This is a genomic window from Peribacillus sedimenti (assembly GCF_046237635.1).
In the GTDB taxonomy this organism is placed as follows: Bacteria; Bacillota; Bacilli; order Bacillales; family DSM-1321; genus Peribacillus; species Peribacillus sedimenti.
Map to the genome: position 1 here is coordinate 3,310,001 of NZ_CP143547.1, position 57,671 is coordinate 3,367,671.

A 57,671-nucleotide genomic window follows, 5' to 3' on the forward strand; every position below is an offset into this window, starting at 1 on the left:
AAGGTTACCTCACCGACTTCGGGTGTTACAAACTCTCGTGGTGTGACGGGCGGTGTGTACAAGGCCCGGGAACGTATTCACCGCGGCATGCTGATCCGCGATTACTAGCGATTCCGGCTTCATGCAGGCGAGTTGCAGCCTGCAATCCGAACTGAGAATGGCTTTATGGGATTGGCTCGGCCTCGCGGCTTCGCTGCCCTTTGTACCATCCATTGTAGCACGTGTGTAGCCCAGGTCATAAGGGGCATGATGATTTGACGTCATCCCCACCTTCCTCCGGTTTGTCACCGGCAGTCACCTTAGAGTGCCCAACTGAATGCTGGCAACTAAGATCAAGGGTTGCGCTCGTTGCGGGACTTAACCCAACATCTCACGACACGAGCTGACGACAACCATGCACCACCTGTCACTCTGTCCCCCGAAGGGGAACGCCCTATCTCTAGGGAAGTCAGAGGATGTCAAGACCTGGTAAGGTTCTTCGCGTTGCTTCGAATTAAACCACATGCTCCACCGCTTGTGCGGGCCCCCGTCAATTCCTTTGAGTTTCAGCCTTGCGGCCGTACTCCCCAGGCGGAGTGCTTAATGCGTTTGCTGCAGCACTAAAGGGCGGAAACCCTCTAACACTTAGCACTCATCGTTTACGGCGTGGACTACCAGGGTATCTAATCCTGTTCGCTCCCCACGCTTTCGCGCCTCAGCGTCAGTTACAGACCAGAGAGTCGCCTTCGCCACTGGTGTTCCTCCACATCTCTACGCATTTCACCGCTACACGTGGAATTCCACTCTCCTCTTCTGCACTCAAGTCCCCCAGTTTCCAATGACCCTCCACGGTTGAGCCGTGGGCTTTCACATCAGACTTAAAGGACCGCCTGCGCGCGCTTTACGCCCAATAATTCCGGACAACGCTTGCCACCTACGTATTACCGCGGCTGCTGGCACGTAGTTAGCCGTGGCTTTCTGGTCAGGTACCGTCAAGGTGCCAGCAGTTACTCTGGCACTTGTTCTTCCCTGACAACAGAGCTTTACGACCCGAAGGCCTTCTTCGCTCACGCGGCGTTGCTCCGTCAGACTTTCGTCCATTGCGGAAGATTCCCTACTGCTGCCTCCCGTAGGAGTCTGGGCCGTGTCTCAGTCCCAGTGTGGCCGATCACCCTCTCAGGTCGGCTACGCATCGTTGCCTTGGTAGGCCATTACCCCACCAACTAGCTAATGCGCCGCGGGCCCATCTGTAAGTGACAGCCGAAACCGTCTTTCCATCTTCCCCCATGCGGGGGAAGAACCTATCCGGTATTAGCTCCGGTTTCCCGAAGTTATCCCAGTCTTACAGGCAGGTTGCCCACGTGTTACTCACCCGTCCGCCGCTGACTTCCGGGAGCAAGCTCCCTTCTGTCCGCTCGACTTGCATGTATTAGGCACGCCGCCAGCGTTCGTCCTGAGCCAGGATCAAACTCTCCGATAGAATTTGTGACGCACATGGATGTGCTAACATCGGCGTTGTCACAGGACGTGACGATCTTAGCCGATGATCCTTAACTCTTGTACTTTTAAAGTGTTTACTCACTATCATTTAGACGTCTTATTTCAATAAGAAAAAAGAATCTGGCGCTTGTTTTGTTCAGTTTTCAAAGAGCAATCTCATATGTTGTTTCTCTCAGAAGCAACTTTATTAATGTAACACAGCGTTTAATAGTTGTCAACTTCTACGAAAAGATATTCTTTATTTAAAAATTTTATCATCGCTAACACGACTTTTCTATAATAAATCAAGCAAGGTAAAAAGTCAACATTTTTTTAATCTTGAATGTTTTAAAAGGCTAGTTCATTTCAGCGACTTAAATAATATAACTCCAATATGAAAGTAAGTCAATAACTTTTCGATTTATTTCTAACGTAAAGATAGTTCACCTTTATTAAATATGCTTAAGATGGCATATCATAATGTAAGAACCATGAATTAATTGTCTTCATACTCCAAGTATACAATTGAAGGTATAACACTCTTTATACTAATGAGTCCTGCCTACGAGTCGTGCCTGGTTTATGCAGACGCTAGCTGACCCTGCGGTGACACATAAACAAGAAATAATATTACTACCATATGTATCTCAACACTTTAACAGATTGCACTAAAGCCTATAATAGAAATGACGTGCGCTTGTTCACACGTTATTTCTATTATCAATTTACCGTATAAAAACTATAACAGACTGAAATATTTAATATTGCTTTACACCCTTAAACCTCTTCCATCATTTTATTTCTCGTACCTCGGTAAAAATCCACCGCTTCAGCACTCGCGTCACTCACCATTTTTTTAAGCTCTATAGCAAAATCAACATATGCATGCCCCTGTGCTGTTAATATGTTTCCATAGCGGACAACAGAGTTATATTGGTAATTTTCTTCCTGGAAAAAGCCAAGAAAATTACGTTGATTCTTAGTTAGGCTAACAGTGTACGGTATACCTTCCAAAAGGCCGGCTCGTGCTAGAACATATGCACCACTGCAGATCGCAGCAGCCGCCTTTGATTGACTAACAAAAACCCTCACCCATTCATACAATTCTGGTTTATTCTCAATCGGCAGTAAGTTACCACCTGGTACGATAAGCAACTCAAAATCTTCCAACACGGCCTCGTTAAGTGTTAAATCCGGGATGATTGTTAACCCTGCCTCTGATACTACTGCACCTTTATCGACTGAAATCGTAACCACAGTATGGGAATCCCTCAACATCGATATAGCAGCAGAGATTTCATACTCAGCAAACCCCTCATAAATAAATAATAGAGCCTTTTCCTTATTCACGTATTCTCCCCTCCCTCTGTATGTCTTCGTTTTTTCTTTACAAAAATCCTCTATAAATGAAGAAAAATATCATTGTAAATAGTCGATTTCACGCAGTATATGTTTTTTGCGGCTAAGGCGTGTTGATAGGTGCCATTTTATTGCCCTATATCGGGAACTCTTCCTTACAAGAAACATTACATTTAAAAGGGCAAGAAACGCTCAGCACGGATTACACCAAAAAAGCCGGGGTATATGTAGGTATATCTTAAAACGTTAAAGGAGTGATTGTCTTGTCTGTTTCAAATCAAGCTGAAGAAAAAACTCTCGGGGAATTTTTACTCGATTGTCTAAAACAAGAGGAGGTAACAGATATTTTCGGGGTTCCGGGCGATTATAATTTTAGCCTGCTTGATACGATCGAACGATACGAAGGAGTGCGCTTCATAAACGGAGTGAACGAGCTGAATGCCGGGTATGCAGCTGACGGATACGCGAGACTTAGGGGGATGGGAGCACTAATCACAACATTTGGTGTCGGGGAAATGAGCGCCTGTAATGCTATCGCCGGGGCTTACAGTGAAAACGTTCCGGTTATCCATATTGTAGGATCTCCCAAATTAGTGGAACAAAATGAAAAAAAACTGCTGCACCACACCCTGATGGACGGCGATTATGATGTATTTCGTAAAACGTATGAAAACATTACTGCCTATACAGCAGTTTTGACACCCGAAAATGCCGAGCTAGAGATACCAAACGCTCTTTATGTGGCGAAACAAAAGAAGAAACCTGTTTATCTAGTAGTTGCGATTGACCTTGTTACAAAACCTATTGTACGTCATAACCGAAATCTTCCTAAACCATCAGAAACAAATGAAAAATCCCTGAATGCAGCTTTCTCACACGCGCAGCAAATACTAAATAAGGCAGAGAGTACAGTCATTTTAGTGGATACAAAAGCAATGCGCTATAGACTTCAGGCACAAATTGAACAACTTGCCGAAAAGATGAATGTGCCCGTCTCATCCTTATTTCAGGGAAAAGGCGGATTCGATGAAAGTCATCCTCTATACATAGGGATGTACAGCGGCGCTTTTGGTAATGATAAAGTACGTAATATTGTAGAAGATGCAGATTGTGTGATTACAGTGGGTCTGGTTTGGTCTGATGTAAACAGTTCAAAATCCACTGCAAATTTAAACACCGCCAATATGATTAACATCCAGCCGCATTCCGTAAAAATTGGCGAAGCTCTTTATCCAGATGTGCTGGCAGAAGACATCTTAAACGAGATCATAGATTGCGGTTACCGGCAAGATAACAGTCAATATGAGATAGAATTTCCATATGAAACAATGATTGGCTCACCAGATGAGCCTTTGACAGCAGCCTCCTATTATCCCCGTTTTCAGAATATGTTGGCCGAAGAAGATATAATAGTTGTTGAAACCGGTAGCTTTTCCTACGGGATGTCGCAGGTCAGGCTTCCAAAGGGAGCAGATTATATCGTGCAGGGAGGCTGGCAAAGCATTGGTTATTCAGTTCCTGCCACTTTCGGCGCTTGCATGGCAGCCGGCGCTCGACGTGCGCTTCTATTTACTGGCGATGGCTCCCTTCAGCTGACCGTACAGGAGATCAGCTCGATGCTGAAGAATGGCTGCACACCTATAATCTTTATTCTCAATAACCAAGGTTTCACAATAGAAAAATATTTGAATGTACAAACCGAAGATCAAAAGTATAACCAAATTTCAAATTGGGATTATACAAAGCTTACAGAAGTATTTGCAGATGACGCTTATACAGCCTCTGTTCAAACTAATAACGAACTGGATTTAGCAATTGAGCAAGCGGAAAAACTTAACGGTACCAAGCTTTGCATCATAGAACTTAGGGTAAAAGATCCTATGGATGCACCTGATTATCTGCAAAAGATGCGCAACTATCTTGAGGAGAATAAGTAGAAGCCGCCTAAGTTATAAGGACTCCTTGATTTTCATATATGCCGCAAAGCGGGATACCGTTCCTGTTCCGTTTGCTGATTTTTTGGGCTGGCACATCATTAATTATTTATAAGTGATAAAACACTGTAAAAAAGTCATCCAAATTACATGAATAACTTTTATTCACAATAGTCAATTTTCGAATACTGCCCTATAACCTTGGCGTCCCATGAAGTATTTCTGAGGTTAAAAAAACACCAACCGGCGGAAGCCCGCCCCCTCCTGTTACCGGACCAGTTAATGGTGTATCAGTAGTGGCGATCCAATCTCCTTGCTCACCGGCTTGTATAGAAGGAGGCTTCATTACAAACCTTCCCCGTAAAATGTAATGACGTACACGGATGGCAGCAGAATCGAAAATGAAGAGTTTTCCGCTGAAAGTCGCATATGGGGTATCGAACATTATTTGGTTGGTGTATTCATTCCATGTTCCATTGATCGGCAATGGCCTCCCCCTAAAATTAGCTGTGCCAGTTAACCGGTTGCCAGTTAAAGAGGTGAAGCTGAGAGTCCCTCTGACAACTGCTCTTCCTGCTATTGATGTATTTAATCCCCACGGCGTCGATAACGGTAACCTCAGGGTGCTGCTTTGAAGATTTTGCAAAGTCAATCTCTCCTTCATCTGATTAAAACCTATTTGAAGTACAAGCTGCATTGTTACGGGTTGAAAAATTTCATTTTTATTCTAAAAGTATATTCCTGCTTCAACCAAACTGAGACATATTTAGGCTCTTTCTATATTCATTTGTTCCATTGAGTGTAAGAGGCAACCACAAAATCCCATCTCCTAAATTGAGTTGGGATTTTACATGGATATTCGAATGTTCCATGATTCTGTATCTCAACTCCTTCCATTCGATGTAAGGGAATTTCTGAAGAAGAAAAACATGGACAGGTTTAATTTGTTCTGGGAAATCCCTCTAAGATGCTGCGTAAAATATATCAAAAATAAAAAGACCGAAATAATTTCGGCCTTCGGATTATAGAGATCACTGCAATTTGCTGTTAGGGTCCATGGGCCGGTCGCCTACCATGTTTCCGTTTATTATCCGTCAACAGATTATATTGTTAGCTTTTCCAGGGAATCGAAAAATCTAATATTTACGGGATTTAATAGATATACGTTAAATCAATATTAGAAAGTTATCGTGTATACATGTTGACTCGGGAACCACGCTTCAACATCCTTTGTTATCACAGATTTGGTTTATTCAATAGCGTATATCAATCGGATCGGACAGTTTGATCGTTCGATTCTAAATGGAATGGTTCAGCGAGCATATTCTAATCCAGCAGTAAAGCAAATAAAGCCGCATCGGATTTATTCCAAGCGGCCTATTTACAGGCTATTCAATTAATCCTTCCTTCGTCAAAAATTCCCTGGCTGTCTGCTTAGCTGTCTTTCCTTCTACATTAACTTCATAGTTCATTTTGCGCATTTCGTCATCACTTATCTTTCCCGCAAGAAGGTTTAGCGCCTCAGCCAATTCGGGATGCTCCTCAACAGTTTCCTGTCTTAACAGTGGAGCCCCCTGGTAAGGAGGGAATAGATGTTTGTCATCTTGCAAAACAGTCAGTTTATACTGTGCCAATTCACTGTCTGTGGAATAGGCGTCCACCAAATTGATTTCTCCTTTTTCAATCGCACCGTATCTCAGTTTAGGTTCCATTGTAATCACACTTGGGAAATCCAGGCGATACAGTTTCTGAATGCCTCGGTAACCGTCTTCCCGATCGGAAAATTCTAGTGTAAAACCTGCCTTTATATTTGCTTGTGCTGCTCGCAGGTCAGAAATCGTTTTCAAATTATACTTTTGGGCTGTTTCGTCAGGTACCGCCAAAGCGTATGTATTATTGTATTGCATTGGCTTTAGCATTTGCATATCAAATTGCTTTATCATCCCTTTTCTTGCTTGTTCATATACCTCGTCACTTTCGGTACTGACTGCCTTTTCTTTCAGAAACTCTGAAATTGCCGTTCCGGTAAATTCCGGATAAACGTCAATACTTCCTGATTTTAATGCATTAAATACAAAGGATGTCTTCCCAAGACCGGGCTTAAGCTCGACATGAAGATCAGTCTCCTCTTCAATCAGTAGCTTATACATATTTATTAAGATTTCCGGCTCAGACCCGAGCTTTCCGGCAATGATAATTTGCTCTTCGTCTTTATTATTTATATGCGGAAGCGCTAAGGTAAGGAGCAACCCTGCTGACACCCCGCCGAGAATAAATAACGACCTTCTAAAGTTCATGCCTTCAAAACGTCTAAGCAGCTGGTCAAAAAGAATTGCTAATAATGCAGCAGGTATTGCACCAAGAAGGATAAGGCTTGAATTGTTCCTGTCAATGCCCAAAAGAATCAGGTCACCTAACCCCCCAGCGCCAATAAGGGCTGCCAATGTAGCTGTACCCACTATAAGCACCATGGCAGTCCGGATACCTGCCATTATGACAGGCATGGCCAAGGGCAGTTCCACCTTTGTCAATCGTTTACTCCTGTTCATTCCCATTGCCCTGGCTGCCTCAATCAAGGCTGGGTCGACCTCTTTGATGCCTGTGTATGTATTCCGCAAGATGGGAAGAAGTGCATACACGACAAGTGCTATTATTGCCGGAGTCCTCCCTATTCCAAACAAAGGAATTAAAATACCCAACAATGCCAATGAAGGGATTGTCTGTAATACAGCAGTTATCGCTATTATGCCTTCTGCGACTCTTTTCTTTTTGGTTATGTATATACCCAGCGGGATAGCAAGCAATATTGCAAGAATTAGAGCGATCAAGGAAATTTGAATATGCTCTATGAGCGTGTTGAATAGCTGTCCTTTTCTTTCATTCAAAATGCTGATGAAGTTATCCATTCAGCCGACCCTCTTTCCCCATCTGTTCTGCTAAATGCTGGATGATCCCCTGTCTATTGATGGTACCGATGATTCTTCCATCCTTTAAAACTCCAAGCTGGTCGTACTCTGTTAACAATGTGAGAATCTCCTGTAAGGAAGCATGGGGCGGAATTGTTTTAGCAACCGTGCTGGATGCCATTTCGTTATATTGTATGTACTTCTGTATTGAAAACGGCGCAGTGGCCAGTGCCATGTCTTCTCCGACAAAATTGCGGACAAAGTCATTAGCAGGATGGTTCAACAGTTCCTGTGGTGTTGCTATCTGTACGACTTCTCCATCCCTCATGACACAAATCCTGTCGGCCAGTTTTAAAGCCTCCCTCATGTCATGTGTAACGAAAACAATCGTTTTTTTGATTGTTCTTTGCAGCTCTAGAAGGTCATCCTGCAGCTTTTCCCTGCTGACAGGATCCAGTGCACTGAACGGCTCGTCCATTAAGATTATTTTGGGATTTGCAGCAAGTGCTCTGGCAACACCTACTCTCTGCTGCTGTCCCCCTGATAATTCATTAGGCTTCCGGTGCCTATACGTTTCCGGATCAAGGCCAATCATTTGTAACAGCTCATCGATTCTTTGACTGATCCTCTTCCCATTCCATTTTTTCAATTCCGGGACAATCGCGATATTCTCCTCAATAGTCATATGCGGAAACAGCGCAATCTCCTGAAGAACATAGCCAATATCCCATCGCAATTGATGGATATCATATTGACTTATATTTTGACCGCCAATTGTGATGGTTCCATCTGTGGCTGGAATCAATCTATTAATCATTTTAAGAGTGGTCGTTTTTCCACAGCCGCTTGGCCCGATCAGTACCATAAGTTCCCCTTCATGTATTTGGAAATTTACCGATTTTACTGCATATGTACTGTCAAGGTAACGCTTTGACACATTGTTAAATCTAATCATCCCACGACTCCTTTCTTCTGAGCGAACAATTAATCCCACCAATGAAAATCACTCTCGGTCGCACACAAAAACTTCCAAATATTAGTATACCAATTTACCGAATTGAACCATATCGATTTGCCTGTAACCTCTTTTCTTAAGACATTTCTTTACAAGTACTGATTTTTCAGTACAAAAAAGGACAGGAATCTTTTTATCTGTCGGATTAACAGATCATAATTGTGAAACTAATGAAAGATCAGTTTTCCTGATATTACAACAAATATATCCCTAAACAGGATTACATCCAAACTCCAAGCATATTTTTCGTACCCTATGCATCACCGCTTTACGACAAAAAGGGTAGAAAAATAATAAAGCCAACTGAAGCAGCCGGCTTGAAATATTCAACTAACATTTTTTTATTTTATTTACATGTTATTTAAAGGATTTGTATTGCTGAGAAATTTACTTAACTTAACAAATAGGTGTACTTCCAAATTCATCTGTACATCAATGTATTTGTGCCCTGCACTTAATTTATCCAGCTAACGCTCATCTGTAAATACCAGAAGGATTTTCCCCTGTTCGATCGATTTCTCCAATGATTCTGCTTCGTGCCGGCTAAGCCCTAATTCTTCTAATTGCATGCTAAGCCCCCGCTTCCCGGGTAGGAATATATGTTTGAGTTATGCCCCCAGCCCCAATTCCTCATGCCAATTATTTTAGCATCGGACTGTTCTGCTACATCTTTGGCCGCTTTTACACTCTTCGAAGGCACATATATTTCTCCAGCTGCAACTCCCTTGTTTTGTAGCATACACACTGCCTGAATAGCATCCTCAACCGAAGAGTATTCATGCACCAGCCTCATTTCATTTCTCTACTTTTCTCGCAGGTTTACATATCATATACACAGAATTCCACAAAAGAAAACATTTCAAATTTTGAGCTAAAAAGGTGTTGGATTTCCAGAAAGAAGCCTTATTCCTAATGGTGATTACTTGTTCAACCTAAAATTTTATGGACCTTGACCTGCTTGTTCAATTCCATTGCACCTTCAATTAATGCTGGTAAATACGTATTCTTGATTTTTTCTTCCGATGATCTCATGTTGTTTGTGGAGATATTCATCGCAGCAATCGGCTTACCCTTCCAATTGAAAATAGGTACAGCAATCGACCGCAGTCCTATCTCAAGTTCGTCGTTTCCATCAGCATAGCCCAGTTGCCTGCATGTGGACAAATGAGCTTCAAATTCCTGAAAATCTATTATTGTTTTGTCGGTCAATGCCTCGATTTTTGCCGAACTCCAAATGTCCCGCCTGTCCTCTTCAGGCAGCCAGGCAACAAGCGCCTTTCCTAATGATGTAGCATAATAAGGCAGCCTTGAACCAACACGAAGGTTCGCTCCAATGATTCGTTCTGCCGCATTAACCCTTGATAGATATACAATATCCGCTTTATCAAGGATAGCAAGATTCGTGGACTCCTTCACTTTCGACGCAATTATTTCAAGAATGGGATGGGCAATGTCAGGCAGGTTCAATGATTCCAAGTAATGTGCCCCGAGATCCAATACTTTAGGGCTCAGTTGAAATTTATTCGCTTCAGATATTCTCACGTACCCGAGATCCACAAGTGTAAGGACAAAGCGCCTTACCGTAGCCTTATTGATGCCTGTTTTCCTTTCCAGGTCACTTAGTGTCAAATAGACGGAACTCGAATCAAACGCATTTAGAACCTGAAACCCTTTTGCTACTGAATTGACAAAATAACCGGATTCTTTCAATGTATTCATTATTTTTTCCCCCTCTTTTAATAGTCTGTATCTTTTTGCTTATTTTCTAAAAAGTCTTTCAATTCGGTTGATAGTTAGTAAAAAAGCTTATATACTCGAAATATATTCACATTTCGTATATTTGTACGGATAGTGTACGATAAAACTTTATTATTTGCAAAACCTATTTACCGATAAATGTAAGGGTTTACACAAGATATGACACTGCAAGAAGGAGGTTTCTTTATGAATAAAGTTGTATCTGCTGCGGAGGCAATCTCTCATATTCATGACGGAGATACCATATGCGTTGGCGGCTTCGGTCTGGTCGGATGCCCTCTGGGATTGATTAAAAAATTGGAAGAACATCCGGTTTCCAGATTGACAGTAATAAGCAATAACCTGGGAGAGCCTGGAGGCAAAGGACTTGGGAAAATTATGCTGCAGAACAAAATCTCAAAAGCGATCGGCTCCTACTTCACCAGCAATATTGATGCTGTCCAGTACGTGAACGAAGGAAAGCTAGAAGTGGAACTAGTACCCCAGGGTACGCTGGCTGAACGGCTGCGTGCAGGAGGCGCAGGTATTGGCGGATTCTATACTAGGACTTCTGCAGGTACGCTGCTCGCCGAAAACAAGGAATCACGTATCATAAACGGCAAGGAGTATGTACTCGAATTTCCCCTTCTTCCAGATGTTGCGCTAGTAAAAGCACAGAAGGCCGATACATTGGGGAATCTTGTATTTTCAAAAACGGCCCGGAACTTCAATCCTGACATGGCAAAAGCAGCCAGGGTCACTATTGTGGAAGCTGACGAAATCGTAGAGCCTGGTGAACTTGATCCCGAGCAAATCATTGTTCCGCATCTGTTTGTGAACTACATTGTGCGGGGAGGAAAATCAAAATGAATATGAAAGAAAAGATCGCAGCCAGAGCTGCAAGGGAAATAAAAGATGGGGCAATCGTCAACCTTGGAATCGGCATCCCCACCCTTGTTGCGGACTACCTATCTGATCAAAAAGAAATATTTTTACATACAGAAAACGGCTTGCTAGGTGTCGGTCCGACCCCTTCCGATGGAGAAGAAGATCCTGAAATGATCAATGCCGGCAAGCTTCCGGTTACTGCTAAAACAGGAGCATCCTACTTTTCTTCGTCAGAGTCCTTCGGCATGATCCGCGGGGGCCATATCGACGTGGTAATACTCGGGGCTTTGCAGGTCGCCCAGAGCGGGGACATCGCTAATTGGGCCGTGCCGGGAAAAAACATTCTTGGTGTGGGCGGAGCCATGGACCTTGTAGCCGGGGCCAAGGAGGTTATCGTTACAACCCAGCATTGCGCTAGGAACGGAGAACCTAAAATTCTAAAGAATTGTGATTATCCCATTACCGCAAAAAATGTGGTAAACACTCTTATTACAGAATATGCAGTATTCCGATTTAAAGATGGGCAGATGGTGCTCGAGGAATTGGCTGATGAAATAACAGAGCCGCAGCTGAAGCAAATAACACCTGCAAACTATACCATCTCCCCTGCTCTTTCCCGTTATGTGACTTAATATCTGAAAGGAGAATGTCTATATGGTACAGGAAATTGTCATAGTCAGCGCCCGGCGCACTCCAATCGGCCGGTTCGGAGGCACATTAAGAAATACAAACTCCGCAGAGTTAGCGGCAGCTGTGTTGAGAGATGCCATGAAAACTATAGTTTTGCATGAGGAAATCAATGAAATTATTTTGGGGGAGGTCCGGCAATCAACCGAATCATCCAATGTGGCGCGTGTGGCAGCCCTTAGAGCAGGCATTTCTGACAAAGCAACAGCCTATACAGTCAACCGATTATGCGCTTCAGGCATGCAGGCTGTGATATCTGGCGTCGGGCATTTAGCCTTCCATCCGAATGACATTGTTATTGCTGGAGGGACTGAAAATATGAGCAGGGCTCCGATATACCTGCGGAACTCACGCTTTGGGGAAGGAAATCCAATATTGGTTGATTCAAATCTCGAGAACGGCCAGCAGCCTGTTGAAATGTATGGCAAGAATTTAGGCATGGGCATTACAGCCGAAAACGTTGCCGAAAAATATGGTATATCACGTGAGGATCAGGATGCTTTCGCTTTGGAAAGCCAAAAAAGGGCAAAGCAGGCATGGGAGAACGGAAAATTCGATTCTCAAATCGTCCCATTGGAAATCAAAATCAAACAGGAAGCAATGTTATTTGCAAAGGACGAGCATATGAGGGAAACTTCCCAGGAAAAACTGGCGAACTTGAAACCTGTTTTTAAGCCAGAAGGAACTGTCACAGCAGGAAACGCCTGCGGCCGCAATGACGGGGCAAGCGCCCTTGTACTGATGTCCAGAAATAGGGCACATTCCTTAGGTCTTAAGCCCTTGGCTAGAATAAAGGATTGGGCAACAGCCGGCGTGGATCCTCATTATATGGGGATTGGTCCAGTCCCGGCCGTATCGAAGCTGCTTGAAAGGACAAATCTCAAAATGGCCGATATCGGTCTAATAGAGCTGAACGAGGCCTTTGCCTCCCAGGCACTTGCTGTTATCCGGGAGCTTGGCATCGACATGGGCAAGGTTAATGTTAATGGCGGGGCAATTGCACTCGGCCATCCACTTGGGGCAACCGGCGCCGTCATATTGACCAAGCTTGTTCATGAAATGAAGGCGCGGAACGAGCAATTTGGCATTGCCACCTTATGTGTCGGAGGCGGACAGGGAATGGCAGTGCTCCTCGAGTCAGTTTGAGGACACTTTAACTAATACAGATTTGGAGGTTTTTCATGTGAAGATAGAAACAAGTCAACCACTACAGATCAGCCCTCCTTCCACCTGGAAGGAAAAATTAAAGTTCCTTGGGCCAGGACTGGTTGTGGCCGCCACTGGGGTGGGACCAGCTGACCTCGTTACTTCCGTTGCGATAGGAACATCATTTGGAATGACCTTTGTCTGGGCAATTATCATCGGGGCAATCCTTAAATATTTCCTTAATGAAGGGGTGGGAAGATGGAATCTTGCGACCGGCAAAACTATGCTCGATGGCTGGCATAAGCTTGGATCATGGGCAACCGGATATTTCGGAGTATATTCCGTCATCTGGGGCTTCATTTATGGTGCAGCGGCTGCTTCCACTGCCGGTATGGCAATGCATGCGATGTTCCCGATTATGCCTCTGTGGGCATGGGCGATCATTCATTCTGTCTTGGGTTTTTTACTCGTCTGGTCCGGCAAATATTTATTGTTTGAACGTATCATGACCGTTTTAATTGGCGTTATGTTCATAACTATCATCGGAACAGCGGCGCTTTTCCTTCCAGGTTTCACAGATTTTGCAGCTGGTTTCGTCCCTACGGTGCCTGATGGCTCCTTTATGCTGATGCTTGGGTTGATTGGAGGTGTTGGCGGAACCATCACCATGTCTTCTTATGGCTATTGGCTTAGCGAAAAGGGCTGGGGCGGACCGAAATGGATTCCCACCATGCGCACTGACTCCAAGGTCGCCTATACACTTACAGCCATTTTCACAATGGCTGGCTTAATCATCGGGGCTCAATTCCTTGCAGGCAGCGGCGTCAGCATCCGTGATGACCAGGGACTTATTACTCTTGCAAATATGCTTGGCGACGAGTTCGGCACACCGATGCGATGGATGTTCCTGCTCGCATTCTGGTCTGCTGCCTACACCTCCCTTCTTGGTGTATGGAATGGCGTGCCTTATCTCTTTGCTGACTTTATTAAAACTATACGCAAAAAGAAGGAAAAAGGAAATTCATTCGTATCTGAAAAGGAACCGGCCTATCGCTTCTTCCTATTTTGGCTCACATTCCCGCCGATGATTTTGTTCTACTTTGGAAAGCCTGTAGAGCTTCTGATTTTATATGGTGCTCTCGGAGCATTATTCATGCCGTTCCTGGCCATTTCTCTTCTCTTGCTCCTTAATTCTAAGGAGGTTCAAGAAGAATACAGAAGCAAACTATCTTCGAATGCCGTGTTGATTGGATGTCTTGTATTATTTGCCTTCCTCGGCATCAATGAACTGGTTAAGATTTTCTCTTAATATTGTATATAGGGATAAAGATTGAAGACAGCAGCCTAAAATAATGCTGTCTTCTTTTTTTAGCGGCTGAACTTTCTGCAAGATTGCTATTATTTAGCGATATTTGAAAACCCTTGAGTCGTTTCGGTTTTAATAATTACATAGCCACAGGTAAAAATAAGCTACATTTAATCTCCTGCACGGTCACCCAGAAATATATTATGATGCTTTCGTTTTCAACCTCAAATGGCACAACTGTTTTCAATTTAGTTTAAATTTACAAAAAATGTACGGAATTATCTTTTCAAATGGATATGGCCTTTATATAATTAATTGGAAAATATTTTCCGCCATAAAAATTAGGGGGTATTTTATGCAGAAGCTGAACAGCTTTAAGTTACAGTTTAGCATCCTTTTAGCATTTACATTGTTCTCTTTCCTGATGTTTTCCGCTTCGATTACTCACGCATCGTCTCCGACAGTAAAAGTGACCAGTAAGCTTTATACCAAGAAAAGTCAAACTATAAACCTGGTATACCCGCAAGTCACAGGGTTGAAAAGCAAATCTGCACAAATAAAAATTAATACCGCCCTTCTCAATCATGTTAAAAAATCCTACAAGAACTACCTATTATTAAAGAAGGATATGGAAGAAGTCAAAAAGGAGGGCTTATGCAAGCAGAACCCGCAATTTTGTGTTTATTATTACGGCACTTCGTTTAAGGTCAAATATAATAATGCAGGAAAGCTCAGCATACTCCTTATCGACGACCAATACTCGGGCGGCGCGCATGGTACAGCTTATGTAACAGGATATAATTTCAATACAAGCACAGGGGATAAGTACAGTTTAACTTCTGTATTAAATACGAAGACAAAAATGAATAAGGTATGGCAATACACATTCAACTACATGAAGAAACGGCCAAATACGTTTTTTGCCGAGGATTTAGATAAGTATTTAAGAATTAACAACAATACAGCATTTTACTTCACCAGCAGCGGAATTAGTCTCCTATTCCAGCAATATGAGGTTGCCCCTTATGCTGCGGGAAATCCAGAGGTTAAGATACCCTCCAATGTCTACCGATAAGAATGAAAAGGTGCACCAATTCAAATCGGTTGCACCTTTTTTATTTGTTCTTACTGTTTACAGATGATGGAAATCATTCTGCCTTGTGAGCGCCCCTTCTTACCCACATTCTATAAACTAAAATAATGACGAATAAGAAAATCAAGTATATTACGGCACCCAATAAAAATCGATTCAATGAGGAGAGAATCTGACTGCCGCTGTATGCTACAAATACGGTTGTCGGTATCTTTCCAATCGCAGTAGCGGAAATGTATATCGAAAAAGGAATGCCGGCAATGCCCGAATATATATTCACCACCGGAGTAGGTATTATAGGAATAACTCGAGCGGCTAAAATCGCGATAAAAGCATTTTTTCGAATCATCTGCTGGAAATAATCCAGACGTTTAAATCGTTTCAAATAAGCTGTAACATAATCACTAAATAAATGGCGGGCGGCAAAAAAATAAATCGCAGAGGCGGTAACAGTGCCAAACCAATTAATTAAGGATCCTAACAATAAACCATACTTTGCCCCCACGATACCTGAATATAATGTGAAGGGGATAACCGGGATCGTTGCAATGAAAACCGACAGTAAAAAGATTAAGGGAAGATTGGATTTGTCACTTTCCTGAATCCAGTTTAATATGTAATCTTTATTCATGAAGCAAAACAAGAAAACCAGCAAGTAAACCAATACAATCGGAAGCTTTCTCATCCATCATCTCTCCAGGTGCCAAGTTGTAAAAATTAATTATTTAAAATCCCCTCTTATATTGTGCTGTTTCCTATGCTTCCACTATATTAAATGAAACATCAGTGGCTTATAAACATAATGCGCACTCGATCCGCCCCCAAAAAACGTACCTTTCACTAGTATGGTCAATTACATAAAATCGGTCTTAATTTTACTTTATCTTAAATTAATTCGAATGATAAGCTGCATTAATTTCGTCCGTTATCAGCCACTTACTCAGATTGCATTCAATAGTTTTTTTATCCATATAATTCGTTGATACAATCCTCCCCTATATGACATAATTGCAGTCTCTTATATTTGGAACCCTATTATAAATCTATCGTTCGCCAAATTAGGCTTGTTTATGTTAAGTGTCCAGCTTGATAGGATAATGCGCTGCCGAAATTGCCCATAAATTAGACAGAAGCCTATATCCTCTGCGAAATCCTGTTATGCATACATGTCACCAATCATTGCATGAAGGTTATGTCCATATGTAATCTAGTCGAATCCCAACTTTTCAATCTTGAACAAGTTGGAGTTCATTTATTTGTCGCGTTATGTTATGTACTGCTTCTTTACAGCATACTAAACCAATTACTTAGCACACAGAGTTCAAATCGCCCAATTGTACACACTATGTTATAAATGCAGAAGGAAGTGATTATGTTTAATGAAAAAAACAATCGCAATTCTGACCTTTGCCATTTGGGTCTCACTTGCCTCTTCCATACACATAAAGGCATTGACACTGGATAAGCTTCCAGCGTCACAAGCTTCACAGCAATGGGGCGTGGTTATAGGAAGGACTTCTTCAAATATCCCTTCCCAAATTAGTTTAGAAGCGGGTGTATTTAATATATATAATATAGACATTAAAAATATCGGAGATAAAAATATTGAAAATGTGGTAGTTGAAGTATATAGAGATGGAAACATCGAAAAAACAAAATACGAATTATTCACAACAGAGGCAGGTCCTCTTCTGGAGGAGGGTTCTAGCCAATATAGGAATATTCCGGTCTCAGAAAAGACGCATACATTGGAAGTAATTATTACTTGGACCAAGAATATTAAAGACAAACACCTGGCGAGGCGATATAAGGAAAGCTTTGTTTTCGTCAATTCTCAACATCGAAAAGATAAGAACCCTATTACGAAGGTAAGCCCACTCACCTACACTTGGAAAATCGCTGCCTCAAATAATATTCCACTATCTTAACAAATCGATATCAATGTGTTGAGTCTGCCAAAGAAGAAAGAAATTAATGATCAGCCTATTGAACCTTATGCATCGACGCTTGTGGTTTCAAGGTCTGGTGTAATGTGTTACAAAAAAAAGAGCCAGTAGGCTCTTTTCTATTATATACGCTTTGCTCCGATAAACTTTGGTTTCCAATATGAGTTTTTTGTGTAAAAATATGATACACCTTTTGATGATGATGAATTAATCACTTTTCCGCTCCCAACATACATAGCTACATGGGTTGGCCTTGAAGCTTTGTTAGGTGCATAAAAGAGCAGATCCCCTGCTTTTAAAGAACTAACCCTTGTCCCTCTTGTATACATGTCTCTAGCTGTCCTGGGCAATGACTTGCCAGCTTTTCCGAAAGAATATTTGATCAATCCTGAACAATCAAATCCACTTGGTGACATGCCGCCCCATCTATATGGTACTCCCAGGTTGCTTTTTGCAACCGAGATTGCTTTTGTATGGTAAGTTGCTGCCTCTGCCTGTGTTGTCTCACCCATTGCCGTAAACCCCATGCTTAGCGTAGCTGTCATGGCTAGGGTCGCGATGAATTTCTTTAACAAGATTGTTTACCCCCTGGCGTGATTTGTTAAACCAAATATACCGTGTTTTTGATAACATTCGCATCACAGTCACTTTACATTTATATTACAAAATATAGCCAAATACTCCATAAAACTGCATAGAAGGATGATTTACAACATATTCCCATATATGAATTCAATCTTCTTTATACAAAACTACTGAAGTAACAAAGAAAAATAGCCTATTATGTAAAGAATACAACAGCATATCCCTATTAGCCTCGGCTACTAATGGCAGCCCACAGCTTGAGAAGCCAAATTAGACTATGAAGAAAATATTGTTTTACAACAAACGTGATTATATCTTAAATTAGGAAGCTTTATAAAACATGCTGTCAGTTTTTTTGCAGTTCCTTCCTCACAAAACGTTACATCAGTATTGAGAAGCAGTGAAGACCTCCGAATAGTGGAAAGTATGTAGTCAAAGCCATTCACAATGTGAATGGCTATTTCCTTAAGCTAACATTTTGTATGATAAATTTGCTATTGGGCAGGGTAGGCATACGTCTCAAACTGTAACTTAGGTCTTGATTCGGCGCCACTTCATAATCCATATGCTTGGTCATAAATTCAAAGCTGGATTTTAAAACAAGGATAGTAACGCTTTCCCCAGGGCAACGGTGTCCTTTATACGGGTCTCCTCCTCCCTGGGGAATAAGATCAAACAGGCTTCCCTCCCAGTTACTGAAGCGATGTGGCCAGAATTTATCCGGTAAATCCCATAACTTGCGGTCATGATTTGTTCCATATACATCCAGCAGTACTAACTGTCCTTCTTTAAAATCATAACTGTTCCATGTAAAATCCTTCTTCACACGCGCTCCTAAAAAAGGGCCGAACGGATAGAAACGCCTCACTTCCTGAACGAACATCTCCTGCTCCTTTTCTCCGCCAACCAGCAGCTGTTTTTTGCACTCAGGATAATCATGTATGGCCAGGGCTCCAAAAGTAACGTAGGTCGCTATCGCAACGATTGGCCTTAACACATTGATCAATTCAACTGCAGCCATTTGTGTGTCAAGCGGTTTCCCTTCTTGATCTCGATGGAAGGCCATTGCGTGAAGCGCAGTATACTTATCAGCCTTCATGCTCCCAGACCGAACCTGTTCTATTACAGTCCTGATCCACATTTCTCCGTTCTGGCGTGCTTTTCTGCCCTGCCAATGCCTGGGTCCCACTGCACCGAACGCATCAACCATTGCTCCAAAATCTTTAGCTCGTTGCTTTACCTCTCTTTCAGGCAGGAGAACTCCAGCCCACTGGCATGCAGCCCGGCAAAGCATTTCCTGCACCTCATCGAATAGCACGATGCTGTCCATTTGTTCCCACCTTGCTGCATAGTCCCTCCAGCGATCCCATAACAGATTTGATAGAACCTGCAATCTATCCGGTGCCATGAGAGACATAAAAAGCAGCTTCCGGTGCTCATGAGCATTTCCATCCATGGTTTGAATGGCATTTACACCGAATAGAGTCTTTTGCACCCTCATTGGTGCTGCTCCCTTTCTTTGGAACCGGTCATTATCATAAAACAGCTTTGCGGCTTCCATTCCTCCCATACACAATGCTGTTTCACCAAGTACACGAGCTTCAAAAATATCCGAGTTCAGCTGTTTTCGGCGATTCTGTATAAAGTTATAGCCTTCCTTCAAGACATTTAAAGTATTGTCTATGCTTTTAACACGCGGTACTTGAACATTATGTTCCATCGGTTGTAAATCTCCTTTATACTTGGTCTCCAACGTATAGGCTCAGTATTTTGCAAACTTTATATGTTTTGCCTCATTAATTCATTATTTTGCACGCAAGATTTTGATTTGATGTATAACCCATACCCTAAGGACGACCGCAAGAAAACACAAAATGCTTTTTTGTTCTTCCCTGTACTTCAATTATCAAATTTTTGTAAAAAAGACCCTATTATTCTTGTCATATTTCTGGTAAAATTGGAACCTGTTGTTACTTGATGAAAGGGAGATTAAAATGAGTTCAATCAAGAATTACACACCTACGAAGGAGGAAATAATCAAGATGATCGACGAGCTTAGGCATGAACTAATTCAAACAGGGATGAAAGAAGGCCTTGCAAGCTCTGCAACTATTAATATAAGTCAAAAATTAGACAAATTTATTTATATGTACCAAAAGATGCACCGTCTTATTTAAAATAAGAAACAGAAATTCATGTTCATATGCCGTTTTATTAGAATTGATCGTGATCGTTATTAAGTGAAGCCGATCGTTTTCTACATGAAATTTATTAAAGTTTGTGGCAAACCTTCCTGTTTGAATGAAACAAAATCACATAAAAATATTTGATAAAATGCCCTTTTTTCAGACTACATGTGATAGACTTAATTCGGATGAGATAAATCTAGGGACCTTGACTATTTTAGCTCTTATGAGAAAGAAGGATAAAAAATGGAGAAAATCAGTGTTTTCCTGGATGATTATCGGCAGCCACCCGATGGATATGTATTAGCTGAGACGATTGATGCGTGTCTAGAATTATTACAGAATTTCAATATAGAACATTTGTCGTTGGACCATGATTTATTCGATAAGACCAGAAACGGGTATCTGCTTGTTCAAATTATGGTTAAAGATAAGCTCTTTGCAAATCGCATAACGATCCACTCTGCTAATTCGGTTGGCGGAAAAGCCATGTATAATTTTTTGAAGCAGGCTCAGAATGACTCCATTATCCCCAAAGCCACAATCGTAACTTTAAGACCATTACCCCTCCATTACTTTCCGTCCAAGGATCTAAAACGTTATCAGGATGTTAAATAAATAATTGAATTGCCACTTGGCCAAATCCTCTTATTCAAAAAATAAGCTTTGCTATTTTAACACGTCACTATTGCCCCGCTCGGTTTCCAATTTACCTTCCAAGTGATCTTCTGCGCAGCATAAACAAATTCACTGTATCGTATGATAATATCTCATGACATTTTGATTTAGCTTCCAAGCTTTGTGTATACTGTCGTATCTATCATGTATCTCTATTCTGAAAATGTTCCCAGGACAACAAAATCCCCTGGTGATTCACTCAAAGGATTGTCATTAATTCATATAGATATTTTAATATTTGCATTTATTCCAGGCAAAACTCTGTCTGATGCATTACGAATCGATATTTTTACAGGTACCTTTTGTTCTGTCTTTGTATATTGCCGCTTCCATTTTGGGACGCAATGCAGAAAATACAGCGTTGGTAGCGTAGCCTATTCTTCTACCGTTCCATCAAAGAAATGTATTCTTGCCTCCATCGACAGTGATATCTACACTATCACCCACTTTGGCATGTTGAAGATCACTTTCGAGAATATTTGCTGTGATGTAAAGGTGTTCTATGTCTGCAATCTGAGCCGATACCTGACCAGCTTGAACATGCTGCTAACTGTAACTTTATTTTTAATAGTGGCACCCTTCGTTTTAAATTACAATTATTAATTCTTTCACTAAATAAAAAAGCTGAGAGTTTTAAGTCCTCCCGCTTGAACACGTCACTCATTCATTTTCCATATTTTTTAAAGTCCCGATTAAGACGCGACAAATTCTCTTCAAGTTGCACTAATTCTTCCTTTGACCACTCCTTCAGAATTTCCGCATAAAAAGCGTTCCGTACCTTTTGGACCCTCTCCAGAATTTCCCGGCCTTCCTTGGTAATCTCTACAGGGCTTATCCTGCCATTGCTTGGATCGGGAAAACGGTTTATATAATTATTCCTTTCTGGATTGGCTACCTGCCTGCTAGCAGTGGAAAGGTTTAACATCAACGCTTCAGCCAGCTCATTGATTGCCACATGCCCGTTCTCATCTATTTCAGTGAGCATTACATATTCTGATCGATCCAGACTGCCGAGCCGCGGGCTATGAGCAGTTGTAAGGCGGACCAGCCAGGCTATTTCATACTCCACCATCTGCAGCGAATCCTTTGTCATTTACATTCCCCTCTAATACATTATCGACACACATTAATTAGTGACGTACCGAACACCGTTTTTTCTATTATAAAATTAAAATTCTCATTATGTAAAATGAACGCCATTATAGACTATCATTGGCTATTTAGAAACAGAATTAAGGTTCAAAACCTGTATATTTTTTTTAGGTTAGTATACTGACAAAAGCGGGATCTGATTCTGCTCCTATTCGCTCAGTGATACGCACTGCCTGCTCCGTTTTATTGTTTTGTATTTTTGCCATATGTTTCCCTATAAGAACAGTCTTCAATTTTCCATAATAACGATTGAAAACCTGTGGATTTCCTTCAAGGCGCGAACATTTCTGCGGGAGGTCAGGCGAGACACCTTGATAAGCGACATCGATGAAGAGGCTCATTGCCAGCCCGGGAAAACGAAGTGCCTGAAATGATTATCCACGATTGCAGGTCAAATAAAACAAAGTTATCTTGGATCTTTTGATGCAGTTCCAGTCATTTCTTCTGCTTAAACAAAAAACTCCCAGGAGGCCCGGGAGTACTAGGAGTAATATCTATTCATTAAACTACAATCAGGAAGGAACGTACCTAGTGAATGAATTTTCATAACGGTAACATTCAGTTCTGCAGGCTTTCGTCGTGCACTTAACGAGCTAATCCTATTTAGCGAAAGCATGTTCACTTTTTCTTGAAGAGTGAAACTTGTTAAATAAATCGTCCAAATGCTGGCTTAAACTCACTGTTTTTGGATCGGTAAAGCCTAATTGCAGCGCTGTCTTAACAAGAAGCTGTCTTACGGATTCTATTTCCAGTTCCATGTCCTGCTCCAATAGATTTTTCATCTGCATTCCCTTGCTTTCCTGGATAGTATAAGAGCTTTCCTTTACCTCAGACACAACCTGTACATAACAAAATCCTTAACTGCTTATTATATCTTTGTTATCGGCAATTTCACTTGTATTTATAGTTTTTTATCCTTCTTAAGGCTTATTGTAAAAAAAACCCAATTAACCCTTATACCAGATTTAATCCAGCGCAACAGCATCCAGATACTGCGAAATCTTAAAAGCCGCCGCTAGCGCGAGGGGGCAATGTCGAAGCCTATGCTGGAAAAATAAAAGAAAAGAAAAAACAGAAGCAGGAAGAGAAATATGCCCATTTTTTCCTCTTTATAAAATAATAAGACCAAAAGTGATACAACAATCGCCACAATCGATAAGAAAGCCCAAAGGACACTCTGAATACAGTATTCCTCCCATTCAGTATCAGCTTAACACTGAACACTGCATTTATTTAACATAAATTAATTTTCTTTAATTCAATGATATTTTGAGCTGAGTGGTTCCCCACCTAATAGAATTTCTTAATCCACACTGCCTTTAACACGTAGTGCAGTAATTTTTCTTGCTAATATTTGTCAAATGCAAAATGAAATCTGGCAGCAGCGACTATAAGCAGTTGGTTCATACTTACCACCAGCCTTCAAGCACCTTGATTAACTGTTTTACCTAGGGAAGGTTTTCTCACTTTATTGTGTTTTCGTAATTCAATAGTTAGTATAGCCATTTTTAAAACTAAATAAAAATACTGTGGTATTTCTTTTTTCATATTGTTTCGACAAACTTTTAAACATTCCTTTATTGAACTCCCAAATCCTGCATAAAAAATGCCTCCTATCCGAAAAAGGATAGAAGGCCAGTCAACCTTTACCTAATTAAACGCTTTCCGTTGTTTCCAATATCTCATCGAGAGACAAAATGCCATGCTTGAGCTGGTCATCCTCATCCAATATACCTATAACTATTTGATTTTCAGTAGTTAAGGTAATGTATTGACAAATCAGATTACCTGGAACCACAAACTCAGTTCCGGATATTACCTCAAGCCTTGCAAAGCCATCTTCTTTGTATTCTAAAGGAAAAGATTCATTCAATCGTTGTACCGTGCTTCCTGCCCACTTATAAAGGACATCCTTTAGTGAGACTTGTTCAATAATTGATAAATGTTGGTTAATTGTTACGTCCTGTATTGATACTATTTTCACACTATTCACTCCCCAATCGTATAGTAGTGTATACTTTAGGGCCTATTACATCAATGGAATAATGCTAACATTCCTTTTACATTTTAGTTACTTACCAGGCTTTACGCAACTCTATTTAAACACTATGCATTTAATACACAGTCCTCATCATCTCCTGACATCACTTTTGTATCGCAATTTTAAAGAATTACTTTTTCGAGGAACTGCCATTCCAAATCCCTTAAAAATATATTTCTGTTGAATACTCCAAGGTTCTGTCAAACTAAACCGGGTGAACACAAACCTCATATCCTTGCGAACCATTCCATTCTTCTTTGAATAGTATTGTACAGGGAATTCGGCATCAAACACCAATAGAGTTTCTTGATCGAAAGGAAAAAAATTCTGATTGGTGTTTACTGAAAAATATTGTACATCCCTCATCATTTCCCCTACTGTCTTTGAATGTTTTTGCGTTGTAAAAATCACATTGAGAACTTTGATATCTTTCATATTTAATCCCAAAGCAAATGTTTGCAGCAGTTCCTGAGGACCAAGCGAATGAATGTAATCATCTAATTTGCCGGCAGCCTTCATGATCATCAGTTTGTGAGCAGGATCTTCATTCTGCAGCTTATGTGTAATACTCCCTGAAAAATGGACACAAAAATGCCCCCGAAACCCGTTTAATAGGGCACCGCCACCGTGAGGCATGCCATTCATTGACGCGGCAATCATCTGATCTTTTACGACCACGATAATGGCTCTTCTATCCCAGCTCCATTTATTATGGTATATGCGTTTCATTATTTTGGTGTCCTTTTTTGACAATGGCTGAACATCTGCATGCTGGCTCCCTGCCCGGCGCTGCACCCAGAAGTTTAGCCCTGATTCAATATCGATAATTTGAAATTTGGCTTTTTTGGGAATAATCCCATTCACCTGTTCCCAAGGAAGCATTTCAACATGATAACTGAGTGGGGTGTCTTCATCGGCCCAATCGTCAGCCAAGGCTGGGTATGTACCAAAAACCAAAAGTACAAGCATGGCACAGCATAGCATGAATGGATTTTTCATTTATAGAACTCCTGTTTTTTCATTATTATTTCAGGTTAGATGCTTTCAAATTCACTTTTTGATAAGTAGGAAAAAATATCAAAAGTCTCTTAAATCGGTTGAAATGAAAAATCCTCATCCCTGGGGTTTTGGCAAAATATTTGCCTGTAAAAATTGTAATAAAAAAGACGCCTCTATACGGCGCCTTTCCGGATATTATATGATTGCCTTGAAACTGGATAAAATAATTCCAATCATGAAGCCGCATACGGCGCCATTTACCCGGATCCACTGCAAATCCTTTCCGACATTGTTCTCTACCATGTCGATCAGTGTTTCATTATCCAGCTTATCCAAGTTTTCTTCTACAAGTTTTCCGATTTTCTTATGATTGTTTTCAATTAGCTCCGCAATTTGCTGTTGTAGCCATGCCTCGGCTTTCTCGATCTTAGCTTTATCATTCTTCGCTGCATTTAGCAATTCCGTCACAAAAGGTAAAAAGTATTGATCTACAAACTTTTCGTCCTCAATGAATGTAATGGCTTCTTTTTGCAGGTTATCCAAGACTTCGACAATCCGTTGATTTGGCTGCCAGCTTGATAAGAATTCCTCCAGCATTCGGCTTATTGCTGCAGTTACCTGTTTGTTATCTCCGATATTTATAAATTGGTTTTTTATATAGGCAAGAATGGCCTGCCTGTTCTGATCCTTTTCATAACGCATGCTGTAGATGTAATTTATCAAGAGGTTTTGCAGTATTTTCCCCAATTTTTCTTCATTGACTAAATTCTGCAATGATTTTAAAGCGAATTGCAGAATACCATCTGCTTCGATTTTATTGATCGCGTTCAACGCAAAACCGCCAATCTGTTCTTTACGATGGGGCATCATCAGCCATTCCTCCGCTTTTAACAACAGAGCATCAAAAGCCTTTTCATAGAAGCCTTTTTCTACAGCCTGCCTGCCAGCAGCTGTAAGCAGTCTCTCGATTGGAACGGATGCAATATATGCCCGAAGTTTTCTTTCGACATAAGGGGCCAATCGTTCAAGCTTAAGATGCCGCACAGCACTGCTGCATGTGATCATTACACCCCTTTTAAAGCTCTCCGACTGTATTTCCTTCTCTACAGCAGGCATAATCTTTTCAAGGATCCGCATGTTTTTTATCTTCTCTTTTATACTTTCTACAGAAAGCCACTCATTCTCTATCGTAGAAACCAGAGCAGTTGTCATTCTTTTTCTGTTCTTTGGCAAAAGGGCCGTGTGGGGTATAGGCAATCCCAATGGTTGCCGGAAAAGGGCTGTGACCGCAAACCAGTCGGCCAGCCCGCCGACAAGCCCTGCTTCAAACCCTCCTTGCAGAATTTCAAGGGCAGGCCCTTTGAAAGGTATTGTACTTAAAAATCCCGCACCCATAATCGCCAGCGAGATACTGGCCAAATGTTTTGATTTGTTTGGTTGTGAGTTATTTTGCATTGTAAGCTTCCATCCTCTGTATAAATAAATCTATTATACTCCCTGCTGGTCTTGTTGCTCCAGTCTTAGGTTTCCTAATGCACATCCAGAAGTTCAGTTTTTACCTTTTTAATAGACATTACATTTCTTTTTATCATCAAACAGGGCATATTTCTCTGCTACCAATAATGTTTCTTGTTTTTTGGGAATTACGGTTATTTTGTTTACCGCCCATCAACATCCAAATGAAAGTACCAAAGGCCATAATACCGATGCTGCCAATTAGAAGAATGACCGTAAAAATAAATGACCCGCAGCACTTAGTACTTCATGAATGGCAAAAGTTATAAACCTGTAACACTGACCTCACTCACCGATATAAATAATGGATCCGCTAAAGTCAAATGGGCCTCGTCTTGCTGAGTTATCGGAAGGATTTCTAATACTGTTGAATCGGCCATAGCTAAAAAATAATAATTACAATTTCTTGAGCAGATGATAATGGATCTTTAAAATAAGATGATGAGGTCCTCATAATCTCCCCACATTAAACATTTTGTGAAGGTAGCTTGCAGTGTATACAAAGCCATATTCGCATATTCCCAATCGGTTTTACATCCAAGATTCGCTTGATTGAACTGTCTAATTGAAGTAAATTCTCCACGAAATATCAAGGAGGATGCAGATCTTGAATACATATATGCCTCCATTTTCATTTCCCTATTCAATATATCAATTAACACAATTGGTTTAAAGTAAATAACGAATCTCCAGTTATTTTTTTGGCAAATCGCATTCATAAGAAAGGAGCCGCAGATTCGCAGCTCCTCCAATGAGTTTTGCATTATTTTTTAAAATGATAAGGGACAGTAGTGATTACTACATTTCTTCTGTAAAGCAAAAATGTTCGGATCAGTAAGCTGGACTGGTTATGCAAGATATTGTGCCACCCTTTTTTCGGGATGAACTGTGGAATAACAACAGTCACCTGGTAGTTCGATTCTTTCGCCTTATGTTCCACTATGTCCACAAACTTGGTCAGCGGGTTAATAATGCTCCTATAATATGAATGCAGTGTGACCAATCGAACATCCGGCTGCCACTTTTTCCACTTTTCTTCAAATTTCTTTTCTTCATCCCGCTCAAATGCAACGTAAACGGCAATGATTTGATCAGGATTGAGTGATTTTGCATAGTTCAAAGAATTCTCCACAACATGGGTGATGCCAGCCACTGGCACAATGATCACATTTCCCTCAATCGGCACTGCCGGCTCACAGGTTGTAAGCCTAAGCTGGTCGCCTACGTCCTCGTAATGCTTCCTTATTTTATGAAAAACAAAGATGATGATCGGCAGGAAAATCAGTACAGGCCAAACCTGTGCAAACTTGGTCAAGAAGAACACGATTGTGACAATAAAACTGATCAGCGCACCTACTGAATTTATGATTAGTTTCAAAAACCAGCCGCTAGGCTTTTCCCGGATCCATTTAACCATCATCCCCGTCTGCGACAGTGTAAAAGGGATGAACACACCAACAGCATAGAGAGGAATGAGATGTTCTGTCTGACCTTTAAACACCAGAATCAGGATAATTGAACTTATCCCAAGGATCATAATCCCATTGGAATATCCCAACCTATCTCCCCTTACAGTAAACATTCGCGGTATGAACTTATCCTTCGCCAGATTTACTGCCAGCAGAGGGAAGGCAGAATATCCGGTGTTTGCCGCAAGTATCAAAATGAGTGCTGTAGTCCCTTGAATAAAGTAATACATGAAATTGCGCCCAAAAACCTCTTCCGCAATTTGGGAAACTACTGTCACCTCTGCATGAGGGGCAATACCATAGGAATAAGCCAAAAACACAATTCCTGAAAATAATAACGCAAGCAGAGTGCCCATTGCAGCAAGGGTTTTGGCAGCATTTTTCGGCGCAGGATCCTTAAAATTTGGAATTGCATTGGAAATGGCTTCTACCCCTGTTAAAGCGGAGCTACCGGAGGCAAATGCCCTTAGCAAAATAAACAAGCTGATTCCTGCTACAGGTTCACCAATGGAAGTCTGCGCAGCTGGTGATACATTTCCGGCGGCAATGTTGTACAACCCAACGCCAATTAATACAAATAATGCAAAAACGAATAAGTAAACCGGATAAGCCAGTATGGAGGCTGACTCCGTGACGCCCCTTAAGTTAAGGACCGTAATAAATATAACGAATAAAACTGCAATCGCTACATTATGTTCGTGAAGAGCAGGAAATGCCGAGGTAATGGCATCGGTCCCAGCAGATACGCTGACCGCAACGGTAAGGATATAATCCACCAGCAGCGACCCGCCCGCTACCAAGCCTGGATTCATACCCAAATTCTGTTTGGACACTACATATGCGCCACCCCCATGAGGATATGCATGTATAATCTGTCTATAAGATAAAATGAGAGCCACTAAGAGGATCAGGACCCCCACAGCAATCGGCAGGGAAAACCAGAAGGCAGCTGCACCAACTGTAGCAAGTACAATCAATATTTGCTCAGGTCCGTAGGCAACAGATGATAAAGCATCTGAAGACAGAATAGCCAATGCCTTTGTCTTGTTCAGTTTTTGCTCTCCTAATTCGGTAGACTTTAATGGCCGTCCAATTAACAATCTTTTAATATAAGAAAACATTGTGGTCACCAACCATACTTGGAATATATTCTTCAAAAGTTTTGCAATTTGCATGATAGCCGCTGGGCAGGGAAGCAAACAAGGTTATATTTTCTTCTTGAGTACGATCTTCCTTCACTTCTGTCTAGTTTTAGACTTTTTTCTCCACATCCATGTAATGAACGCAAAAAAGCCCACAAGTCATAACTAAGCGACCTGTAGACATTAATATCACACGTCTAACAAGCTCCACCTTCCTTCTCAAAAACGCTTACGAGGTTAGCTGACGGATTCGGGCCTGTTTGAGTAGCCCTACCTTTCTCAAGGATTCACCCCTTGGATTAATGTTCAATCCAGATAGATGGTTCCCCCGCACAATAAAGTTTCAGCGATTTAGAAATATGAAACTGTTGATTATAATACTCCTGCCAATATGAAAAGTAAACCACTTTTTTTATAAACGATACAGGTATTCAAAAACTGAACGAAGTAAAAAATGAAACCAACAATACTCGGGAGTGATGGCCATGGATAAAAAGAACAAACCTATACTTTCAGATGAATTCCTTGATCAGGTTGCCGAAGAAATTAACCTTTTATACGGCTGCCCGATACAAGAGAACACAAATAATCAACATGTGGAGAGAGTGGAGTGATCCCATAATCACATGACTGCTTGTGATTTAGAAAAATAAATGACAGCCGGCGGCTCTGTTTCGGATCTTAATCAATTTAGAAAGGAATTATGCTCCAGGTATGCCTTACTATTCTGATGAATTTTTTCCACCAGTCGCTTTTTGTCCTTCATCAACCGTTTGAAAGACTTCTTTTCAGCTCTGTATTTTGTCCCTTCACCCTCTCTAGAACGACACTTATAGGTCTGGCATTGCTATTTCTTTCATCTCCCTTAATGGATATTTCTTTTCTTGAAACGCCCTCCCCTTACCTCGGCGATGTCAGCAATCGCCAGAAAGGCTGAAGGGTCGATGTCTTCCACAATTGTAGTTAGTTTGGATTCCTCGAGCCTGTTGATAATACAGAATATTACCATTTTGTCATCTCCTGTAAATGCCCCTTCTCCCTGGAGATAGGTAACACCCCGTCCCAGACGGTCATTGATGGTATCACCTATATCACGGGCATGGTCACTTATGATCCATACAGATTTCGTTTCTTCCAGACCATCCACCACAATGTCGATTGCCTTGACAGCTACCACGTAGGCCAATATGGAATACATCGCCCGATCCCAACTGAATACAAAACCTGCTGCACTTAAAATAAACAGATTAATAAACATTACAATCTGGCCAACGGAAAACGGTGTCTTCTTGTTTATGACAATTGCAAGTATTTCCGTTCCATCTAATGCCCCTCCGTTGCGAATCACCAGTCCTACACCTACACCCAAAAACATCCCTCCAAATATAGTAGCCAGAAGGATATCATCAGTGAACGCTGGTACAGGATGGAATAATGTTGCGAAAAGCGATAACACGATAATTCCATAAATAGTGGAAATGGCAAACGTCTTTCCGATTTGTTTATAGCCCAGATATACAAATGGCAAGTTTAGTATGAACAGGAATATTCCCAGTTCAATGCCAGTGATAGATGAGAGCATGATGGAGACACCTGTCACCCCTCCATCAATTACATGATTTGGAACTAAGAATATTTCGAGGCCGGTAGCCATTAACAAAGCTCCAATCGTGATAAAAATAGCTCTTTGTAGAATCTTTATCCGAGATAGCTTTCGGTGCTGATTCTTTATTGGAAGTGCTTCTGTCAAACACCCTCACTCCTTTCCTATATAATGCCCTTCTACTATTATAGCTTTTTCGATGCGGTATTCCTATAAATAGCTTTCTTACTTGATTTCTAACTGTTTTCTTGCATAACTTTTTTCCATTCTGTACTTTTTTCAATCATTAATTTGCCCATCAAAGAAAACCATTATTTTGTGAAAAGTTTTCAATCATTATTATTGATAATTTAGCAAACGTGCATATTGATATATGATAAGACCAAACTGTATCTAAATTGCGGTATTCTAAGATACATTAGTTTTAATATCAAAAGAAAAAAGAAATCATATTAAAGAAAAGGCCAGCTTAGAGCTGGTTCTCTGGGGTGGCAAGAATATTCAATCGCTAAAGAAAAAGAAATTAGAAAAATCGGCCGGCAACTTGTCCGAGCATCAGGCACTTAAGTGTATTAGGACTGAAGAGGCTGACTGCGTATTTTTGGGCTATTGGATATCGGAAATACACAGGAAGTGGAACAGTCGTTTTGTCAGGGGCTGAAGATGCTATAGGTTTAATTGTGAGGCAAATTGCAAGACTAAAGGCATAGCTGGTACAGAGGACAATATTCTACACATATTAGATGAACCAGGATTTGATGCAGCGAGCAACTATGAAAAGCAGGATGTCGCAATAGCACTAAAAGATGCATGTCCACCTGGCATTGATGTACATTTCGAGAATGTCGGAGGGAAGGTCGCCAATGCCGTATTTACACTCTTGAATAATTTTGCACGGACACTCTATGCTTCAGTTTATAAATATGAAGAAGCAGACGCCTGGCCGCACTTATAGCCATACCTAATTAAAATTTGCTCCTGATGCAGGGATTCACCATTCTTCATCATGCAGACGAACATTGCGATCGTCTACATGATGTTTTTGTGCTGCTATTAACTTGATTTATAACTGAGAGTTGGAAATTGAAATGAATACATTTAGCTTTTATTATTTAGATAGGAGGGATTAAATCTTGCTGCGGTGCTAGGGGCGGTTAAATGAGCATATTGGATTTGGAAAGAAAGATTTTTATCAATGAATTAATTAAATTATGCTCTGAGTATCTACGATGTGAGGATGAAAAGACCAGGATGTATATCCGGGAACACATCATCCTCCTTAGCAACACTTGTATTAAAATAAAGTCATGTTAAACACAAAGGCAGCAGGTTTAATCCCTTCTGACAAGTTGTAATACTTCCGAGGATTATCCCGGGCTCTCGTCTTTTTATTAGTTAAGAAAGTATAACGTTTGCACTTTGACTGACCCTGTTTCGCCGTACACGTTGCACTAGTACCGACATCGCCAGGCGCCACACGATATGGGGGCCCAAGCTGACATTCCACTTGTGGCTGTAATTAGCCAAGGGTCATTTAAATAGGGCGCTTCCGCTTTTCTAACGGTTACGGCTCTATCTCAGAAACCTTGCCCGGAGACTTTCCAGTGTTAGCTCCCTTAAACAAATCAAGAAAGGCATCTATTGTGTCATTTCTTAAACTCACGCATCGATTTTTAGCATGCAGCCCTCTGATGAAAACCACCAGATTTTTGAACTTAATCCAACAAATGAATCGTTAACTCTTTCACTGGTTTGTTGGAATTTCACTTCTGTAAGGTCCCACTGGAACAGTTTCATATGTAATTCAGTTCGGTATGTTGTTCAGCCATACCAAAATAACATTTAGGAACCGGAGATTTTCCCACAGATTAATGAACAATATTTTCCGGTTAAATAAATTACTAATATACTTTATGTATAAATAAAAACGGGTATTTCACCCGTTTCTATTTGTACATATTAGATTTACTTCCAAACTTCCTGAGCTATTTCAACAACGTGTCTTAGCTTTGCCCATTGCTGTTCTTCTGTCAGCAGGTTCCCTTCTTCTGTCGAAGCGAATCCGCATTGCGGGCTTAAGCAAAGCTGGCTTAGGTCAACATATCGAGTAGCTTCTTCGATACGGCGTTTAATATCATCGCCATTTTCCAGTTCGCCAAATTTCGATGTTACCAATCCTAGAACAATTGACAAATCAGGCCGGTTCACAAATCGAAGAGGTTCAAAACCACCTGACCTGTCGTTGTCATATTCCAGGAAGAATCCATCAATATTGAGATTTCCAAACAGGGTTTCGGCAACTGGTTCATAGCCTCCCGAAGAAATCCATGTAGAACGGAAATTTCCCCTGCATATGTGCATGGTAATTGTCATGTCTTCCGGACGGCCCTCCACAGCATCATTTAATGTTTTTAAGTATCTGCTGCTCAGTTCCTCTGGATTTAAACCGCGGGCACGGATCTTTTCCTTTTCCTCGGGTGAACAAAGATAAGCCCATGATGTATCATCCAGCTGTAAGTATCTGCATCCCGCGTCATAAAAAGCCTGAATAGCTTTCTTATATGTATGGGCAAGATCGTTGAAAAATTCATCATTATCCGGGTATACGTTTTGTTCAATTTCGCCTCTGAAATGAAGCATGCTCGGACTTGGGATGGTCATCTTTGCAGTATGGTCGCCAGCTACGCTTTGAAGGTATTTAAAATCTTCAAGCATAGGATGCTTATCGAAGTCTAGCTTGCCAGTTACCTTAATGGCTCTTGATTTCGTCTGCTTTTGATGGAATTGGATTCCCCCTCCAGCCTGGTACCCTGTTACCCCTGTCAGAGCTTCAAGGAAGTCAAAATGCCACCAAGCACGGCGGAACTCTCCATCAGTTACAGCCTGCAGACCCAGCTCTTTCTGCTTTTGCACGATTCGTGTAATTTCTTCGTCTTCGGTTGCTCTTAATTGCTCAGCTGTAATCTCACCATTTAACTTCTGAAAACGTGCATGTTTTAATTTTTCTGAGCGCAGCAGGCTTCCGACCTGGTCTGCATGAAACGGTCCATTTCCTGCTCTCAAAAAGCCTTTATTTATCAGTTTTGTTTCATTTACCATAAATCTTTACCTCTTTTCTTGATATAAGTAAAAAAGCTCTTCCTTAATAAGGAAGAGCTTGTGGTTACAATCTCCTCCTTATCTTAAAGAACGTTCACAGTTCTTCAGGACTTAGCACCATTCTGTTCGAAAACAGCGGTTGCCGGGCTTCACAGGGCCATTCCCTCCACCACTCTTGATAAGGAAAAACAATTATATATATAGTATTATTAATTTTTTAAAAATTGTCAATAAATATCTCAGGGGACCATACCTTTGTCAGAGTGACTGTGACAATTAAAATAAAATCGCTGCTGACAAGAGAACGATTGCTGCCTTTGTATATTATTAAACTAAATATAAAAAACTCAGTAATAAACAGGGCAGCCCAATCATGGGTTGCCCTTTGATGATGTTAACTAAAAATTTCTAGAATCAAAGTTTGCACCCGAATCAGGACTCCCAGTATCTCCGGCACTTGAATGAATTTCCTGGCTGAATTCCGCATCAGTCATTGCTCTGCGGTCTTCCAGAAGTCCATTGGCAATATTCGGGGAGTCTCCCACTCTGCCTCTCGTTATTCCTCCGTCGATAGACTTGTTGCTGCCATTGTTCTGTGGATTATGCTCCGGCATATTGATTCCTCCCTTTCCTAACCATTATTCTCTGTCGAAATCTTAAAAATATGTTTGGAAAGTAAGACCGGAAACCTAATGAAACGCAGTACGGGCGTTATCTCCTGATTCGCCCTTTTACGGCTTCCCTTGTCAATCGCGCATTCTCTAAGCCCCTGCTGCTGAATGCGTTATCAGTGCTTTGCTGTTTATCTATGGGGCCTCCACTTGTATCAATATCACCGGCCAATCTAGGTGTTGGATCTTGCTGAACTGCATGGTCCGCAGCCTTAATATCATCTATAGAATGAAATGAATCGTTCCAGCTAACCTCCGCACTGCTTCCTGTTTGTTCAAATCTATTGTTTTCTGACATGAAAATCCTCCCTTATTGTGGTTCTTATTCATAGGGCTAAAATCTAAAAGGCATGAAAAAATACGACTCCCATACCAATAATGGTGCATTGCGAAAATAGCTAATATATTTTCTCCGTTCTCTCGTATTATTCGCCATATTTCCTGAAACATGCCTTTGATTTTAGCTTTTATGCGTCAATCTTTTGCCTGGCAGGAGCAATAACCCGGACTTCCTTCAGCCGTAATCATATTTATGGCTAAATAAAACAGGCTGCGGGGGTATATCCCTGCAGCCTTAAATTTCCTATTGCATTATAGTGGTCCTGCCCTCGAATTGGCTGCACTCCTTTGTTCCATAAATAAAACCTTCGGCTGCCTCAATTGCAATTAAGTCTTCATTTTTTGGGTAAGATCCTCTTGTGTATTACTGTACTCCGCAAGTTTAATTTGAAGAAGATTCACTTCATCCTTCATTTTCTGGAGATCGATATATAACTCAGCTTTCGATGCTTCATTGCTGGTCATAACGCTGCTTATAGCCTTTAAGTTGTTTTGTATTTTATAAAGTTGTTTCTCCAGAACAAATTGAGAGCCCACATTTCCCTTTACCTGTTTTTGGAGCAGCTGCACATCATTTTGAAGCATGCCAATCTTCTCTATTTCAGCTTGTGTGGATTCACTTTCCCTGTTCCTGGTATTTAACGCTGCCACACTATTATTGAACTCTTTAAGATTCTGTGTAAATACTACATCCAATTCCTTTAATCGGCCGGCCAAAAGGTCCAGTCGCGCGTTGAAATCCTCAAGGTTCATAACATTTTTCAGTAATTTTTCATCATGCTGCATGTTAATATTGTCTAATTGGCTGCGAAAATCCACTGTGCATCTTATCGTGTTCTTCTAATGCAGTCCTGAAGGCCTCTATATTTCCAATCATTCCAGCAAACTGACTTGAAAGTAAGGAAAACGATGCCTGGGACTCCTGCAGTTTAACCTCCATATGCTGGATACTTTGCTGCAGCTGGCTCAGTGATGCTGCTAGTTCCTGTTGCTTTACATCACCTTGTTCTATTTTTTGTTCCATTCCTATTAAGCTAACTTGGATCTGGCTAACGACGCTGGCAAGCAGCTTCCGTTCCGTTTCATAATTTGACAAAAGAGAATACAGGTCACCGTACTTTGCCTCTCCATTAGTCAGGCGCTTTGTGTGATCAAGCTGCAAACTTTCGAATTGATTTAACCGTTGCTCAAGAGCCTTTTGATGTTGGCCTTGGTCTGTTATTTGGCGATCGGCATGCTTAAGGCTCGATAATTGGCTGTCTAATTCTACTTGCAGTTCTGCCTGCTTTTTCTTATATTGAATTAATTCCTTATCAAGTAAATGTAGCCGCCCATTTTGGCTGATTAATTTATTTTTAAAGCCTTGCTGCATTTGTAATATCTCTGAAGTCTTGTTCCACTTGTATAATTTCTGGTTCCCATTATGGTCATATACAAATATACCGGTAGGATTTGCTCCAGGTAAGTGGTTATCAGCTTTATGATCAATCAAGAAAACTCTCCTCCGCGCAGTTTTATGATCACTATATGTAAGGCCATATCGAAAAGTGAATCGCATGGTGGCTGTAGGGGTGAACTACACGGTAATAAACGGGTACTTAAGGTACAGTGATGAAACCTTATTTTTAAGGGTGCAGCTGAATGTCTAAGGCTTTGCAGGGCGGAATGCAAAGCCTATTATTTTTGTACATATCCATACTTTTTTGTAGTTCTTAGGACAACACCAGCCAATACAAAAAAGATACAGATTAATACGAATTCTCCGGAATGCTTTTGAATGAACTCACTTGTTTTTCTCTGGATCATATGCAAAAAAGGCTCCTGAATTGGTTCATTCCTTGTTTTCACATAAGTGATATGCCGAACTGAATCTCCTGACAAAACCGGCTCCAGGCCATATTTCCCTTCATCAAGAGATATCTCTATCACATCTCCTTCTGCAATATCCATGAATTTGGCACCGACATATTCAGATGATAGCCAAATCGGTATATAGGTATAGTACACAGGAATAGATGTTTTTCCTTCTGTATGATCCGTAAGCTTCAGTGGCTGCAAAACCTGTAAATTCATCTTTCTGATTTGTCGTGGTTCCCCATTTTTCTTTGTTTCTTCTTTAAATTTTCTATCACTTGTAACCTTTCCAATTAATCGTACTGGTGCTTTTGCATTTATTTTTTTTACCTTTGCCGGGTCCATTGCTGTCAGGCCCGTATTGGTTATAAACATCCCATACATCACAAGCAGGAAAACCAGTATACATATTTTTAGAGAACGCCCGAAAATGAAGAAACACTCCCTTCAACAGTTTGATTGTCACAACATCACTGTCCATTTTCTCCTATCATACCTGACCGTTGGCATTTAAATTGCTGGATTTTGTCTTTCAAACCAAGAAAATTGGCCATTAACTCAAATTACAGCTGCATATTCATTTATCATCGTCTTTCTATAATCATGTACTTTATACCTTGAATTTCCAAATATGGTGCACAAAACTTTGCAGAGTTGGTTTTAACAACCTGTTAAACGTCTATAAAGAAATTACTAGCTCTGCAGCAAACACCAGCAAAACTAACCCAGCTGTACAATCAAGGAGGTAATAGAATGGGTGAAACATCATATCAAATGAACCAAGCGAACGAACCTCATGTACTTCGGCCTTCAAAATCCATTAAAGAGATTTATGGAGATAACATTGTTTACAATCCAAAATTGTATGCCACTGATTATGGCCACTTCTCTGGAGATTTATTAACATTGGAATCTTTAACCGGGAGAGAACTGACAGTGGTGGGGGATGTCCCCGTTGTTTGCCATGCAAGTACAACTACAGATCCGGCTATCGCCTTGTTGCAAAAGGCCGGTCTTCATATTCCGCAATATTATACGTATGAAAATGATAAAGAATATGTCGAAGTACTTAATAAGGTGCATAAACAGGACAAAAAAATGATATCCCAATTTCCTCAGCCAACAGACGAGGTATCACATGATCTTTTTTGGATTGACCCAAAACTTCATGCTTATTTATGTGACAAACAAAATATCCCGGAGCTTGTTCCTGCCGAACACGTAGCGCGAAGACGGCTAATGAGCCTCGATGAAATTTTACAAGAAAAGCCGAAGCTTCCATTTGTCCTAAAAACAGGTGACGGGCGTACTACAGCGGGTGGGTATGGCGTTGTATTAGTAGAGAATGAGGATCAACTGAATTCAATAGATGAAACCTTTGGTGATTTGTCACATATTATTCTCGAGGATTATATCGAGTATGATGAAAATATTTCTGTTCATTATGTTGCTGACAAGGACGGAGAGATCAATTTTATCGGAAAATCCGTGCAGATCGTAAATGATGGCAGTTTCCGTGGAAGCTGGATTACCACAGAAATTGAAGACCGTTACGGGGATATAGTTCAGACCGGGTACGAAGTCATGAATAATATAACAAAAATGGGTTATGTAGGTGTTGCTGGATTCGATGTGCTAATAAAAGACGGCCAATATTACTTTATCGATTTAAATATTCGGTTTAATGCTTCTACCTGCGGACTATTACTTTATAAAGATATCAAAAATAGATTTGGTAAGGACACCGTTCGACTTTGCAACTTCGATTGGACCGACGATTTCGATGATTTAATTCCTGTTGCAGAAAAATATTTGGACAAAGAACAATTTGTCCCGCTGAGCTTGCTGGATGCAGATTATTTCCCTGACCAAAAGCGTGTATCAAAAATGATTGGCCTTGTAATAGGCGATTCTGTGGAAGAAGTAGAGAATATCCTGGAAGATATGGCACAGGATGATCTTATAGTGAAGGAATAATCGGCACTTTTATTTCCATCATAGAAAATGATCGTTTTAGCCCAAGTAATGCTTGGGCTATATTACTTTAAACCAAGCGTTCTTCAGTAAATGCTGAATATTCGGCGTCATAACATTTAGCTATGTTATCAATGCAGCTATGTAAGAATATATGGTAAATCCGGCCATAATGGTAAAAGCGAACAAAAGAACAGACATATATTTTTATATTCTGTATTCTTTGGATGAAAAACAAAAGAGCTTTCGTTCGATTCTGCCCCTCTCCCCGATGAATTTGTACCAGCTTTGACCAATATAAAATGGGTTGGTAAGGAGCTTTTCAATAATATATTTTATTTTGCTGTCTGCCTCTTTGTTTTCAAGTTTTTCTTTAGAAGACAAAGCAAGCACAAAATACGATTTTGACAGGTCCAGCTCTAGAAGTTTAAGGTGATACGTGTGCTTATGTCTAAAGTTAAACTCTTTAAGCACTGCTGATATGCTTTTTTCCACGTCTACTTCAAATTTTGCTGCTTCTGACCACTGTTGCAATAAGGCATCATAAAGAGTCATTGTAATAATATGATGTGACACAAAATCCAAAGGATCATATTCTTTATTTAGGGATTTAAGCTGCTCGTCTGGCAATACCACAAACTTATTATAGTCAGCGAAAAAATTTTCGCTCATCACATATACCCTCTTTCGTTAGATGTACGTATAAATAAAAAAGCTTTGGCGATTGAATAAGTGCGTTTTCTATATAAAAGAGTTTACTATACAAAGATATCAGAGAACTCAGGTGCAGAATTATATGCTCTGCGATCCAGGCATTCATGTATTTAGTTCTCGCCGGAACGTAAAAACCCTTCAAATTGTCTATAATTTCTTAAAAACTATTTAAGGAAAGGTTTCGATTTGAAAGTTTGGAATTTTTTGTATGTTTTTTAGGGTATAATAAACATTAAGCTGTATGAAAAGAAACATATCTATTTATCCTCAAATAGGGATTACTTAACGGCAGTACACATCCTTATCTGTCAATGGTTCGGTCATTTTAAAGGCTGGAGATTATTGAATTCTCCAGCCTTTCAACTATTCATTGATATAAACTCCACCCGCAACCAGAAATCGGATTGATAAATATCCGTTCTATATCATCCTCAAGCTAATTGGTCTTGATATTCCTTCGTATTATCCATGACCTTTTTCGCAAAAGAACATTGTGGACGGATAAGTTTTTTCTCTTCCCTAGCAAATTCTACTACCTTTTTCACAAGGTCATTTCCTACACCTTGTCCACGAAGCTGATCTGACACAAAAGTATGGGTAATGATAAGGATATCGTTGTTCTCTCCACTAGTTACAAATTCAATATTGGCCAGCTTTTCACCATTTTCCTCAATGTAGAAGCCATTTTCTTCTCGCTTGATTTGGTTCATTGGATACCCCCCTAAGTTGAATTCACCGCTAACGTGCACCTTATTCTTGCATATTACCTTTTACCTTGTTCCGGACAGCAGTAAACTTTGCTGCTGATAGAAAAAAATCATTTCGTTTGCCCTACAGATGCATTGTTAAAAAATATATTTTTTGTTTTATCCCATAAAATAATTCCTGGTTTTATTTGTAAATCATGGTCCGCTTTGACCTTGAGATAATCCTCCCGGTCCGGAAATTCTTTGACCCATCCTAGGGACCGTTTAGCCGCCCTTTTATCTGTTGCTGCCCCAGATAAAATTATTTCTTTCCAGGAGCGTGTAGAATATCCGACATCATTGGCCAATAACAACCTGCCATTTTCAGCAGGACGGAAAACATGCCATGACGGTGGATGGGAGTATGTACCAAATAAAGAGAGCCATCCCGAACCAATCATAGCCGTTCCTCGACGGGCCATAAGGTCTGTATTATGAAAAGTCTCACCATGGAGACCTTTCCACATTGTTTTTATGTATCCAGCCCTTCTATGAGGAGCCTTCCATTCAGGCCTCCTGAACAGAATTTGTTTCGCATCTTTTACATGCGCAATGCCGCTGACATGGTCTGCATGCATATGTGTAAGTAAAACATAATTCAAATCCTTACTTACAAATCCCCATCTGTCCAAAAAATTTCATAGATGCATTGACCCGCTGCCCAAATGCTGTTTTTGGTTTGTCCTTATATTTTCGTGCCACCCCGTATCCACATGGATTAACCTTTTTGGGTGTTCGATAAGATATGAGGAAATTTTTCTTCTTCCCTCTCAGCCAGCCTGAGTATGGAAGTAGATGGACGGTCTTTTCACGAAATGCCAAATCTCCGTCTATAAGTACCCTGCCAGTATGTAAAACATGAACCTTCACAATCATTCTCCATTAGGCAATTGTTCCAGGACACGGATGAATAAGTATGAAAATGACAATGAATTAGTGGTACAGGAACCTTTGCAAGCAGAAACCACCCCAATTTATGCTGGTGTGGTTAATCTTTATTTATTAAATACTATACATGCAGGTTGATTTAAGCCCAGGAGCAAACAACATGATAATGCCCACAATAATTAAAGCAAAAACTGATTATCTATGCCGCAAAGTGCCAAAAATCATATCGTTACCAGATTGGGCTTGTCTGACGGTTTACCACTTTTGCAAAAACTCCATAAATATGGCCGCATTTATTGCAATACGCTACATTAAAATGCGGATCCTTCGTATCACTCTGTTCCTTGCTGTCCTGTGCTACGATATGCTCGATGCCTACTGCACCACACTCAGGACATTTTGGTTCTACCATGAAAAACCCTCCCTTCTTAGTATTTATACTTCGACACGTTTTTTTAAAAGCCCTCCACAATACCCGGATAAAGATGCTTTTCCAATGTCTTTTTGGAACTTCCTCTCCATCTGTAATAAATTCATATCAATCATTCATACAGGAAATCCCATCCAAACACGCTGCAATGTACCACACTTTAGGCAGGGATTTTCGTCTGCATACCGAAGCAAATACAAAAACAAAATGCCCTTCTTTCTCAGGAGGACATTTTGCAACGCTGTATTTATGTGATTTGTTTTTCGCATAAGAAAATAATTACTTCCGGGATTTGGCCTGTATAATCAGAAAGTGTGGATTATTAATGAGATAGTTAAAAGTACTCTCATCCACCTCATTCATTTTTTCCTGAGGACGTGGTTCAAACAATGTTTCTAACATAAAGAATTCCGTTGTCTGTGAGATAATATCCTGTAAGGATCGTCGATAAAAGCTTACTTCTGTTGTGACCCCTGATTTCTTCCAAGTCTCATTTATGAGTTTTTTCTCAAAATAATCCTTACAATTTAATCTTGAAAAGTCCATAAAAGGATGATGAACAGAAAACAAAATATAGCCTCCAGGTTGTAACACCCTTTCCCATTCCTGAAACGTAAATCCCCATTCACGAAGATAATGGAGAGTCAGAGAACTTACTATATAATCAAAAGAGTTTGCTTCAAATGGAAGGGCGTCCTGCAGATCATAGTGAAGTATTTCTGCCTTTCCGTTTAATCGTTTCCTAGCTTCATCAACCATTTTCTTACTAATATCGATGCCTGTAACTTTTGCTCCCCGCTTCACCAGTTGTTCCGCATACCAACCAGCAGCACAGCCTGCATCAAGAACAGCTTTACCATTCAGGCTATCTGGAATCATTGACATCATTGCGGGTCTTTCATAATAAGAATTATACGGACTTTCTGTATCGACGTTATTTGCATAAGCACTTGCTAAGCGGTCATAGGTATCAGAAACCGATTTGTTCACTCTTTTCCCTCCAATACTTTTTACACCCTACTATTTCCCTGTCTATTTCTTCATTAATCTTTAGGTAAAAAAGGTGTGTACACACAAAAAACCCTGATATCAGCAAAAATAAGATTATTCTGCCTGCTCGCTCGCCTACATTACGCAACCGTAACAATTAGTTTACAAATATTAAAAAGTTCTTTATACCCACTAAAAAACAAGCCGATGCACGAACAATGTTTTATAAAAGATAAAAAACAAAATTGATTTTTCATATATATTTAATGAGAATTTAGGAGGGAAACTATGAGAAACATAGATATTGACCAATTGCTGGAAGCGACTCATGGAGCAGCATGGGAAATTACAGGAACGGAATTCGATATAATAGATATAGACAAACTGCTGGAAAATACTCTTGATTGGTAAATAAGCCAGAGTACCTAGCTGGTTTGTGTTGTATAGAAAAGATAGTAAATAAAGGATGAACTGTTTAATTGTTTCTTCTGTAATATTTTCTTTGGTGATCAAAAAGCGCGGACGGGAGTGTCCAATAAAATATAAAAAAGCCTGTACCAAGGCGGTAAAGGCTTTTTTACCCTTTGAAAGGGTATCATGGAAGAAGACTTGCCCTATTCAGCAGCCTGCCCGCCAATACCTGACAGATAACCACTGAATATCAGATAGACAAAATCACTTCGTCAAAGAAAGCAAATCCTGCAACCATTGTAGCAATACAAATCCTCGAAGTTTTTCGAATCCATATGGATTCCCATATTCCTGGATTTATATTCCCTACATTATGAATGTACCCAAACGGAATGAAACTAAACCTAATTATGAAAAAAATATCCTGCATTATACAATTTCTTACTGTTTAACATATCGTTTTTTATCACAGATTCTAAAATATAAGCTATTAAACCTGGTTTGTTAATAAAATAATTGCTTAGTAAAGGATAGCTATCTACCCAGAAACAAGATGGTAGATATCAGGCTTCTGTAAAATGGCATATCTCTAACTGGTTGCCCTCCAGACCCTGCCATTTTCTATTAACGAACCAGCAATGACCTTGTTTTCGATTAAATGGCAATGTACATCTTCGAAATTTGGCGAAAAAAAGTTACCCTCCGTCTGAATGGTCAGTTTCCGCCTTATCTGACCGTACTAGAGTCAAAGGTGTCTCCCCACTATTTAATGCGGCATAACCGCCCGCTTCCCAATCCATCCTATGTTAACCCCAAAAACATCACAGTACCAATCACTCGATGCCAGGAACTCATGCGCTCTTAATACACAGTATCACTGCTACTAACAATGAATTCAACCCAAAAACCTCCTGATATTCAATTACACATGCAGAATTTATTCTGCATGTCCACGGTGCTTTCCTTATAAATTTATAAATATCTGGTGGTGAGTTCGGGCATAAATATTGGATATCGAGCATATATGGTAGATTTCGAGCGTAAATTCTGAATAACAAGCATAAAACCTTTTTGATGGAGCATAAGTAGGGAATTTGCGGGCATAAGTAGACAACAAGACACTGAAAAATCATGCTGTAATTAAAATTATCACCTGGAGAGAGAATTTTATTTCCAAATTTGCGAATTTAGAAAACTTATAAACTATTTTTTCTGCTCAATGCTACCATTATACACGCGGCAAATAGCTATATTTTGCTTAACATAAAATTGCTAAGAAACCCCTAACGGTTACTCAATATGTGTAGAATCTTTGATACAAGAAGCATCAGTACGCAATTACCTTTTTATAGTAAATAAGCTCGGAATCCCCCTCATCTAAATTGTCATCATAAGAACTCTATGGATAATGGAATGTAGAAAAAATAGGCTTTTGCTGTTCATAAAATTGATTCCAATCACACAATTCCCTTTTCTAACAATCATAAAGACATTGGAGAGACAAAATTAAGCCTGTTCTATTTGGTTTAATCCTCTATATAGGTGGTATCGTACAATATCATAATGAGGAGGGATAGCAAGTGACCGCCATCGAAAAATGCTTAACTGTTTCTCTCAGTTTCTGCATCCTTCTCGCTGCAGGCTGCAGCAAGGAAGAAGCGGAACAAAAGTCAGAAGATGCAACCAAGCAAATAGAACAAGCATCAAAAGAAGCTGCAGGAAATATAAAGGAAACAGCAGGCAAGGTTTCTGATCAAGTAAAAAAGGAAACGCCAGGACTTGCCCAAAACATGAAGGACACCTATAAAGAAGGAGAAAGGAAAATAAAAGATAACATACTTCTAAAAGGTGATAAAGCCCAAATCAAAAAGGATGCTTATCTGGCGCTGACTCCTGAAGCCTATGATGAGTTATACCAGTTAATAGAATTGAATGATTTAAAAGGCGTGGAAAATATCGAAAAGGACAAACAGATTATCAAAGTAAAAAAAGACGTAAAGGTAGAAATTCTGGAACGAGATGTGTTAAGGACCAAAATTAAGACATCTGATAATAAGGAAGGCTATCTGCCTGCCTCTATTCTCGACCCTGTAAATTAATTAACCCAACAATATCCGAAAAAAATATATTTTCTATGAAGCCACTAACATGTTGAAACAAATGCTTATGGCTTTTCTTCTTGCTTGCAGCAGCTTTAGCCGTTGCTCCAGCCGCGTTGCCAGCCTTTCCTTTTTCTATGGACTGAATTGATACTTGTATATGTAACTGAATTTAAGTTATCTTAAAAACATAAATCAATAAATAAAGGTGTGCTTTTTTTGAGGATCAATAAATACATCAGTGAGTCGGGGATTACTTCAAGGCGCGGCGCAGACAAATGGATTGCAGAAGGAAGAGTGACCATAAACGGGGTCGTAGCCGGATTAGGGAGCCAGGCTGAACCTGGTGACGATGTCCGTGTGGACGGCAAACCTGTCACAGTGGAACAGCAAAATGTTTACATTGCACTAAATAAACCAGTAGGAATAACAAGTACAACTGAACGCCATATCAAGGGTAATATTGTAGATTTCATCAATCACCCTCTTCGCATTTTTCATATTGGCAGACTAGATAAGGATTCAGAAGGATTAATCCTGCTGACGAATGACGGAGATATTGTGAATGAAATTCTGCGCGCAGAAAATAAACATGAAAAAGAATACATTGTAACTGTAGACAAGCCTATTACTCCTTCTTTTGTGAAATCAATGTCACAGGGAGTAGCGATACTGGATACTAAGACACTGCCTTGCAAAGTGATCCAGCTATCCAAATATGTATTCAAAATTATTTTGACACAGGGCTTAAACCGGCAAATCCGGAGAATGTGCGCGGCACTCGGTTATGAAGTCCGGCGCCTTCAGCGAATCAGAATTATGAACATTCACCTTGATGGACTGAAAGTGGGCCAATGGAGAGACCTAAGCAAGGATGAACTGCATCAACTTTTTAAGGATCTGCACTACGAGCCCCGCAAACGCTAAAACAATATGGGAACTTTTCAAGGATGGCTTTATGGAAGACCATCCTTGTCATTTTACTGGACCAATATTACATATTTCGTCCCTTGTATTGAAAAGATCCTTCATCACCCATATGAAGATCCATTCTTCCACATTTTTGGTGAGTGATCCTTCATTACCCGTATGATGACTCAACCCTTAATGTTTCAACGGAATTAACACTGCCATCACTAAAAACGTTGATATTGTCCACTCATTAATAACAAGCTATACAAAACTAATGCAGAAAGGTTAATTAAACCGTCATCCCCTATGTAATCTCAGCTTTGGAACCGTAGTCTTTTAAATATACAGGTAATAAAAGATGGTCCATAATTTCTTCAGCCGTCATCCACATCACGGCAGCTACCTCATTAGGACTTTTAGCAACGGTGCTCCCTCAGCAAATTCAAATAACAATACAATATTTACTATGGCCTCACCAAGTTCGGTTGACAAATGATGCTGTTGATATATGTAAACTGCCGACAAACCTTTATTCCCACTTCTTCATACACTTCTCTTTTAATCGTAGCTTCTAATACATCAGGCTTGGCGCCCGACATGTCCACTTTTCCCACCCATAAGTGAGAGCAATCCACCAGCATGTTCCTCTTTATTGCTTCTTTGGATGATAACCCTTACCCCTGTCTGTTTACCGCAGCTTCTACGTTAACAAAAAACAATATTTACCCTCCCTTTTCACTGATAACAAACCAAATATCACCACCACTTTTTGCCTTTTGAGGATCTTTAAACATCCCCAATTGCCACTCGCTTTTTCATAAAAAGCATCCCAAGGTTTTTACAGAGTTTTTGTTTCCTTACTCAAAGCATTCTCTGCGTGTTATATGGACATAATTGTAAGGATTCCAATGGATTGGGCGTGATGATATGAAACGGAAATTAATTATAATATTGAGCTCCTTGTTCATAGTGTTTATGGCAGTTTTAATGATTTATTACATTAATAAAGGCGATGCTTCTAAATGGCAGGTCGCTCTTGGCGGAACTTTTGTCAGTGCCCTCCCGCTTCTTCTACTGTTCAAGAAAAAAATTCCTTTCAACGCATATCTTATTGTTGGATTTTTTGTCTTCATTTTCTGTTCCTCCTATTTAGGTTCTATAGCAAAATTTTATTTGCACTACAAGTGGTGGGACACAACGTTGCACGTTTTCAAAGGACTGTATGTTGGTTTTTTTGCTATAGCACTGTATAAATTGCTTATACCGGAACAAGCAAGAAGTAAAGTTTCCAGGACTATCGTTGTTCTCTTTGTGCTGTCACTCGCTATTTCTTCCAGTGCCCTATGGGAAATTTACGAATATGCCGGCGATTTGTTTTATACAGATACAATGCAAAGGGGCGGAAACAAAGATACGATGTATGATTTATTGGCTGGTTTAGCGGGCGGTCTACTTGTAGCGATTTATGCAAGTCTGAATAAAATAAGGATATAGGATCGAGGTGATAGTATGAATCGAAAATTAGTCACCGCCCTAAGTTTTGTTTATGTCTTATTCATGGCGGTGCTTGCACTTTATTATAATTCTGCCGGCCAGTCCTTTAGATTCCTTGTTGCGATTGGCGGTATAGCTTGCGGGCTAATCCCATTGTTTCTAGCCATTTTTTTCAAGCTTAACTTCAACCTGCCGTTAGTCGTTTCCTATTTGGTGTTCCTATTCGCTTCTCAATACCTGGGATCGTTAAGAGGTTGGTATGGTCTTGGCTGGTGGGATACATTTCTTCATTTTTTAAGCGGTGTACTCCTTGCATTTCTGGCAATCGCGCTATATGAGCGATTCATCCACAGGAACGCAGACAGCGGCATTTCGCCCTGGTTCGTCTTTTTATTCATTTGGTCCCTCGCAGTCCTCGGGGGGGTTCTGTGGGAAATGTACGAATTCAGCTCAGATCAGTTTTTTGGCCTTACCCTGCAAGGGGGCGGCAATTCCGATACTATGATTGATTTAATATCCGACACTGCTGGTGGCCTTGTAATTGCAATATGGGCTGGAATCCGTTCAGTATTTAAAGTAAAAGGGAGCAATGGCTAATACCGATTATTCCCTTTTTCCTCAGTCAAAGGAATAACTGGTTCTCCCACGTCTTGCGGGACCCCTCCGCTTGCCAATCCTTCGTTTTTACGTCTATTGGGCTGTTCTTTAAATAGGTTAGTCCCTATAACGCCTGCAATAATCATGATCGAACCAAAAACATGGTACATGTTAATCTGTTCGTCTAAAAATACTGCCCCTGCGAGGATGGAGATTACAGTTGAAAGATTCGAAAAGATACCCATCTTCGACGCGGATAAGACTGACAAGATATAATTAGACAAAAAGGAAGTTAAGATTGTCGCAAAGATTGCAAGAAAGAGGACGGAGTATAGAAATTCTTCTTTTCTCCATAAAAATAGGTACTGCCGTATACTTCCATTGCTGATATTTGTCGCGAAAGCATAAGTGTTGAAAAATAAAAAACCAAACGATGCCATAATGTAGGTCAAATGAATCGGGTTAAATGTGATGGACAAATACCTTCCTAGAACTGCATAGCCGGAGATTGAGCAGCAGGACAGCAGCAAAAAGAAGATTCCAATAAATCGGGATTCTGACACATCAAAGGTGGCTCCGTTCATAATAAAAATGTAGATTACACCGGAAATGGAAAGGGAAATAAATATTATTTGCAGAATGTTCACTTTCTCTTTAAGAAAGATGGCAGCCATCAAAGCGGTTAAAGCGGGTGAAAAGGCAAGGATTATCCCGCCCTCCGCTGAAGATGTATAATCCAATCCAAAAGCCTGAAAGCTGAAAAAGAAGATTGGATAGAAAACTGCCAGCATAGCCAGAAAGAGCAAAGACTTCTTATCCATCTCCTTTACTGATATTTTTCTCTTTCCAGAAAAGGCCCAATAAATGCTTAACAGAAGCCAAGCAAAGAAAAAGCGGTATCCTAATGCGTCAACTGGAGATGTAGCTTCTAAAGCAATTTTTGTTAACAGAAAGGACAGCCCAACAATTGAAGCATTCACAATGGCTGCTGTATAGACCAGCGCTGCAGTTTTCATAGTTTTTACCTGCTTTCTATTTTTCTATTTTCAACATTTCTTGTCTTAAAGGTAAACCCTATAACAACTCGCCACTACGTGAAATAGAATGATGATTACCTACATCTTTAGTCTGATTATCAAAAAGTCCTTTAGAAAGCTACAATAAAAGGAGTATGGCAAACTACCAATACTCCTTTCCCGGTTTATACATTTACATTCTGTATTGTTCCTGCATTAAGGAAATCCCCAATTAGCTCATAAACTTCTTTAATGTCAACGCTCGAATCCATCAGGCTGAATAGATTGAAGAACCCATGAATCAGGCCGTCATATCGCTTAATATCGACTTCTACACCTGCTTCCTTCAGTTTTTCCCCATATGCTTCCCCCTCATCCCGTAATGGATCATATTCAGCAGTAATAATAAGTGCAGGCGGAAGTCCTCCTAAATCTGGGGCAGTAATAGGCGCCAAGTAATACCTCTTTTCTTCTGTATTGGCATTCAGAACGTACATTTTACTAAAAAACGACATAGAAGAAGCCGTTAAAAAGTAACCGCTTTCGTTTTCGACATACGATTTGTATTTCTTCGGATGATAATGATCGGTGGCGGGATAAAGAAGGACTTGCCTGTGTACTTTGAATTCGCGCTCTTCTTTTGCCATGATGGAAACCACTGCGGCCAGGTTTCCTCCCGCACTGTCACCCGCTACGGAAACCTTATTTTTGTCTCCATTGATGTCATCAGCATGCTCATACGCCCACTTTGTGGCTGCATAACAGTCGTATACTGCTGCCGGAAACGGATTTTCTGGGGCAAGCCTATATTCGACAGAAATCAGTAAATGTTTGGATGCTTTTACAATACTTCTGCATACTGGATCATGGCTTTCTATGCTGCCGGAAACAAATCCTCCGCCATGGAAAAATACAACAACAGGAAAAGGACCATCACCTTCAGGTATGTATATACGGACAGGCAAATCTCCCCCAGGGCCGCAGATTACCTGATCATATACTTCCTTCACTTGTTCAACACTTCCTGCAGGCACAGTATTAAATCTGGACCTTACATCCTCCAAAGTCGGTGCGTATCCTTCAGGAACCTGAGGCAATAAATTTTCCAAAAAGAATTTCATCTTAGGATTCAAAACCATAACTTTCCCCCTCTGAGAAATAGTAATATTTTGTAAGATATTATTTGTGTCCTAGATTCAATTCCACATACCAGCCAATACTTCCTGCAAGGATTCTTAGAGCAAGTAAAGTGGGCAGCCGACTGCCGCAAAGAGTCGACTTCACCCTATTCTAGGGCAGACTGTATTTCCCCCTGAGCATTATGCATCTTTATTGACCCTATTTTTGACTTCTTCCATTTTTGAATAAAAGCTTTTATCCATATCGATATTAAAATAATTCGCAAATTTCACCAGATATGCAATACAATCAGCAATTTCCTTCCCTATATTTTCTCTATGCGCTTCTTTCGCTATCTCAAATGCATGTTGTATATCTTCCGCTTCACTGTTTTTTATTGTAGCATTGAAAACAGACCTGAATTCTTCGGCAATTTCCCCTATCTCAGTCGTAAGCAGCAAATAATTATGCAGTAATGATGTCTTCGTTTCTTCATAGTTTTGATCAGTTATATGCCAATTCATATCTTTCTGGTATTTTCGCAGAAATTCCTGTATTTCTTTCATCATGTTGGCCCCTCTTCGTTTTGCTATGATTCTATCATATTGATATTCATTGGCAGTTTCCCGGTCGATTGAAGTGTCGCTTCAAACTCACAGTGTTATTCCCATTTTGAATAAAGAATACGAACAGCCCCGGCTTAATGAAAAAGCGGTCCCTTCAGACATAAGAAAGAACCGCTTGCCCAATTAAATATGTGAATCCAGGAATTCTAGTACTTTACGATATACCCTGATTTCATTTTCTTTTTTGGAGAATCCATGACCTTCATCCTCAAGGACTAGGTATTCCACTTCTCTGCCTTTTTCTTTCAAAGCCTTTACGATCTGGTCCGATTCTGCCTTAACCACGCGAGGATCAGTTGCCCCCTGGATAACAAGCATAGGCTTAGTCATTGTATCCAGGTAGGTGATAGGTGAATCTTCCTCTAGCTTATCCTTATTCTCAACCGGGTCGCCTACCCACTGTTTCATCATAGGCTTCCAGTGCTCCGGAACTGACTCGATAAAACTAAACAGGTTGCTTGGACCGAAAATATCGACAACAGCCTTAAAATAGTCAGGATGCCTGCCATGCAGGAGCAGCGCCATGTATCCGCCAAAGCTCCCACCCATTAACAGGATCTTGTCCCGGTCCGCATAGCCTTCTTTAATCAAATACTCCAATCCTTCCACGTTATCTAATCGAGGAGCATGTCCCCATTCCGCCTCAATCATTTTTGTAAACTTTAGTCCATAACCTGTAGAACCACGGAAATTAGGAGCAAAGATGCTATAACCCCGATGTACAAGAAACTGGAAGAGAGACCGGAAGCTTTCACGCTCTGCTGCCTGAGGGCCACCATGCGGCCATAATATAACATGCCCATTGCTATTTTCCTCTTTCGCCTTAAAAAATAGTGCTTCAATGCTCAAACCATCGAAGGATGGATAAGTTAGCACTTCAGGCTGGACAAGTTCCTCCTCCTTAACTCCAGGCACACCGAAATTGGTGAGCGTACTCCATTCGCCATTTTCCCTTTTATAAATGTTGAACGGACGAGTGGCCGTACGGCCCAGCAAGTAGACATTTCCAGATTCGGACACCTTGAAATACTCCACTACACTTGTCGGGATTTCAATGGTTTCGATAGACCCTTTCGCAATGGAATATTTAAATAGATGATCACGGACTCCCTTTTGGCTAGAGATATAAAGCGCATTTGTCGACTTGTCATACACAAGAGCTGAAAAATCCTCTCCCTCTATTGCCTGAACTCTTTCAAATGTCCTGGTTTGAAGATCGAATTTTGCCAGATAAGATAAATCTTCTTCAAAATTGGTAATCAGATAAATTTCAGACTCCGAAACAAAAACCGCTCCTGAAACAGTGTGCTGCGGCTCGGCTGAAGGAGTCAGCAAAATTTCTTCCTCTCCATCAAGTACATATGCAAGAGAATATGTATTGGCAAACGTTCTTAGATACAAAAACTTTTTCTCATCCGGACTCTTCCCTGTCAAAAAGGTAGGTCCTTTTTGCCCGTGAACGATTACTTTCTCTTCTTCTGTCTCTAAATCATAGCAATAACCTTTTAAGAACATCGAATCTTCCTTGTTGGATGTATAATATAACCGCTTTCCATCCTCAGAAAGAAGAGGGATCATCTGCTTGGTATTATCAGCAAAACGAACAGGCTTCATTTGCCCTCCCTGTGGAGGCAAAGCATAGATCTGGCCATTTTCATCTCCATCTTTATCCATAACCGCAACAATGAACTTTCCATTTTTGTCATAGACAAGCTCGCTGATGCTCTGATTTTCAAAGGTTAACGGATATGGAAATACATTAGGCAGGTCCATTGCCCAAAGATTATATTTCCCACTAAAGTTTGTACTGAAAACCAGCTGGGACTCATCCGGGCTTACAGCAAAGGTTTGAATTCCGAAGGTCTGAAAGAAATATTCCACATCTGGTTTAGAAAAGGTTAACATGCATGGTCCCCCCAAATTATCTAAAAATTGTCCACCTTAATAATTCGAGATGCGAAAGATTTTTCCTCTATTCTAATATAAAAATTTTTGAGCATTAATTACAGAACCTCTGAGGGATTGATTTATAAAAAAAGAGGAATTGATGGAAAAAATATCGTATTTCTCGGCCAACTTCCTATATAATCTAAAATAGTAATATAATACAAAATTAGGAGGACCTCATCATGAAAAAAATTATTGGACTGCTTTTGCTATCATTCCTAGTAATCTTTGCAGCTGTTCCAATTACTTCATCCGCTGCTACTCTGCCAACCTACTCGATTACAGATAAGAGCAATCCTTTGAGCGGGGCATTCATGAAATTCAGTACGTATAATAAATCCACAAAGCATTATTATGTAATCCGCTCATATTTAGAGAAGTTCGAGAAACAAAAAGGCGGAACACTCATTCTTAAGAAGGGGACATACAGTGTATCTAACACATTATATGTTCCATCGAATGTCACAATAATCCTTGAAGATGGAGTTAAAATTGTCAAAAGCAATGTCACAGGCACTAAGTCCTTCGGCCCTTCCCGTTCCATTTTCCAATTGATTCGTCCTTCCTTGTCAGCCAAGAAAGGTGTATACGGAAAATATGGTGGGGAGAAAAATATCTCTTTCATCGGGAAGGGTACTGCAATTATCGATTTAAGGTTTAATAATGATAACATCGCCATCATAGCCGGGCATAACCAGAACATAAAAGTGGAAAATATCCGGTTTCAGAATATGAAGTCGGGACATTTCATCGAAATGGACGCGACAAGCAATGCGTCGATAAAGAATAATGTATTTGAGAACTCCGTCGCATCCCCGAACAAGAATAAGGAAGCGATTAACCTTGACACACCGGATAGAGAGACGCAGGGCTGGAGCCAGCAGTGGAGCAAGTATGATAAAACACCAAATCGCTATGTGACCATTGAGAAAAACATATTTAAGAATCTTGACCGCTCTGTTGGCACACATAAATATTCAGGCGGCTCCTATCACGACCACATCACATTCAGACAAAATACGATTGAAAATATGCGTAATGATGCTATCCGTGTAATGAACTGGTCTAATGCTGTAATAGAAAATAATGTGTTCCGCAAAATCACTGACGGTACTCGAAACCTAAGAGGAATCCTCGCAAGCGGAGCGCTAAACCCTACATTTCAATATAATCATTTTGAAGCAGTGGCACGGCCCATACAGTTTTTGCCGTGGCAAAATTCAGGCCCAGGGTCCAATTATGCAATTACTTATAATAAACTCACTGAAGCAAATCTAGAAGCACTAAAAAATAATACGGTTACAAACTCCACGGAAGATTTTATTAGAATAAACAGCAAGTTCAACATCTATGATGATACGGTTAAAGTTTATCTTTCTCGCTAAAAAACGCATATAAAAGACGCTGGGAGCTCATCCTCAGCGTCTTTCCTTTTCCCACCGCTTATCCTATTGCTGTTCCACCATTTGCTCCATCGGTCCGCCTTATGTAGAAGACAAAAGACTGATAATCCCCACACGTTTAGCTAACTGCCCATTGACGCCACGCAAACTCTGTCGGGAGGGTTAGCCCCGCCTGCATTAACATATCCCCGAAGAATACTTCCCTCTCTCCATTGACAGATCAAACCTCGCAGATTAAGGGTTTGGTGATTGAACCAGCTGGGAGCAGCCAGTACCTTGTACCAGCCAGCCGTCGCTTCGGATTGATCCTTGCTCAGCATCATTGTAGTTTGTTTTTAACAGCTGTAGTTACCCAAAGATGTCTATCATATATCTTTAAAAGGGACTGAATAATATGACATAAATAGCTCCGTTAATGGCAGGATATCGTTTAGTGTTATTCCGAGGAAGCTAATTTATCTTCAAATTCCTTACATTCTTTGTATCTTAAAGTCAAATTCCATATTTTCATTGGCATGGATTAGATATTCATCATGAACTGGCGCCCCCCAGCTGTCATCACCGCCAACTCCCATTTGCCTTCCCGCAATTGTTATGACCGTATAATGGCGATTCGGAAGCTCAAACGCGTGCTGAGCGTTCTCAAGTTCCAGTGCAGTATATGGTGAAAGGCTGCATTCAATTGGCTTGTTACCTGATGAAATCTTGATACCTTGTCCTTTCTTGTTTGTGACTTCCACCCAGCGGACACCCGTCCGATTTCCAGACTCCTGCGGCATCAGATAAGCCGACATATTGGCCTGGACTGTATGTTCAAAAATACCCAGCCTTGCTCCGTTTGCACGGTCAGAATAATTCTCTTCAGGGCCCATTGCATACCACTTTAAGTTGTCATAATCAGCAGGAATCTTGAAGCTCAATGCAAAAATTGGCATTCGCGGCAGGCCCTCTGCACCTTTATAAGAAGACTTCACTCCAATGCTGCCATCTGCAAACACGGAATAGATGGTCCTAACTTGAATATCGTGATGGATTGAAAATTTGTATGTAAAGGCAACCTGTACGCTATCTCTTCTTTCTATAACATCGAACGCTACATGCCTGCGGGCAACAGTTGCAGCAAGCCAGACTCCCGAAAGATAGCTTAGTCCAAATCCACGGTCATTGTCCGTTGTCGCACGCCAGAACACTGGGTATGGAGGAAAGGAAATCATTTCTCTGCCGGCATAGTTCATGGAGACAAGACTGCCAACCTGCTTGGAAAACATGATAGTGAAGTCCTCCCCATGAATGCCGAGATTCACATCTCCCTTAACTACACGGAGCTCACCAACCATCTTGGCAGGCGTTACCGTTTGCACCTCGAATACATGCTGCCCAAAGGCAATTTCGTATCCAGCTTCTGCCCAAGATGTGCTTTCTTTCAAGATCAGGGACGAATGGATACAATATTCTCCAGCGTCCTCAATCAATTCTTCCTGCAGCTGATGTTCAATGAATACCTTGGTTTTTGGAGCAACAAACACCTCAAAATGCTGCTTAGACAATTCCTTTCCTTCACGGAAAAGAACTACATTCAGTAAACAGTCGTGACCTGTTGAGAAGAGACTCTCATTTGTAATGACAGTACCGCCTTTTTGTGGTGTAAGTCTAAAGTTTTGATAAAGATATTTGACTTCCTGCATCTTAGGAGATTCTATGCGTGTTGCATAGACGAGCCCATTCGTACAGAAACCATAGTCTGTCGGGCGGTCGCCAAAGTCTCCGCCATATGCCAGAAAATCATTCCCATAGAAATCTTTTTTAACAAGCGATTGATCGATAAAGTCCCAAATAAAGCCACCCTGGTACATCGGATATTTCTTTTCCAGCGCCGTATATTTGTACATTCCGCCGACGGAATTTCCCATCGCATGCATATACTCGCAGCTGATATATGGCTTCTGCGGGTTTTCAGCCAAGTACATTTCGATTTCTTCAGGTTTCGCGTACATGCGGCTTTCCATGTCACTTGCATCCTGATAGTCCCTGTTGTGGAATACGCCTTCATAATGCACTAGACGATTTGAATCCTGCGATTTGAAATATTTGGATACATTCAAGATGACTTCTCCGGCATATGATTCGTTACCGCAAGACCAAATGAGGATGGATGGATGGTTTTTATCACGTTCATACATCGAAATGGCCCGATCCATCACGATATCCCGCCATTCCGGCTTGTTTCCGGGGATGTTCCAGGAAGGTTCTACAGTCCCCATCTTTTGCCATGACCCATGGGTTTCAAGATTCATTTCATCAATGACATATATTCCATATTCATCACAAAGTTCATACCAGAAAGTTTGATTAGGATAATGGGATGTACGTACCGCATTTATGTTATTGCGCTTTAACGTCTTGATATCCCAGAGCATATCCTCATTAGTAATAGCCCGGCCTGTACGACAATTGAATTCATGCCTGTTTATACCCTTAAATACTATTCTTTCACCGTTCAGGAGCATGACTTTGTCAATCAATTCAAACCGCCTGAAACCTACCTTCAGCGGGACTACCTCCACAAGATTGCCTCCACTGTCATATACCTGGAACAATACTTTGTACAAATATGGCTTCTCGGCACTCCACAATTCAGGACCGTCCACCTCGATCGATATATTTACGGTTCCACCACTATTGCTTGCATCTGCTGAACCAGTTAAACGGCCGTCAGCATCAAACAACTCCGCCATGACACGTGAATCATTGTTTTCTCCAATTAGTTTTAAATGAACTTTTACCGTTCCTTTCTTCAATGTAGAGTCCACTTCCGGGCGGACATCTGCGTCAAAAACGTGAATCTTCGGGACAGTGTATAGATACACTTCCCTGAATATTCCCGATAACCGCCAGAAATCCTGATCCTCTAACCAACTTCCTGTACTGCGCTGGTATACCTCTACTGCCAGCTTGTTCTCCCCTTCTATTAAATAAGGGGTGAGTTCAAAGTCAGCTGGTGAAAACGAATCCTCACTATACCCTACGAATTCACCATTAAGCCATATAAAGAAGGCAGATTCAACACCTTGAAACGAGATATAAAGTGGCATTCCTTCCATTTTCGTCGGCAAGGTAAAATACTTCACATAGCTGCCGACGGGATTTTTATCCTGTGGAATTTCAGGCGGACGTATGTCATTGTGGCCATCCCATGGATATATGGTATTTACATATTGCGGCTGTCCATGGCCCTGTAGCTGGATATGGCCGGGAACAGTAATATTCCCCCAGCCTCCGCACTGAAACTCTGTCTTAAAAAAGTCGGCAGGGCGTACATCGGGATTTACGGAATAGTGAAATTTCCATTCACCATTCAGGCTATGTCGCATGCTCATCGGTTCCCCCCTTTGTGCTTCTTTAAGCGTTGCATAATAAGAATGGTCCGAATGGGCAGCTAGCCGGTTGACTTGAAAGATTGTAAGATCCGTCAGCCAATTCACTGAAGGTTTTTGGGA

50 protein-coding genes, 1 rRNA gene, 1 pseudogene and 2 riboswitches (2 of these 54 running past the window's edge) are annotated in these 57,671 nt (G+C 40.7%); of the genes and pseudogenes, 17 read left to right on the forward strand and 35 right to left on the reverse strand.

Going from position 1 to position 57,671, the window contains the following annotated elements; translation table 11 throughout:
* Positions 1-1,459 (reverse strand): 16S ribosomal RNA (locus V1500_RS16325); it reaches 91 nt to the left of the window's first position.
* A 776-nt stretch (positions 1,460-2,235) separates the two neighbouring features.
* Entirely contained in the window at positions 2,236-2,808 is a 573-nt protein-coding gene (locus tag V1500_RS16330; RefSeq protein ID WP_409300829.1) for a DJ-1/PfpI family protein, read from the reverse strand.
* 272 nt (positions 2,809-3,080) lie between these two features.
* On the opposite strand from V1500_RS16330, the gene V1500_RS16335 reads away from it, so the two are divergent.
* Positions 3,081-4,754, forward strand: a complete 1,674-nt coding sequence (locus V1500_RS16335) for an alpha-keto acid decarboxylase family protein (RefSeq protein WP_409300831.1) — start codon at positions 3,081-3,083, stop codon at positions 4,752-4,754.
* Between the two features lie 190 nt (positions 4,755-4,944).
* Here V1500_RS16335 and V1500_RS16340 read toward each other — a convergent pair whose 3' ends face one another.
* The 5 genes from V1500_RS16340 to V1500_RS16360 form a co-directional block, all read right to left on the reverse strand.
* Positions 4,945-5,397: a hypothetical protein gene (locus V1500_RS16340; protein ID WP_409300832.1), complete on the reverse strand. Its 453-nt coding sequence runs from the start codon at positions 5,395-5,397 to the stop codon at positions 4,945-4,947.
* 742 nt (positions 5,398-6,139) lie between these two features.
* Positions 6,140-7,657, reverse strand: coding sequence for an osmoprotectant update ABC transporter permease/substrate-binding subunit OpuFB (gene opuFB / locus V1500_RS16345; RefSeq protein WP_409300834.1), 1,518 nt, complete (start codon positions 7,655-7,657; stop codon positions 6,140-6,142).
* Positions 7,650-8,612 carry an ABC transporter ATP-binding protein gene (locus tag V1500_RS16350; protein ID WP_409300836.1) on the reverse strand — a complete coding sequence of 321 codons (963 nt, stop codon included), beginning with the start codon at positions 8,610-8,612 and terminating at the stop codon, positions 7,650-7,652. The genes opuFB and V1500_RS16350 overlap by 8 nt, the downstream gene beginning before the upstream one ends.
* Positions 8,613-9,231: 619 nt before the next feature.
* Positions 9,232-9,465 (reverse strand): hypothetical protein, encoded by a 234-nt coding sequence (locus V1500_RS16355; RefSeq protein ID WP_409300838.1) that lies wholly within the window; start codon positions 9,463-9,465, stop codon positions 9,232-9,234.
* A gap of 134 nt (positions 9,466-9,599) precedes the next feature.
* Positions 9,600-10,391 carry an IclR family transcriptional regulator domain-containing protein gene (locus tag V1500_RS16360; protein ID WP_409300839.1) on the reverse strand — a complete coding sequence of 264 codons (792 nt, stop codon included), beginning with the start codon at positions 10,389-10,391 and terminating at the stop codon, positions 9,600-9,602.
* Between the two features lie 225 nt (positions 10,392-10,616).
* Here V1500_RS16360 and V1500_RS16365 point away from each other — a divergent pair, with 225 nt between their 5' ends.
* The 5 genes from V1500_RS16365 (at position 10,617) to V1500_RS16385 (ending at position 15,511) form a co-directional block, all read left to right on the forward strand.
* Positions 10,617-11,279, forward strand: a complete 663-nt coding sequence (locus V1500_RS16365; RefSeq protein WP_409300841.1) for a CoA transferase subunit A — start codon at positions 10,617-10,619, stop codon at positions 11,277-11,279.
* A complete protein-coding gene (locus V1500_RS16370; protein ID WP_409300842.1) occupies positions 11,276-11,929 on the forward strand; it encodes a 3-oxoacid CoA-transferase subunit B in 654 nt (217 codons plus the stop codon). The genes V1500_RS16365 and V1500_RS16370 overlap by 4 nt, the downstream gene beginning before the upstream one ends.
* Positions 11,930-11,951: 22 nt before the next feature.
* Complete coding sequence (locus tag V1500_RS16375) at positions 11,952-13,130, forward strand: thiolase family protein (RefSeq protein ID WP_409300843.1); 1,179 nt, start codon at positions 11,952-11,954, stop codon at positions 13,128-13,130.
* 37 nt (positions 13,131-13,167) lie between these two features.
* Entirely contained in the window at positions 13,168-14,439 is a 1,272-nt protein-coding gene (locus V1500_RS16380) for an Nramp family divalent metal transporter (RefSeq protein WP_409300845.1), read from the forward strand.
* Between the two features lie 352 nt (positions 14,440-14,791).
* A complete protein-coding gene (locus tag V1500_RS16385; protein WP_409300847.1) occupies positions 14,792-15,511 on the forward strand; it encodes a DUF3298 and DUF4163 domain-containing protein in 720 nt (239 codons plus the stop codon).
* A gap of 73 nt (positions 15,512-15,584) precedes the next feature.
* Here V1500_RS16385 and V1500_RS16390 read toward each other — a convergent pair whose 3' ends face one another.
* The gene (locus tag V1500_RS16390) at positions 15,585-16,214 is read right to left on the reverse strand and encodes a TVP38/TMEM64 family protein (protein ID WP_409300849.1); all 630 of its coding nucleotides are present in this window, start codon (positions 16,212-16,214) and stop codon (positions 15,585-15,587) included.
* A 694-nt stretch (positions 16,215-16,908) separates the two neighbouring features.
* On the opposite strand from V1500_RS16390, the gene V1500_RS16395 reads away from it, so the two are divergent.
* Positions 16,909-17,457: a hypothetical protein gene (locus V1500_RS16395; RefSeq protein WP_409300851.1), complete on the forward strand. Its 549-nt coding sequence runs from the start codon at positions 16,909-16,911 to the stop codon at positions 17,455-17,457.
* 140 nt (positions 17,458-17,597) lie between these two features.
* Here V1500_RS16395 and V1500_RS16400 read toward each other — a convergent pair whose 3' ends face one another.
* Positions 17,598-18,050, reverse strand: a complete 453-nt coding sequence (locus V1500_RS16400) for a C40 family peptidase (protein WP_409300852.1) — start codon at positions 18,048-18,050, stop codon at positions 17,598-17,600.
* A 467-nt stretch (positions 18,051-18,517) separates the two neighbouring features.
* Complete coding sequence (locus V1500_RS16405) at positions 18,518-19,780, reverse strand: cytochrome P450 (RefSeq protein ID WP_409300854.1); 1,263 nt, start codon at positions 19,778-19,780, stop codon at positions 18,518-18,520.
* Positions 19,781-20,054: 274 nt separating this feature from the next.
* On the opposite strand from V1500_RS16405, the gene V1500_RS16410 reads away from it, so the two are divergent.
* Together V1500_RS16410 and V1500_RS16415 are read left to right on the forward strand one after the other, a co-directional pair.
* Positions 20,055-20,237, forward strand: a complete 183-nt coding sequence (locus V1500_RS16410) for an aspartyl-phosphate phosphatase Spo0E family protein (RefSeq protein WP_409300856.1) — start codon at positions 20,055-20,057, stop codon at positions 20,235-20,237.
* A 255-nt stretch (positions 20,238-20,492) separates the two neighbouring features.
* Complete coding sequence (locus V1500_RS16415) at positions 20,493-20,864, forward strand: cyclic-phosphate processing receiver domain-containing protein (RefSeq protein ID WP_409300858.1); 372 nt, start codon at positions 20,493-20,495, stop codon at positions 20,862-20,864.
* 278 nt (positions 20,865-21,142) lie between these two features.
* Here the strand turns inward: V1500_RS16415 and V1500_RS16420 are convergent.
* The 7 genes and pseudogenes from V1500_RS16420 to V1500_RS16450 all read right to left on the reverse strand — a co-directional run.
* Positions 21,143-21,470 (reverse strand): annotated as a pseudogene (locus tag V1500_RS16420) (efflux RND transporter periplasmic adaptor subunit); the annotation flags it as partial.
* A gap of 118 nt (positions 21,471-21,588) precedes the next feature.
* Complete coding sequence (locus V1500_RS16425; RefSeq protein WP_409300859.1) at positions 21,589-22,017, reverse strand: MarR family winged helix-turn-helix transcriptional regulator; 429 nt, start codon at positions 22,015-22,017, stop codon at positions 21,589-21,591.
* Between the two features lie 658 nt (positions 22,018-22,675).
* Positions 22,676-22,864, reverse strand: coding sequence for a Spo0E family sporulation regulatory protein-aspartic acid phosphatase (locus V1500_RS16430; RefSeq protein ID WP_409300860.1), 189 nt, complete (start codon positions 22,862-22,864; stop codon positions 22,676-22,678).
* 866 nt (positions 22,865-23,730) lie between these two features.
* The gene (locus tag V1500_RS16435; protein ID WP_409300862.1) at positions 23,731-24,060 is read right to left on the reverse strand and encodes a hypothetical protein; all 330 of its coding nucleotides are present in this window, start codon (positions 24,058-24,060) and stop codon (positions 23,731-23,733) included.
* 147 nt (positions 24,061-24,207) lie between these two features.
* Positions 24,208-25,116, reverse strand: a complete 909-nt coding sequence (locus V1500_RS16440) for a hypothetical protein (RefSeq protein WP_409300863.1) — start codon at positions 25,114-25,116, stop codon at positions 24,208-24,210.
* Positions 25,117-25,311: 195 nt separating this feature from the next.
* Complete coding sequence (locus tag V1500_RS16445; RefSeq protein ID WP_409300865.1) at positions 25,312-26,571, reverse strand: DUF445 domain-containing protein; 1,260 nt, start codon at positions 26,569-26,571, stop codon at positions 25,312-25,314.
* Between the two features lie 823 nt (positions 26,572-27,394).
* Positions 27,395-29,221: an APC family permease gene (locus tag V1500_RS16450; protein WP_409300867.1), complete on the reverse strand. Its 1,827-nt coding sequence runs from the start codon at positions 29,219-29,221 to the stop codon at positions 27,395-27,397.
* 232 nt (positions 29,222-29,453) lie between these two features.
* A riboswitch (cyclic di-AMP (ydaO/yuaA leader) is annotated at positions 29,454-29,601 on the reverse strand.
* Positions 29,602-29,727: 126 nt separating this feature from the next.
* On the opposite strand from V1500_RS16450, the gene V1500_RS16455 reads away from it, so the two are divergent.
* The gene (locus tag V1500_RS16455; protein WP_409300869.1) at positions 29,728-29,856 is read left to right on the forward strand and encodes a bacitracin ABC transporter ATP-binding protein; all 129 of its coding nucleotides are present in this window, start codon (positions 29,728-29,730) and stop codon (positions 29,854-29,856) included.
* Between the two features lie 251 nt (positions 29,857-30,107).
* Here V1500_RS16455 and V1500_RS16460 read toward each other — a convergent pair whose 3' ends face one another.
* From V1500_RS16460 to V1500_RS16490, 7 genes are all read right to left on the reverse strand, one after another.
* Positions 30,108-30,992, reverse strand: coding sequence for a YitT family protein (locus V1500_RS16460; protein ID WP_409300870.1), 885 nt, complete (start codon positions 30,990-30,992; stop codon positions 30,108-30,110).
* A 1,818-nt stretch (positions 30,993-32,810) separates the two neighbouring features.
* Complete coding sequence (locus V1500_RS16465) at positions 32,811-33,944, reverse strand: 5-methyltetrahydropteroyltriglutamate--homocysteine S-methyltransferase (RefSeq protein ID WP_409300872.1); 1,134 nt, start codon at positions 33,942-33,944, stop codon at positions 32,811-32,813.
* A gap of 75 nt (positions 33,945-34,019) precedes the next feature.
* Positions 34,020-34,129: riboswitch (SAM riboswitch) on the reverse strand.
* 213 nt (positions 34,130-34,342) lie between these two features.
* The gene (locus V1500_RS16470) at positions 34,343-34,558 is read right to left on the reverse strand and encodes a hypothetical protein (RefSeq protein ID WP_409300873.1); all 216 of its coding nucleotides are present in this window, start codon (positions 34,556-34,558) and stop codon (positions 34,343-34,345) included.
* Between the two features lie 97 nt (positions 34,559-34,655).
* Positions 34,656-34,913, reverse strand: coding sequence for a hypothetical protein (locus V1500_RS16475; protein ID WP_409300875.1), 258 nt, complete (start codon positions 34,911-34,913; stop codon positions 34,656-34,658).
* Positions 34,914-35,281: 368 nt separating this feature from the next.
* Complete coding sequence (locus V1500_RS16480) at positions 35,282-35,773, reverse strand: hypothetical protein (RefSeq protein WP_409300876.1); 492 nt, start codon at positions 35,771-35,773, stop codon at positions 35,282-35,284.
* Positions 35,742-36,446 (reverse strand): hypothetical protein, encoded by a 705-nt coding sequence (locus V1500_RS16485; protein ID WP_409300878.1) that lies wholly within the window; start codon positions 36,444-36,446, stop codon positions 35,742-35,744. Before V1500_RS16485 ends, V1500_RS16480 begins: the two co-directional genes overlap by 32 nt.
* A 185-nt stretch (positions 36,447-36,631) precedes the next feature.
* Positions 36,632-37,183 (reverse strand): hypothetical protein, encoded by a 552-nt coding sequence (locus V1500_RS16490; protein WP_409300879.1) that lies wholly within the window; start codon positions 37,181-37,183, stop codon positions 36,632-36,634.
* Between the two features lie 378 nt (positions 37,184-37,561).
* Here V1500_RS16490 and V1500_RS16495 point away from each other — a divergent pair, with 378 nt between their 5' ends.
* Positions 37,562-38,785 carry an ATP-grasp domain-containing protein gene (locus tag V1500_RS16495; protein WP_409300881.1) on the forward strand — a complete coding sequence of 408 codons (1,224 nt, stop codon included), beginning with the start codon at positions 37,562-37,564 and terminating at the stop codon, positions 38,783-38,785.
* Positions 38,786-38,989: 204 nt separating this feature from the next.
* On the opposite strand, the gene V1500_RS16500 is transcribed toward V1500_RS16495, so the two are convergent.
* The 6 genes from V1500_RS16500 to V1500_RS16525 all read right to left on the reverse strand — a co-directional run bounded on the left by V1500_RS16500 (position 38,990) and on the right by V1500_RS16525 (position 42,550).
* Positions 38,990-39,454: a hypothetical protein gene (locus V1500_RS16500; protein ID WP_409300883.1), complete on the reverse strand. Its 465-nt coding sequence runs from the start codon at positions 39,452-39,454 to the stop codon at positions 38,990-38,992.
* A gap of 473 nt (positions 39,455-39,927) precedes the next feature.
* Entirely contained in the window at positions 39,928-40,206 is a 279-nt protein-coding gene (locus V1500_RS16505; protein WP_409300885.1) for a GNAT family N-acetyltransferase, read from the reverse strand.
* A 107-nt stretch (positions 40,207-40,313) separates the two neighbouring features.
* A complete protein-coding gene (locus tag V1500_RS16510; protein WP_409300886.1) occupies positions 40,314-40,844 on the reverse strand; it encodes an MBL fold metallo-hydrolase in 531 nt (176 codons plus the stop codon).
* Between the two features lie 4 nt (positions 40,845-40,848).
* Positions 40,849-41,112, reverse strand: a complete 264-nt coding sequence (locus tag V1500_RS16515; RefSeq protein ID WP_409300888.1) for a hypothetical protein — start codon at positions 41,110-41,112, stop codon at positions 40,849-40,851.
* A 247-nt stretch (positions 41,113-41,359) separates the two neighbouring features.
* On the reverse strand, positions 41,360-41,542 hold the full coding sequence (locus V1500_RS16520) for a transcriptional regulator (RefSeq protein WP_409300890.1): 183 nt from the start codon (positions 41,540-41,542) through the stop codon (positions 41,360-41,362).
* A 297-nt stretch (positions 41,543-41,839) separates the two neighbouring features.
* Positions 41,840-42,550, reverse strand: coding sequence for a class I SAM-dependent methyltransferase (locus V1500_RS16525; protein ID WP_409300892.1), 711 nt, complete (start codon positions 42,548-42,550; stop codon positions 41,840-41,842).
* A gap of 288 nt (positions 42,551-42,838) precedes the next feature.
* On the opposite strand from V1500_RS16525, the gene V1500_RS16530 reads away from it, so the two are divergent.
* The 5 genes from V1500_RS16530 to V1500_RS16550 all read left to right on the forward strand — a co-directional run bounded on the left by V1500_RS16530 (position 42,839) and on the right by V1500_RS16550 (position 48,063).
* Positions 42,839-42,961, forward strand: coding sequence for a hypothetical protein (locus tag V1500_RS16530; RefSeq protein ID WP_409300894.1), 123 nt, complete (start codon positions 42,839-42,841; stop codon positions 42,959-42,961).
* 1,580 nt (positions 42,962-44,541) lie between these two features.
* The gene (locus V1500_RS16535; protein WP_409300896.1) at positions 44,542-45,060 is read left to right on the forward strand and encodes a hypothetical protein; all 519 of its coding nucleotides are present in this window, start codon (positions 44,542-44,544) and stop codon (positions 45,058-45,060) included.
* 219 nt (positions 45,061-45,279) lie between these two features.
* A complete protein-coding gene (gene rluF / locus V1500_RS16540; RefSeq protein ID WP_409300898.1) occupies positions 45,280-45,987 on the forward strand; it encodes a 23S rRNA pseudouridine(2604) synthase RluF in 708 nt (235 codons plus the stop codon).
* Between the two features lie 912 nt (positions 45,988-46,899).
* On the forward strand, positions 46,900-47,466 hold the full coding sequence (locus tag V1500_RS16545) for a membrane-spanning protein (RefSeq protein WP_409300900.1): 567 nt from the start codon (positions 46,900-46,902) through the stop codon (positions 47,464-47,466).
* Positions 47,467-47,481: 15 nt separating this feature from the next.
* Entirely contained in the window at positions 47,482-48,063 is a 582-nt protein-coding gene (locus V1500_RS16550; protein ID WP_409300901.1) for a hypothetical protein, read from the forward strand.
* On the opposite strand, the gene V1500_RS16555 is transcribed toward V1500_RS16550, so the two are convergent.
* From V1500_RS16555 to V1500_RS16570, 4 genes are all read right to left on the reverse strand, one after another.
* Positions 48,060-49,079, reverse strand: a complete 1,020-nt coding sequence (locus V1500_RS16555; protein WP_409300903.1) for a DMT family transporter — start codon at positions 49,077-49,079, stop codon at positions 48,060-48,062. The two genes, V1500_RS16550 and V1500_RS16555, sit on opposite strands and share 4 nt — an antisense overlap.
* 185 nt (positions 49,080-49,264) lie before the next feature.
* A complete protein-coding gene (locus tag V1500_RS16560; protein WP_409300905.1) occupies positions 49,265-50,218 on the reverse strand; it encodes an alpha/beta hydrolase fold domain-containing protein in 954 nt (317 codons plus the stop codon).
* 180 nt (positions 50,219-50,398) lie between these two features.
* Entirely contained in the window at positions 50,399-50,767 is a 369-nt protein-coding gene (locus tag V1500_RS16565) for a hypothetical protein (RefSeq protein WP_409300907.1), read from the reverse strand.
* 180 nt (positions 50,768-50,947) lie between these two features.
* Positions 50,948-52,729: a S9 family peptidase gene (locus V1500_RS16570; RefSeq protein WP_409300908.1), complete on the reverse strand. Its 1,782-nt coding sequence runs from the start codon at positions 52,727-52,729 to the stop codon at positions 50,948-50,950.
* A gap of 224 nt (positions 52,730-52,953) precedes the next feature.
* Here V1500_RS16570 and V1500_RS16575 point away from each other — a divergent pair, with 224 nt between their 5' ends.
* Positions 52,954-54,156, forward strand: a complete 1,203-nt coding sequence (locus V1500_RS16575; RefSeq protein WP_409300910.1) for a right-handed parallel beta-helix repeat-containing protein — start codon at positions 52,954-52,956, stop codon at positions 54,154-54,156.
* 488 nt (positions 54,157-54,644) lie between these two features.
* Here V1500_RS16575 and V1500_RS16580 read toward each other — a convergent pair whose 3' ends face one another.
* Positions 54,645-57,671: the 3' portion of a glycoside hydrolase family 2 TIM barrel-domain containing protein gene (locus V1500_RS16580; protein ID WP_409300912.1), read on the reverse strand. It continues 3 nt past the right edge of the window; 3,027 of the gene's 3,030 nt are visible here — the last part of the coding sequence; its start codon lies beyond the right edge, outside the window; it ends in the stop codon at positions 54,645-54,647.

Coding starts and splice junctions, on each gene's coding strand:
- opuFB (WP_409300834.1), bottom strand. CDS start 7,657: ATGGATAACTTCATCAGCATTTTGAATGAAAGAAAAGGACAGCTATTC.
- V1500_RS16350 (WP_409300836.1), bottom strand. CDS start 8,612: ATGATTAGATTTAACAATGTGTCAAAGCGTTACCTTGACAGTACATAT.
- V1500_RS16355 (WP_409300838.1), bottom strand. CDS start 9,465: ATGAGGCTGGTGCATGAATACTCTTCGGTTGAGGATGCTATTCAGGCA.
- V1500_RS16360 (WP_409300839.1), bottom strand. CDS start 10,391: ATGAATACATTGAAAGAATCCGGTTATTTTGTCAATTCAGTAGCAAAA.
- V1500_RS16365 (WP_409300841.1), top strand. CDS start 10,617: ATGAATAAAGTTGTATCTGCTGCGGAGGCAATCTCTCATATTCATGAC.
- V1500_RS16370 (WP_409300842.1), top strand. CDS start 11,276: ATGAATATGAAAGAAAAGATCGCAGCCAGAGCTGCAAGGGAAATAAAA.
- V1500_RS16375 (WP_409300843.1), top strand. CDS start 11,952: ATGGTACAGGAAATTGTCATAGTCAGCGCCCGGCGCACTCCAATCGGC.
- V1500_RS16385 (WP_409300847.1), top strand. CDS start 14,792: ATGCAGAAGCTGAACAGCTTTAAGTTACAGTTTAGCATCCTTTTAGCA.
- V1500_RS16390 (WP_409300849.1), bottom strand. CDS start 16,214: ATGAGAAAGCTTCCGATTGTATTGGTTTACTTGCTGGTTTTCTTGTTT.
- V1500_RS16395 (WP_409300851.1), top strand. CDS start 16,909: ATGAAAAAAACAATCGCAATTCTGACCTTTGCCATTTGGGTCTCACTT.
- V1500_RS16405 (WP_409300854.1), bottom strand. CDS start 19,780: ATGGAACATAATGTTCAAGTACCGCGTGTTAAAAGCATAGACAATACT.
- V1500_RS16410 (WP_409300856.1), top strand. CDS start 20,055: ATGAGTTCAATCAAGAATTACACACCTACGAAGGAGGAAATAATCAAG.
- V1500_RS16415 (WP_409300858.1), top strand. CDS start 20,493: ATGGAGAAAATCAGTGTTTTCCTGGATGATTATCGGCAGCCACCCGAT.
- V1500_RS16425 (WP_409300859.1), bottom strand. CDS start 22,017: ATGACAAAGGATTCGCTGCAGATGGTGGAGTATGAAATAGCCTGGCTG.
- V1500_RS16430 (WP_409300860.1), bottom strand. CDS start 22,864: ATGCAGATGAAAAATCTATTGGAGCAGGACATGGAACTGGAAATAGAA.
- V1500_RS16440 (WP_409300863.1), bottom strand. CDS start 25,116: ATGAAAAATCCATTCATGCTATGCTGTGCCATGCTTGTACTTTTGGTT.
- V1500_RS16445 (WP_409300865.1), bottom strand. CDS start 26,571: ATGCAAAATAACTCACAACCAAACAAATCAAAACATTTGGCCAGTATC.
- V1500_RS16450 (WP_409300867.1), bottom strand. CDS start 29,221: ATGTTTTCTTATATTAAAAGATTGTTAATTGGACGGCCATTAAAGTCT.
- V1500_RS16455 (WP_409300869.1), top strand. CDS start 29,728: ATGGATAAAAAGAACAAACCTATACTTTCAGATGAATTCCTTGATCAG.
- V1500_RS16465 (WP_409300872.1), bottom strand. CDS start 33,944: ATGGTAAATGAAACAAAACTGATAAATAAAGGCTTTTTGAGAGCAGGA.
- V1500_RS16470 (WP_409300873.1), bottom strand. CDS start 34,558: ATGCCGGAGCATAATCCACAGAACAATGGCAGCAACAAGTCTATCGAC.
- V1500_RS16475 (WP_409300875.1), bottom strand. CDS start 34,913: ATGTCAGAAAACAATAGATTTGAACAAACAGGAAGCAGTGCGGAGGTT.
- V1500_RS16490 (WP_409300879.1), bottom strand. CDS start 37,183: ATGTTTATAACCAATACGGGCCTGACAGCAATGGACCCGGCAAAGGTA.
- V1500_RS16495 (WP_409300881.1), top strand. CDS start 37,562: ATGGGTGAAACATCATATCAAATGAACCAAGCGAACGAACCTCATGTA.
- V1500_RS16500 (WP_409300883.1), bottom strand. CDS start 39,454: ATGAGCGAAAATTTTTTCGCTGACTATAATAAGTTTGTGGTATTGCCA.
- V1500_RS16505 (WP_409300885.1), bottom strand. CDS start 40,206: ATGAACCAAATCAAGCGAGAAGAAAATGGCTTCTACATTGAGGAAAAT.
- V1500_RS16520 (WP_409300890.1), bottom strand. CDS start 41,542: ATGGTAGAACCAAAATGTCCTGAGTGTGGTGCAGTAGGCATCGAGCAT.
- V1500_RS16530 (WP_409300894.1), top strand. CDS start 42,839: ATGAGAAACATAGATATTGACCAATTGCTGGAAGCGACTCATGGAGCA.
- V1500_RS16545 (WP_409300900.1), top strand. CDS start 46,900: ATGAAACGGAAATTAATTATAATATTGAGCTCCTTGTTCATAGTGTTT.
- V1500_RS16550 (WP_409300901.1), top strand. CDS start 47,482: ATGAATCGAAAATTAGTCACCGCCCTAAGTTTTGTTTATGTCTTATTC.
- V1500_RS16555 (WP_409300903.1), bottom strand. CDS start 49,079: ATGAAAACTGCAGCGCTGGTCTATACAGCAGCCATTGTGAATGCTTCA.
- V1500_RS16560 (WP_409300905.1), bottom strand. CDS start 50,218: ATGGTTTTGAATCCTAAGATGAAATTCTTTTTGGAAAATTTATTGCCT.
- V1500_RS16565 (WP_409300907.1), bottom strand. CDS start 50,767: ATGATGAAAGAAATACAGGAATTTCTGCGAAAATACCAGAAAGATATG.
- V1500_RS16570 (WP_409300908.1), bottom strand. CDS start 52,729: ATGTTAACCTTTTCTAAACCAGATGTGGAATATTTCTTTCAGACCTTC.
- V1500_RS16575 (WP_409300910.1), top strand. CDS start 52,954: ATGAAAAAAATTATTGGACTGCTTTTGCTATCATTCCTAGTAATCTTT.